We start from the raw sequence: 57,671 nt of genomic DNA on the forward strand, positions 1-57,671 counted from the left end.
GCTCTTGTCCACCACTGGCTTCAGCACGAGCGCTTCACGCGCTGCGGTCAGCTCCGCCAGTGCCGTGTCCACTTCGGCCTGCGTGGCCGTCGCACTCACAAGCACCGCTTGCGCGGTGGTCAGCTTGGACTCATAACTCGTCCAGCTTCCAGGTGTGTAGTCTTCCTCATCCAATGTGGAAGACAAATCCACTTCCGCTTGAAGCTTGCTCTTGTCCACCACTGGCTTCAGCACCAGTGCTTCACGCGCTGCGGTCAGCTCCGCCAGTGCCGTGTCCACCTCGGCCTGCGTGGCCGTGGCGTTACCCAGTACCGCTTGCGCGGTGGTCAGCTTGGACTCGTAACTCGTCCAGCTTCCAGGTGTGTAGTCTTCCTCATCCAATGTGGAAGACAAATCCACTTCCGCTTGCAGCTTGCTCTTGTCCACCACTGGCTTCAGCACCAGCGCTTCACGCGCTGCGGTCAGCTCCGCCAGTGCCGTGTCCACCTCGGCCTGCGTGGCCGTGGCGTTACCCAGTACCGCTTGCGCGGTGGTCAGCTTGGACTCGTAATTCGTCCAGCTTCCAGGTGTGTAGTCTTCCTCATCCAATGTGGAAGACAAATCCACTTCCGCTTGAAGCTTGCTCTTATCCACCACTGGTTTCAGCACCAGCGCTTCGCGCGCTGCAGTCAGCTCCGCCAGTGCGGTGTCCACCTCGGCCTGCGTAGCCGTGGCGCTCGCCAGCACTGCCTGCGCGGTGGTCAGCTTGGACGCGTAGTCCGTCCAGCTTCCAGGTGTGTAGTCTTCCTCATCCAGCGTGGAAGACAGATCCACTTCCGCTTGAAGCTTGCTCTTATCCACCACTGGCTTCAGCACGAGCGCTTCACGCGCTGCGCTTAGCTCTGCCAGAGCCGCGTCCACTTCGGCTTGCGTGGCCGTGGCGTTACCCAGCACCGCTTGCGCGGTAGTCAGCTTGGACTCGTAACTCGTCCAGCTTCCAGGTGTGTAGTCTTCCTCATCCAGTGTGGAAGACAAATCCACTTCCGCTTGAAGCTTGCTCTTGTCTGGTTTCAGCACCAGCGCTTCACGCGCTGCGCTTAGCTCTGCCAGAGCCGCGTCCACTTCGGCTTGCGTGGCCGTCGCGTTACCGAGCACCGCTTGCGCGGTGGTCAGCTTGGACTCGTAACTCGTCCAGCTTCCAGAGGTGTAGTCTTCCTCGGCCAGCGTGGAAGACAAGTCCACTTCCGCTTGCAGCTTGCTCTTGTCCACTACAGTAATTGTTTTGGAGGCCATGTTGGTTTTTCCGTTTTTGGCCGAAGTCACTTCTACCGTGTATTTGCCATACGGCAGTGCAGCTTCCGGCTTAAAGCTCCATGTGCCATCCGCATTCACAGTAACTGCGGGAGTCCCGATGGTTTGACCGTCCTCATCTTTGATGACTGCCGTTACTGTAGCTCCAGGATCTGTCGTTCCCTGGAACTCCGGCTTGGGATCGGTTACCGTCTCCCCGCCCGGAGCTGTGATCTCAATTGCGGGCACGGGAAGATTAACCGTAATCCCCTTGGTGGCAACTGCAGATTTCACACCTTTGATTGCTGTCGCCTCAACGGTGTACTCCCCATCGTGTAAGTCGCTGCCTGGGGTGAACGACCATGTCCCGTCCGCTTCAACGACAGCATTTCCGCCTACGCCAGTTACGATCTGTCCATCTTTATCCCTGATTACAATTGCTACCGCAGAACCCTCTTCAGCCTCTCCTGTAATCTCAGGTTTAGGTACATTGACCGGACTTCCCGCAGGCTGGGTGATCTTAAGTGAATCAATGAATTGATCCCTTGGACTCACCGTAAACGGCTTAGCAGGAGCTCCGTAAGTGCTCTTGAGCGAACCCGTGCCATCATAGGCTACGTTAACCGTTTTCCCTTTAACATCCGTTCCCTCAGGCAGTGTCAAAATCAGCTTCTTGGAATCGGCAGAGTCCACTCTGTAGGTGAGGCTGCCTATAGGCACGGCTGTGCCTCCAATCTGAACACTGAAGCCTGCCAAATTGCCCGTGGTCATCTCCTGGTCGAAGGCCAGCACGATCTCATGCCCATCCTCCGCAATTTGTTCCAGCAGTGCATACTGAAGCTCAGGAGCCTCTGCTGCAAAAGTGAAGTATTGTCCATCCTTCAACGTCAATTTGACAGCATAATGAGCTGCATTGCCAAGCTGGATCGGATTTAGAGCATACTCAGTAGCTTGTGAGAAATCGGTGTCGCTGTCACTCACCAACAGCTTTACCTTTTCCGGTGCAGCCGCAGCAGGGATAGCGATCTCCACCTCTCCCACATCTCCATTATTCTGAACCTTCCAGATCCGCTGGGCCAGATACCAATCCGTCGAGCCACGCTGCTCAGTGAACTTAAGCAGCTTGCCGTTATCGCCCCAGATGAGGTATTGCCTGTTCGCAAGCGCAGCCGTATTTCCGCTGTTTGCTTCAGCAAGTCCGCCCAGACCGATTGCGACTTGTGTGTCTTTATTAATGCTCCGGCTCTGTTTCTGGTTCAATTCCTCCAGATTATCTTTGCCGAGGCCCGCCACGTTGTGATGATAAGCCGCGTTGGCTGTTTTGTTCCACAAGAGAGCACCATCTGTACCGATATAATCATGGTTTAAGGTGATGCCATATTTTACAGCCAGATATGTCTCAATCTTCGCTGCATCAGCACTTGTAATCGTGTCATATAGAATAATTTCCGCCACTTCCGCATTCAGACCTGACCAGTTATACTGGGCAGGCGCATTAGTCGCTCCAATGGAAGGAGTGAATGAGAATGGGGTGAACGACCCTCCTGAAACACCTGTACTTTTCCCATCAATGCCAGCGGTATGACCCGGTTCTCCTATTTGATAATTCACAAGCTGATGCCTGTCCCTAACCGTGGAAGGAACATAACTATATACATTTGCCAGACCCGGACCGGTACTGACATTATTACCGTAGCCGCCCATAACGATTACACCGTTGGAACTCTTTTGATCCGAACTGCCAACGAGAGCCCCTGCACTTCCATCCTCCGGCCATTTATACACCGTATACCCTGAGCGGAATGTAATCGCTTTATCACCCAGCAGCTTCGCCGACGAATTATAATGATATGCGCCTAAAGGATTCGCAAACTTCACACTCGGATATTCACTCCGCTTTCATTGTACTGCGGTACTTTTGCCCCATTAGGAAGGTCGAGCGTGAACGCCACAGGGTTAGGAGAACGATCCTGCCAGCCTGTCAATCCTCCATTTGCAGCCGACGCCCCATCATCAGCCTTCAGCCATAATACCGGCTCCTGAACACTACCGCCCGGAGTACCGCTGGCCGCTTCTGCCTTCGACGCTGCACCTGCCGCCGAGAAACCGCTGGCCACCAGTGTCAGCGACAGCAAGGCTTTTGCCGGCCTGCTCCACCAGCCTTTTCGTTTTGCATGAGATTCCATTGTTAACTTTCCGCCCCTTCTATAGTCCTTGTCTACAACTCGAGGAGCTAAAAGGCAGACGGTTCCTTTTGGTAAATCACCATCTCGAGTTCCAAACAGAACTCTTTGTAATAGAAATACAAGTCTGGCCATTCGAAATCTGCAAATTTCTGAATCCATATGCAAGCTATGCTATCTTCCGTCAACAACAGTGCTGTCCTCTTCACTACCAGCACTCCAAGATCGCTCTCTGAATCCCTCCTTTGGCTTGCCATGTAAGAACTGCTGACAGTCTGTCAGACTGCTCAAGGGGAGAAAACTGACGTTCAATCCCTACATTCAACGGGCGCCAGTTCCCGGACCTAAGCTATCCTGGCACACAGAGTTGTGCCTCCAATCATGTTAATAAGGGCATGTGAACAAAATCTGAACATTTTCGACAAAATGGTGGTTTTTTATACCAAAATCTCATATCTCCCGATGAAATATGCGCTAAAACACTAGAAAATGATTCGAATTATATTTTTGTCATTTATTTTTGTCACATCTGCCGATAAAGATTTTTACAGACAAAAACTCCGGCAGTCCGCATAAATGCAGATCCGGAGTCTTCGTCATTCTTCCCTATCATAAATACCAGAACTAATCGCTCTACGCCAATCCTATACATGAATGATTCACTTGCTTGAATCTATTGTCCCACTGCCCCGGACATCTGTAATTACCTTGGTAACAATAATCTTCCCGGCCTGATCCAGTCCTTCGATTTCGAACGGAACGCCCGCCGTCGCCGCTTGAAAAGCAAACCAAATCGTCCGGCCCTGCGACGTCTGAATCAGCTTTGCCTCGGACTTATCGGTCCCGGTCTGCTTTTGCTGAACGATGATCTGCTGAATGGACGGGTCTAGTACCTCACCGAACACCATAGGAAACGGAGTGGAGATTTGCTCCAGCTCTGGCAGCCTCATATAATTCATTGCCGACACGGAAGGGTCTCCGTCCATCCCGTAGCCCGCCCCCCAGACCCACTTCCAGCCGATCCAGGTTTTGCGGACATATTCGACTTGAAGATTGCTGCGGTCCTGATCACCCGAACGGGTCAGAAAAACAAGCTTCCCCCTGCCAACAGTCTCCTCATGTACCACCGTCATGGAATCAGACTCACGGAATAACCGTACGGCCTCCTCCGGACTTGAGCCCAGAGGAATCTGGAGCGACTGATTCATTCCCAATGAGCTGGACATCCGCTGGTCCGACCACCCGCCGGGTCTTTCATACATATATAACAATAAATAGAGTACCGCTACAGAAGCCAGAATCACTCCCGCAGCCATCCCCCATCTCCGTGTAGTTTTCATGAGAGCATCTCCCGTCCCGATTGTTTGCGCTTACAACAGCTTCCATTTAACTATAGATGATTTCGGTCCAGATTACAAAATCCCCCCATAACATATAAAAAGCCTGTAGCGCAAGCCCCTACGGGATCCTGTCTACAGGCTGTATTTCATTATAGTATTGAATGGATTCCAATATACTTATTTTATTTTACTTCAGTAGCTCCGGTAACTTTACCTTCAAGCACAGCCGTTGCCTTCACATCTTCGCTGGAGAAGTACAGGTTGCCGTCGATTGTAGCATCCTTATACAGGTTGAAGCCGTTAGCTTCTACATATACATCACCTTTGATCGTACCGCCTTGAACGCGGAAGTTCTCGCTCTGTACAGTTACTTTTGGTGCTGTAAGGGTGTAAGTAGCTGTAACTTTGTGGTCTGCATCCTGTGCGTACAGGGCCAGCTTGCGGTAAATCTCCTTGCTGGCATCGTTCTTGTCATGGAACTGGCCTGCTACCACTACATCCTTATCCACTGTCAGGTCGTTCAGAATAGCAACGATCCAGGTTCCTTTGTCGCTCACTGCACTAATGAAAGCATCTGCCTGGTTCACGATTGAAGCCGAGGTAACTGCATCTGTCTGTTCTGTTGCTGGTGCAGTTGTAGCTGCTGCCCCTTTGTCTGCATTGTTTTTATCCGATCCACAACCCGACAACAAAGCTACCGATACCCCTGCTACTACTAATACTTTAAATAATTTCATTTTAATTCCCCCTGTTTCTTTAAGTTAACTTTATTATATATTAAAATTTTATGAATACAACGTGATAATTTTCACGAATTTGTGTCTTTTTTCACAAACATTCATATTTACTCTCTCAACGTATCCGCCCTCTACTTCTATTACCCAATTGTTCCCACAGCCTGGGCAGATCGCCTTCAGCTATTGGAAATTAAGGAATACAGAATGTACAGGTTACTGTAAACTTTTCAAGGAGCTTGGCGTTGTATAGGGGAAGGGGGCAAGACATGGCCAAAGAAACCATTCATCACTTTCTGCAGCAAGCGGGAACTTTGCTATACCGGTACTTGAGGAAGCGCGGACTTGCCCGCGAGGACGCTGAAGATATCGTTCAGGACACCTGTTATAAATATCTGGTCTATCAGGACGGAATTGGCTCCAAGCAGGTTATGGGCTGGATGTTCCGTGTCGCGACGAATCAGTTCTATGACCTTAAACGAAAAGACAAACGCCATCCTACGGTTGATGTTGACGATATTCAGCTTTTTTCCTTGACCCATCTGCCGGAAATCCAGCTGCTGAGGCGGGAAACCGCACAGAATATCCGCGACACCCTTGCTTTACTCTCTGAGCAACATCAGGAGCTGCTGATTCTCAAATATGAGCTGAACCTTACTTACAAGGATCTCTCGTCCTTGTACGGTATGAATGAGAACACGCTCAAGACTCATGTCACACGCGCCAAAAACCAATTCATCAAACATTATAAGGAGGGTATTTAAATGGAACAGAATCAGGAGCAGGACCAGTTTATACTCGGAGGGAAAAAGGCTCAGCAGCTCATCAGAAAAGCCAGACTCCGCTCCACCCTGAAAACCATTGGAATCATTATGGTTGTGACCCCGGTTATACTTGCCGTTATTTGGTATGGCCTCTACCACTTAAGACTGAGCCAGGGAGACAAGGTACAATCTGAAATTCTCTGGAAAAACGAGATCAGTGCCCCAAATGTGCACATCAGCAACCAGTCATTGAAATTGGATAGCTTTGGAGGTGAAACATACAATCAGACTTACAAATGGCTGGGAAACCAACCTTATATTTGGGAGACCGTCGAGGAATCCTATAATTTATGGGGCCGATCCACCGGAAGATACGGCGCATCTGGAGCGATTTCGCCGCCGGAAAAGCTGCGTTCTTCCTCCTCATACCACCGTTACAACTCTGCTACCGGTGACCGGCAAATGGTCTTTTATCATCCTGAGATCCAGTATGATTCGTATGAGGACAGCATCAGTCTGCTGAAGCAGCTCGGAGATAATACATTGGTGGAGCTGGCCTTGTCTTTTGACCATGCCTACACGCTGGAGGAGACGCAGAAGCTTCTACCTGCCGGGCTGCAGCCTGTCTGGTTCTGGGCGGATGCCTATACTCCCTCTTATAAAAAATACCTGAAAGAAACGCACCAGACCATCGCAGCCGATTCGATGATCATCTACGGATTTCACGGAGAGCAGTTTGCCCCCTATGGCGGTGTGAACTCCTTCATTAACAGTGTCGAACAGCTGCGGAAGCAGGGCAAAAACTTCACATGGGAAGCAGATCAGGTTCATGAGAGCCTTGCCGGGGATAATGATATTCTGGAACCGGATGATATTACGATTATTGGTGTAGTCGTAACCGGTACTGCTAAACAGCTGGAAGCTCTGCAGAATCAGGCTTATATTAAAGGTTCTACCTTCGGTGTGGTCTTTAATGCAATAGCGCTTCCTAACTAAGCTGCGGCTAATAGAGATCTCCAGTCAAGGCGAAGCATGAATTGGACATCCATTCGTTAGACTGAGATAATACAGGGAAATCCATCAAAGGTGGTGTATGCAGATGCCGGCAACCTGGACATGTCATGCAAACAGAATCAGAGTATCCCCTACTGTTAACTAATCATTTACAGGGGGAATGAACAGTGAGAATTTCTGATCGGTTATTGAAGCAATATCTGAAGCATGTGTACTGGATCTGTGGAGGACCCTGCGGGGGTAAAAGCACTATGGCAGAGCTGATATCAACCAGGCGGGGAATGATTTTCTATTCTTCCGATGAGCATGCATTTGAATATAAGCAGCTGGCTAATCCGCAGGACCATCCGGCTATTCTAAGGTATTTCGTAGACTGGGAATGGTATTTCCTCGGTCAAGGCAACGACAGGAATCAGTGGCTGGTGTCTGCGGCGGAGGAAAGCATCGAATTCATCCTGCTGGAGCTGCTGCAGATGGGTAACAGCAAGCCGATAATAGTGGATACGGATATAGCCCCGGAGTTCCTGAAGAGTATAGCCGATAATAGGCAGATCGTGTACTTATATGCGGAGGATGAATTGATTCGCCGGGATTACTTCAACCGGGATCATGTGCGGGGAATGCTGGATCTTTTCCCTACCCTGTCAGACCCGGAACGCGCCAAGCGCGAGACACTGGACGGAATCATTGCGAATACCCGCAAATCTTTACAGCAAGCAAGACAGCAGCATGTCCCGTATTATATAAGAAATGCCCGGACCACCAAAGAAGAGATGCTCACCAAGATTGAGGCGCATTTCGGATTAGCATAATTGCTGGCTTGTCCCCCCTTCAAGTGCCATTCCCAGATGAAGCTGGAGTTGTTCATTCGGGCGTTTGGCAAGGCGTAACGGACTGAGGCGCACGTATTCCGGATGAAAGTCACCGCTTGGGCAAAGGAACGGACCCCATGGAGCTTATTCTTGGAATTTCTACTCTTAAACCTCTCGTAGAGAGACGATAAGGTCCACTCGGTCCGTTACACCGCAAAACGTGGTGTTTTCCGGGGAATAGGGTCTCTCAGGTCCGTTAAGAGCAAACTCGGCCGGGCGCCGTAGTTCCGTGGTTTGGAGTCTCCGGGATTCAACCCTATTCACAGAATTAAATCTGATATCTATTAGAACCGCACGGCCACCGTTCACGCGGTGGCTGTGTATATTACCGAAAGGAAAATTCCTCTATGAACTTGTCCACCCTATCAGCCGCGCTTGCGCCGCTGAATCTGCGGAGCTGTCTGATTCAGCAGCAAGGCAGGCTGATCTTCGAGCATTATAGAGATCAGCGCACGGCCTCCGAGCTGGCGAAGATCAACTCCTGCACCAAGAGCATCCTCTCTGCGCTGATCTGCATCGCCATGGACCAGGGGCTGCTGCCCGGCCCTTCGGCTCCGCTCAGCAGCTTCTTCCCGCAAGTCCTGCGCGATAAGGACGCACGAAAGCCGAACATTACGCTCGAACAGCTGCTGACTATGTCCGCAGGCTTCCGCTGGACGGAATTCGGCGGGGCCAATTCCTTCCCGAAGATGACCCGTTCCCCCCATTGGGTGAATTATGTGCTGGAGCAGCCGCTCGCAGATGAGCCGGGCACCCGGATGGAATACAATTCTGGAATCTCGCAGTTACTGTCTTCGATTCTGGTACAAGCCACAGGACAGAGCACAGCCAGCTATGCCGAACAGGTTCTCTTCGGACCGCTCGGCATCCGGGACTATGACTGGGAATCGGACCCCCAGGGCATCCATACCGGCGGCTTCGGTCTGAAGCTGCAGCCTGTAGACCTGCTGAACTTCGGACAGCTCTATTTGCAGCAGGGGATATGGAAGGATTCGCAGATTATCTCCGGCAGTTGGGCTGTACATTCGGTACAACCAGTCATGCACACGGAGCCTCCCCGCCACGGCGGATACGGCTGGCATTGGTGGACAGATGCCCTGTCCTGCAGCTCAGCAACCGGAGAATCCAGTCTGGTGGATTACTATTACGCCCGCGGGTATGCCGGACAATTCATATATGTAGTGCCGGAGCTTCAGCTTGTCACTGTGCTGACCCAGGATAACAAGCGCGGGAAGAATAATCCGCCGCCGGATGTGTTCCGTGACTATATCGTGCCTTTACTGGGATCTATTTAAGCTGGCTCCTTAGCTTACCGGCAGCATACCATAGCAGCGGACACAACAGATTGAAAAAGAGTGGAAACGGCTTTGCTTTGCCGTTCATTATGTACAGACGCACAAATCCCCGCTGCCTGATTGCTTAAGGCCCGGGGATTCATGTGTTGATTACGCTATTCAATTCAATCATTTCCTCCAAGTAACAAAAGCCATATCCCTGACATGGTGATTGTTCTCAATTTCATGTTCACTTCATGCTTCCGTGTTGCCCGTTCGCTCCTGTCCGGAGTGTTGCTCCATGTCCTGCATATGGGGTGGATTCCCGCGTACACGATTTCACGAAAAACGTTTTCACGGACGTTTTCCCTACTGTGAGGAATCGCAGTTGTACGCTTCGCTAACCTTTTTCATTGGAATCACGCTCTTTCTTCCGCAAGAGACTTCTCCTGCTTGAATGATAAGCTTCGTTCTTCTTCCAATTAAAGATTTGCTTCTTGGGTTCCCGCATACCCACGATCTGCCAGAAGGTGTTATCATCCACCTTCTTCATCAGCAGCCGATTCCGGCATGCTTCGCTAACGCTAGTACATCGGGGCTCTCTCCTTTCCTTCATTCATTGCTAAATTTAGGAATGAGACCATCACCTGCGGTACCACCTGTAATGCTTGGTGCTCTTGATGCTGTGGTTCCTGTGGTGATGTCTACATTATACCTGAGAAACGCTTAAATTTAAACTTTCAAAAACCTGCATATCCCCGCAGAATCTGCGATATTCCAGTAGGATTGCAAATAAAATGCCCATCTCTAAACATTGCTCCGTTTACGGATTATTTGCTCCCGTTAGCTGATCATTTTCATGTATGCGCTATCATTTCACATGAAAATGAATGGCCAGCCTGAGGAATTCCTTCCCCGGACTGGCCGGTGTGTCTACAGGGTGAAACTATGATTTCTGTGCTTGCGGCTGAATACCACGAGCAGATAAATTCCATAGAGCAGATACAGAATATTAAGAATGGAGACGATGAGTACCTCATGCTCCAGATTCTCATTGCTGACCATGGCCAGTGCATCGTAGATAAAATGGAACGCGATCAGCGGAACAATATTCCGGCCTGTCTCCATCAGCAAGGCGAGCACACAGCCCAGCAGCAGCGCATTGATAACCTGGAGAATCGTATGTATGATATCATTTCCGCCAAAGGCGTTGGCCATATGCAGAACCCCGAAGAAGATGGAGGAGAACACAATATAAAAGACCGGACCTTTGGATTTCAGAAGATTCCAGATCACCCCTCTAAAAATGGCTTCCTCAGTATAGCCCACCAGCAGGGTCATAATGACGATGCTGATTATTTCAGGCGCTCCCAGTTCAACGTTGATTCCATTCATCAGCGGCTGGGCCACCGCAATAATGAGCAGCGGGATGTAGAACAGCACCGCCCGGGACGGACCAGCCTCCAGCTTGCGGAAGCCGAAGCTGACGAGCGAAGAATCCTTTCTTTTCATATAAATGGTTACAATAATGCCCATAACCAGGAAGGCGCAGGCCTGGGCATTGCGTATCCCCATATCGCCGAACTCCTGAATGGTAGCGACAGCAGCGGCTATGGATACCATTAGAGTCAGGACTACTCCCCATACCAGCGAGTAAACGAGCGGATGTCTTTGTACAGCAGTGTTTTTCATTTCAGATCTCCTTTATAGTAGGCTAACGTATTGCCGCTTCAGGACAATAATGGTTTAATTTTATGCTATGATGCCAAATTATACGATATCTATATAATCTTCCAGTGGGCATTGCGGTCTGTACATGCTATAATCTCTGAATCCTACAATGAGAATGGAACAACAACATGAACAGTCCTATCAAGATCTTCAAAGTGACCGTGCAGCTGGAAAAGGATGAATATGGTCTTGAGGTTAGCCATTGGCGTCTGCTGGTGGAAACGAACCGCTATTATGAGATCAAGCCGGAGAGCGGACCGGTTAAACGGATCTACAAAGAAAAATTAAATACGGTAGTGGATGACACCAAATCCTATACAGATGGCTATCTGGCCTGTTCAGCGTTCTGTAACGAGGACCGTATAGATGATATGCATACTGAAATGCTGCATGCGCTCCAGCTTAAGATCAAGGCCTATATGGACGAGCTGCATCTGAACCAGCAGGCTCTTGAGCTGCAGTTCAACCGCCCGAAGCCTCTGAGAACCGAAGAACAGACCTCCTGACCGTGGCACTACAATAACAAATAACCGGAAGAGTCGCAGGCTTCTGCGGCTTTTCCGGTTATTAGGCGTTGCTATTCCTTAGAGCAGTTCCGCATTCTTCACGGCGTGTTCCCAGCTTGGAAAATAATACAGCGCACTTCTCATCAGCTCGGGCTCCTGCTGCTTGATCTGCTTCTTGTTCATCTTGCCCCCACCAGACTGAAGCTGCTTGATCCTACTGATAACTTCATCTGAAGCCATTGTAATATCCAACTCTTCACCCCTTTCCGGTGTTTCTTTCCATATTTTTCACCATTGCTGCCGGTTCTATACCAGACTGTGATAATGGAAAGTAATCAGTGGCTAACGAGATAAGAGGCATCCAGAATCAGAGCGACCCGGCCGTTACCCAGGATCGTTGCCCCGGACAGATGATTCATCGTCCCTAGATACGCGCCCAGGGACTTGATGACCACCTCCTGGTTGCCGATGATCTCATCGACTGCGAACGCAGCGATCCGGTCAACAGATCTTACAATCACGAGCGGAATCGTCTTGGAACGGCGCTCTGTGCGCGGATAATGCAGCTTGTCTCTGAGCCAGGAGAGCGGAACAATCCGCCCGTGGTTGATAATCGCCTGCTCCCCTTGAACGACCTGTATCTCTTCGGGGGAGATCCGCACAATCTCAGCCACATTATACATCGGTAGAATCAGAACACGCCCGGACACCTTGACCAGCAGCCCCTTGATAATAGCCAGCGTAAGCGGCAGACGGATTGTAAACAGAGTCCCTGCCCCCGGCTCGGTCTGAATATCTATGATTCCGTTGAGACGTCCAATCTGACTGCGGACAATATCCATCCCCACGCCCCGTCCAGACACTTCACTGACCTCAGAAGCTGTGGAGAAGCCTGGCTCGAAGATGAGACTAACGGCTTCCTGTGCAGTTAAATACCCTGCCTGTTCTTCTGTTATGATCCCTTTGCTGAGCGCAGAGGCTGTAATCCGGGCGGCATCGATGCCCTGTCCGTCATCCTCCAGACGAATCACGACCTGATTCTCCTCATGAAAAGAAGTAAGCGTAATTCTGCCCTTCGGAGCCTTGCCCTGCTGCACGCGCACCTCTGGACTCTCGATTCCGTGATCGGCGCTGTTACGGATCAAGTGGATTAGCGGATCACTCAGCTCTTCAATGATCATCCGGTCCAGCTCGGTCTCGCCTCCCTGAATCTGCAGCTCAATATCCTTACCCAGCTTCTGGGCCAAATCCCTGACCAGCCGCGGGAAACGGTTAAACAGCTGATCCATCGGCAGCATCCGGGTCTTCATGACTCCTTCCTGAAGCTCTTTGATAATTCCGCCCATATGATCCGATATCGAGCCGATATCAGGCAGAACCTTGGCGGGATCCGTACGTTGTCCATTAGCGCTCAGATCGGCCAGAGAGGTCTGCTCAATCAGCAGCTCCCCCACCAGATTCATCAGATGGTCCAGCCGCTCCACACTTACCCGGACGGTTGACTGTACCTCATGGGATTTCCCCTTGCCAGGAGTAGAGGACGAAGGTTCTGCAGGCACCGGTCCGGCCGTGGTCTGGACGTCAGTCCCGGCTGCAGGTGCGGGCACGAATGGTGTAATGACAATGCTCTCGACATCGGTCTCCCCTGCCAGCTGCTCGGACACCTGCCGGAGCTCGCGCGGGGAAGCAGCAATTACAGCAAATTGGCTGTAGCGGGCGTCTTCATCGGCTCCCGGCGCCGCCGGGGGCGCCAGGGCAGCAGCAATCACCGGCCCGCAGACCTCTTCGATACGCTGCAAGAGGATATAATGCCGGGCCGCCTTCATCTGGCAGTCCTCTCTCAAGGTGACTACCAGAGCCAGCAGCGAGTAGCCCGCTGCCACGGCCTCTTCCGCCTGAAGCAGCTCCGCTGCATTTAAGACCGGAAGCAGTACCGGCTGAAGTTCAGCCGGCTTATTAATCAGCGCCTTGATCTCCGCAACCACAGCTGAGCAGTCTGTAAATCCCTCCCCGCTGACATACTGAGTGCGCAGCAGCTTCATCGCATCCAGCGCCCGGAAGAGCGTATCAATCAGATTACCGGTAATCTCCGGCTTCTTCTCCCGCACCCACTCCAGCGCATACTCCACCTCATGCGTGAGATCGCTCATCTCGCGGAAGCCCATCGTGGAGGCAGAGCCCTTGATCGTATGGGCTGCGCGGAAGATCGTCTGAATCAGCTCAGCGGTTGGAGCATGCTCCAGCGCAAGCAGGGACTGGTCGATCCGCTCTAATTGCTCGTTCAGCTCTTCTATGAATATATCGCGGTAAGCCGACAGTTCCATCATCATTGCTTGTTCCCCTTTTTACCCGCCCAATATTTCTTCGAGCTTCAGAATACCGATCAGCTGGTCATCCCGCTGCCCCACTCCGTGGAACACCGCATCGCGGCTGCGGTTATGTCCGCCTGCCGGCGGATGAATCTCGGCGTACGTAGTCACCTTGTTCACCTTATCTACAATCAGTCCGACGAATTCCTCGCGGTAGTTAACCACAATAATTCTTGTGCTCCGGGTATAAGGCTCATCCGCCATTCCCAGCAGATTGCGCAGGCTCATGACACAGACCACCTTGCCGCGCAGATTGACTACACCTTTGACTTCATTCCGGCTGAAGGGGATATCTGTAATGCTGAGCATTTTGATAATCTCATGAATCTCTTCAATCCGGATGGCACAGGTCTCGGCTCCTACCGCAAGCTCGATATATTGTTCCTTCTGTAAGGACGACATGGCTTCACCTTCCGTCTGTTGAATTAATGGGTCTTGAATGCGGCTGCCGATTGGGCCAGCTCTTCAGACAGCAGGGCCAAAGCCTGGCAGGTTGTCGCTGTCTCTTCAGAAGCCGCTGCCGATTCCTCGCTGGAGGCCGCAATGGACTGAACCGAGTCCATCACTTCAGCAGCCTGGGCGGACTCCTCTTCGCAGGCGGCAGCAATCTCGTTGACCTTGAGTGAAGAGGTGTTGACCATCTTAATGATTTGCTCGAAGGCCTGGCTGGTCATCGAAGACTGCTCTACACTCTCAGCTACTGCCCTCACGCTCTGCTTCGTATTCTCCTGCATGACCTTGATAATCTTCGTAATCTCCTTCGTAGCATCGCTGCTGCGTTCAGCCAGCTTGCGGACCTCGTCCGCCACTACGGCGAAGCCGCGCCCCTGTTCTCCGGCACGCGCCGCTTCAATCGCTGCGTTCAGGGCCAGGAGATTGGTCTGCTCGGCAATATCGTCGATCACTTCGATGATATCCCCGATTTTGCTGGAGTCGTCTTCAAGCTGCTTCATCTGGTGGTTCACCGTCTGCATTCCTTGCAGGGAAGTCTCCACCACATATCCGCCTTCCCGGGCGGTCCGTACGGTATCATTGGAGAGCTCTGCCGCTTCCTCGGCACTGGAGGCCACAGAATCAATCGCCAGCGACAGCTCCTTGAACAGCTCGGTGATATTGGTCGCTGCCGCCGACTGGTTCGTGCTGGTGCTGGCAATCTCCTGGGTGCTCGCTGAGATCTGTTCGGAAGAGGCGGCAACGCTCTGAGAGTTCATCACAATCCCGTTGATTAATTCCTTCAGGTTATGAACCATCCGGTTCAGGGCTGTGGCAAGCTGTCCGACTTCATCCTTAGTAGATATATCCGCTTGCTGCGTCAGATTTCCATTAGCCACTTCTGTAGCTACATGCAGCATCTGCATCAGGGGTCTGGAGATCGATCTTGCGATCAGGTAGCCGATCATAATACTGAGGATGACCGCCGCAATGACTACCGAGATTGTAAGGATGAACGCCGAGGAATAAGCGGATTGTGAATGGTTGTTCGCCTCATCTGCCAGCTCAACATTCACTTTGATCAGACCATCCAGATTGTTCAGCACATTCTGCCCCTGGACGGTCAACTGTGTAGTCAGAAATGTATTAAAAGCAGCCGCATCATCTTGCTCCGCCAGAACCAGCGCCTGATCGAACAACTTCTCATAGCTTGCATACTCCTGGTCAAACGAGGCCAGCAGTTCCTTTTCACGGGCAGTGGTCGCCAGCGGACGGTAGTTATCCACCTTTTGGACAATTTCCTGACGGCCTGAGGCAATCTTTTGCTTATAATCGGTAATTTTATCTGTATCTGTTGTATTGCTCATATCCCGTGTATAGACCCGGTTAAGCTGATAGCTGATCTCGGCGGCAGACAAATCTCTGACCGAGATCAGGTTATTGCTGTACATTTCCTTCATATTCTGATTGCTGGTGCGCAGGGATAAGACCGAATAGACTCCAAGTCCTGCCAGGATTAAAGAGACGATCAAAAAAGCGGAGACGATCTTTGTAGCTGTTTTCAAATTCCCGAACCATTTCATGTGGCTTCCCCCTGTGGTTAACATCTTAGCGTCCTTCTTGTCGGCGTTAATCTTACACTCCCCTATCAGCCGGCGGGACATCATTAGCTATATTTCGACATTTTATATCAAAAAAATTATATTCTAATTTGTGTTTTTCATATTTTTTTCGTTTATCTCAGTGTAAATTTCCCCTTTACAAATCGAAATGTTTACTATTCCGTAGTTTGATGCAGAATCCGCTTGACAGAACATAGAAATAAGTTATAAATAGACATAATTAGTAAACGATTCAATCCCATTTTATCCCCCGCGAAAAGAGGCTTGTCATGTCAGCAAAAGTACCTGTGGCCGAAAAACTGGTGTTCTCAGGCGGTCTGCTGGGCCAGAATATGCTCTACAGCTTCATGTCGATGTACATCCTGTTCTTCTATACGGATCTGCTGGGAATTCCGGCAACCACCGCCAGCGTCATTCTGGTCGCAGCAAGTATTATCGATGCTTGTCTTGATCCGCTGATGGGCATGATTACCGACAAAACACGCTCCAGATGGGGGAAATTCAGGCCTTACCTGCTGTTCGCCCCTTGTCTGATCGCGCTGGCGACCGTCCTCTGCTTCTGGGACTTCGGCGGTTCCCGGACTGTGACTCTTGTAATCGCTACTGTCTCTTACCTGCTATGGGGAATGCTGTACACGGTCTGTGACACGCCGCTCTGGGCCTTGTCGTCCGTAGTCTCCACTGATCCGGGGGAACGCACCTTATTCGTCACACTGGGCAAAATCGGCGGAACGCTCGGCGCAGTCGTTATCACCATCGGCGGTATCCAGCTTCTGCTCGCCTTCGGCGGAGAACGGAATACGCAGGCTTATCTGTACTCGGCAATCATTATCGGGGTCATTGCGGCGTTATCGATCTTCCTGACCGGGATGCTCACCAAGGAACGGGTCGTCCCTTCCGCTGAGAAGATATCCTTCCGCCAGAACCTGCAAACGGTGTACAAAAACAAGCCGCTGCTCACCCTGCTCGCCTCTCTCTTGATTATCAACCTGGTCAACGGTATCCGGCAGAGCATTCAGCTCTATTATGTGGTCTATGTCTGGGGGGACGCGGGGTATGCCACGCAGGTCGGGATCAGTCTGGTGGCCGGTATGCTGCTGGGGATGATCGCTACGCCGCCGCTGCTGCGCCTCTTCGCCAAGAAGAAAATATTCATTGTCTCCTGCATTCTGGGGAGCGTAGCCTGCATCCTGCCTTATCTGCTGGGTGACCATAATGTATTGAACACCCTGGTGTTCTTTGGGGTCAGCTTCTTTTTCTCGGGCATGACGACGATTGTCAGTACCTCGATGCTGCTCGATACGATCGATTATTCGGAATGGAAGCTGGGCTTCCGGGGCGAGGGCATTGTGTTCTCAACGAACACTTTCATTACCAAGTTCAGCGGAGCGGTATCGCGGATGATTATCGGAGCCAGTCTCGGCCTGCTAAGCTATGTGGAGAATCAGCCGGCGACTCCGCAGCTCCAGCACGGCCTTAGCTTCGTGATGTTCCTGCTGCCTGCACTCTGCTTCCTGGCCGCTATTCTGCCGATTCTCTTCTATAATATAACGGAGAAGCAGCGGGTGCAGATCCTGAGCGATCTGAATCACAGCCGGTCCCTGTAGTGGGGTCCCATGCTCATGTTCTCTAACTTGCCCTTCCGGCTCCCGCTTCCTTTTGTTTTTCCCTGATTGAATCGTTCATGGTCAGGGGGGCGGCAGGCGTAACGGACTCAGTTGCACTTACTTCTGGCAAAAGCCACGATTGGAGCAAGTTACGGACCCTACGGCCTTTATTGCCGGATTTTCTGCGCCGTAACATTGATTATGGAGCGAATAAGACCGCCTCAGTCCGCAAGGCAACCCAATAGGCTATTTTCTTGTAAATAACGGCTCTCCGGTCCGTAAGGAGCAGGCCCGGTTGAGTGATTTCTCTTCACCCAACCTACAGAGGGGCTAACTGTACCCTCATCACAGATTAATAGGGAGGTATTTGGATTATGGATATATCCACACTAGCAGCGCTGATGTCCCCTCCGGATCTTAGCGGATGCCGGACGGCATTATGTATACAGCCGCACCCGGACGATAATGAGGTGGGCATGGGCGGCACGATCGCCGCATTCGCCGAGAGGGGTTGCGAGATTCACTATCTGACGATCACGAACGGGGATTTGGGCGCGGTGGACGAGCAGGTCTCTTCCGCCGAGATCGCTGCCATCCGCGCAAGCGAACTCGAAGCGGCCGGAAGATCGCTGGGGGCCACCGTGTTCCACCAACTGGACCATGGCGACGGTACACTGGAGCATATCCCAGCCCTCGCGGGGGAGATCGCCGAGATCATCCGGACGGTTCAGCCGGACTTGATACTGTGTCCTGATCCTTGGCTGAGCTATGAGGCGCATTATGACCATATCGTTACCGGCAGGGCCGCAGCCCAGGCTGTGCTGTCCTCCGGGCTGCCCCTGTATCCGAGAGGCACCCTTACCCGGCCATGGCAGCCGAAGGCCATCGGCTTCTACTTCACCGCTGAGCCTAATACGGTCATCGACATCACGGATCACTTCGAGCGCAAGTTCGCGGCCATGGCTCTGCACCGCAGCCAGTTCAATGAAGAGCAGCTGGCCATGTACCGGTTCTATTTCGGCGAGCAAGGCCGCCAGCTGGCCGAAGGCAGGGGCTTCGAGCTGGGGGAAGGGCTGAAGGTGTTGTCACCGCTGCACCTGCACTGCTTTGTGGATGCCCGCCGGATATGACGGCTGAGTGCTGGGGCATGTGCTGGCGGGGGCGCTAGGTTGCAGGGGTTTGAGTTGGCGGGGCATGAAGTGCTGGGGCGTTGAGTGGCTGAGAAGCTAGGCTAACGGAAGTTGAGCCGATATTGCGCACGCCACACAATTCGCAGGTGCCCCCACCTTCCCTTCAACAAACTAGTGGAAAAACGTATCTTAATTCAGCAATTCCCGGCATTTGCAGGTACACAAGTGGAAAAACAGCATCTAATTTTGTCTATTTCCCCATCTAAGCGGAAGTGCGATTTATTAAGTGCCGTTTTTCCAACTATGGTCCTAGCAGTCGCCAATCATTCATCAGCAAGTGTAGAAAATCCACCTATTGTACCGCCCATGTAACGCAAATGAGCAGCAATCCCCCATCTATGCGGAGATTTGCTGCTCTTTGTTAAGCGGGAAGCTCGGACAAACGGTAGTAGGGGATGTTCAATGCAGGCTTGAAGCCCAGCTTCTGCGCCAGTCTGTACGAGCCCACATTCTCTTGGCGGCAGCCCCAGACAGGCTCCAAACCCTGCTCCAGACAGTAATCGATTAGCTTGCAGCACACTGAGAAGGCGAAATACTTTCCCCGGTGACCCGGTGCCGATTCGATTCCAATCTCCAGTTGATCCGTTGTCCGGTAAGCCGAGAAGGCGCTGGAGGCCTGCTTGCCCTCCCACAATAAAGTGTATCCTCGGCCTGAGGTCAGGAAGTGCTCCGCGTCACGCCAGAAATACCGGGGAATCACCGCACCCGTCTGCTCGCCGAATCCTTCGCCGTCCATCTGGACAATCTCAGCATCCTGCCGGTACCATTGCGCCTTCGCGCGGTAATAGACCTCCGGATCGAACATAAAATTCACCCGGGTCTGTATGTACATTCTGCGTGTATCGTCCGCGTCAAGCCGTGCATTATGCTCAGGAAGCATAGCTTCAATCAGCCGGTCCCAGTCCCCTGCCGGATCAGCCTGCAGCCATTCCGCTGAATGCCGGTGCCCCGCCTTGTTCGTAATATAGTCCGATAAGCTCCGGTTAAACTCCTCATTGCCCGAATCCCCATAGACCAGCGACATCCCGTATTCATGAGCCACGTAGAAGGTACGCGGGTTATGTACAGAGTCCACATACACACTGCCTGTCGTCTGCCCGCTCAGAACTCCTTCAGCGAACAGCGTGTTGATCTTGACTTCCTTTAACAGCGGCCAGGCAAGGGCGTAATCCCGGCTATCTAGCTTCAGCATGCTTATCTCCCTCTTTTCTTAGGATCAGTATAGGTATTGAACAACCAGCGGAAATTCCACTCGAAGATATGAGACCCCTCCCATGTATCAAAAGGCTCAGGGATTCCCTTGGCTATCCAGTGCTCTGCACTTTCTCTGCTTCGGGCTGCCGTTGCAGCGTACTCCTGAATCTCTTTGAGGTAGCGCAGCATGTCAGGGATACTCTCCCGTCCGGCAACATCTCCATGTCCTGGAATCAGCCGTGTGAAATCAATTTCCCCGCCAATCTGCTCTATAATAGTTGTCCATGCTTCTGGGAACCCATGGAGCATCGCCGGGTGGAACCTGTTCAGGACCAGATCCCCTGCGATCAGCACCTGAACATCTGCAACGTACACCATAGCATCGCTGAGGGTATGACCGCCGCCATACGTGAACAGATGCAGTGAACGAGCTGATCCGTGAATATCCACACTATCCTTGAAGGTCACCGCTGCTGTCACTCTCCGGATTGTTGGCGTAGCCTCCAGCAACGCCTGTTTGTCCGATATTTCATTAATGAGCGCCTGCCGTAGACGGGAATCCGTAGCAGTATTTCTTTTCTCCTGTAATCCTGTGATCTGCTTCCGCAGACCATCCTGCCATTCCTCCAAAGCGGGTGGCGCATGCGTTCTCAGCACCTCACGGGTAAGCTCTGTCGATAGAATGATACTGTCCGAAAACTCCTGATTGCCGTAATGGTGATCCCCGTGATAGTGAGTATTAATTATGTATTTGACCGGCTTCCCTGTCAGCTTCTCTGCCTTTTCCCGCAGCAGTCTGGCTGCTGCCGGCAGGTTGAAGGTATCCACTACGACTGTAGAATCCCCAAGATCGATGATTGACGCATTGCCTACCGCGCCCAGGCCCGGAATAACAATCGCGGCCCACACTCCCTGCGCTACTTCCTCTACCCTGAACATACAGATCCTCCCATTTATATTTTCACACTTATTATACCTTAGTATGTCACCCATAGAGGAATGAATGTTATAATACTCTCAATGTCATGCGAATGACTGAATTCTGGCTCAACCTGAAAGGAAACAACCTATGATGAATACTATTCCCGAAGTGAATTTCACCGCTTCCCCTTACTATAATCCCGGCCTCAAAAATGTAGTCATCCTCGCCACCGGCGGTACCATTGCCGGCAGCGGCGAAGCTCATAAAACCTTGAATTATGAGCCCGGCGCCCTGCCCGTGCAGGATCTGCTGGATAGTGTACCACACCTGGAACGGCTGGCGAATTGCGCCGGGGTACAGGTCAGTAATCTGTGCAGCGCCGATATTACCAGCGAACACTGGCTTACCCTGGCAACGTACATTAACACGCTTGCCCTACGGGAGGATGTGCACGGATTCGTCATCACCCACGGCACCGACACCCTCGATGAGACGTCTTACTTCCTGAACCTGGTGATTAAGACCGACAAGCCGGTAATCATTACCGGATCTATGCGCCCGGCTACCGCAATCAGTGCCGATGGACCCCTGAATCTGTATCAGTCCGTAGCACTGGCGGCGAATCCCGAGGCTTCCGGCCAAGGCGTGATGGTTGTGTTTGCTGAGGGCATCTATAGCGGGCGGGATGTACAAAAGGTGAACACCTTCAAGGCCAACGCCTTCGATGAGCGCGATTTCGGCTGCCTGGGATATATGCGTGACAGCCATGCCTTCTTCTATACGCGCACCTTGAAGCGGCATACCACCGCAACCCAGTTCGATGTATCTGTTATGCAGGAGCTGCCGGAAGTATCCGTAGCTTATTTCCATGTGGATGCCAATCCCGGGATTCTGGATTATCTGGCCACGATCTCCAAGGGGATTGTGATTGCCGGTGCAGGCGGAGGCATCTACAGCAAACCGTGGATTGATAAAGTCGGCGAGCTGAAGAATAATAATATCCCTGTTGTCCGCTGCTCGCGGATTTCCAGCGGAATTACACTCAAGGATTCCTACATTGATTTGTCCGCCAATTCCATTCCGTGCAACAGCCTGGTCCCGCAAAAAGCCAGAATCCTGCTCTCCCTAGCTCTGACGCAAACCACCGGCTACGATGAAATAGCCGCAATGTTCAACGAGTATTAAACGCTGCACGCAGATGGCGTGAACTCAAAGGTGAAGACTGCGCCGCCCTCCGGACGGTTCCGGGCACTAAGCTCTCCGCCGCAGCGTTCCACAATAGCACGTGCGATGGCGAGTCCCAGCCCGGATTCGCCATTTTTCCCTTTGACGAACCTGTGAAACAGACTGGACAGCAGCTCCTGCGCAATACCCGGACCATCGTCAGCAACCGTTAATGTAATCCTTCCCCTGCTTGTATGCACCTCTACATCAATACGCTTCTCGGCATAACGGGCCGCATTGGATAATACGTTCAGCAGAGCTTGCAGCAGCTTATCCCGGTCCGCTCTTACCATCCCCCCATGGTCCCCGGAGACTATCGGATGTAGCGACAGCTTCCTTGCCGCCAGTAGCGGATTGACCCGCTCCACCGCCTCGCTCAGCAGCTCCTCCAGATCCGTATCCTCAGCCTGGTAAATATCCTCTTCACTGTCCAGCTTCGCCAGAAGGGTCATTTCGCTGACCAGATCACGTAAACGCCCGCTTTCACTCAGAATAATATCCAGTCCTTTACGGACGCCCTCTCCTTCAAATATCCCGTCCCTAATGCCCTCCGCATAACCGGCTATCGACATCAGCGGAGACTTCAGCTCATGCGAGGCATTCTGGAAAAACTGCTTCTGCACCCGGTTGAACCGGTGCAGCTCACCGGCCATCTCGTATACTGCCCTGGCGACAGAACCGATTTCACCTCCCGCCCGGATCAGATTCACCTCGGCAAACCGGCGGCTTTTCACTTTGTGGAGCTCCTGACGCAGGCTGATCAGCGGATCAATCAGCTTCCGCGTAATGAACAGGCTGAACAGGAGCATCGCTGCCGCTCCCGCAGCAAAGACAAGGATCAGCCGCTTCAGCAGCGACTGCTCGATGACCTTGATTCTGCTGACAGGCGTTAGCAAGGTGAGTTTGCCTTGGGGGAGCGTGTTGACTTGCACCAGATAACGCGGATCATTGCCGTCCCATAAGCTCTGCAGGCTCCCCTGCTCTATAGCTGTGATATCCACTGTTACTCCGGACTGCACGGGCAGGGCCGGGATACTTCCCGAGACCACATTCCCCTGCTGGTCGCTCACGATGGCCTGTACTCCGCTGTAGAGCGTAGGATATGGAGCCGTAAGCGGCTCGCTTTTTCCCACTGTGAATGCCCCTCCTTCCGTGAATGGAGCCCGCTGCAGACTCGCTGTAAGGGAAGCGCCAAGCGTCCTTAATCCCTCTTGCTCCTTGCCAATGAAATGGTCCATCAGCACATAATGGATCATCACTCCCGTGATAGACAGGACCAGCAGCAGAGACAGCCCAAAAGCAAAGTTGATCTGATGCACCAGCTTCAGCTTTTTCATCCGCTGGTTTAGCCTTTCCGCCATACTCTTCATTTCTGCACCTCTCTCATACGGTAGCCGTGACCCCAGACCGATTCCAGCGGCAGGCCGTCCATTTTTTTGCGGATGCGCTTGATCAGATGGTCGACAGCGCGGTCGCTGCCGAAATAATCCTCTCCCCAGACATGGCCCAGCAGCTCTTCGCGCGTAAAGGCCCGGTTCGGACTTCCCGCAAAGACCATCAGCATCAGGAACTCCTTGCTGGTCAGCTCCACTTCAGCTCCCCGCCAGAAGGATCTTCTCTCCTCAGGATGCAGCAGCAGACTGCCCAGCTCTAGCCCTGTATGCACAGCAGGCAGAACAGCAGCAGACCAGGAGGGGTGAAGACGCTCCCACCTTTTCAACTGGCGGTTGATCCGGGCTACCAGCTCACGGGGACTGAAGGGCTTGACCAGATAATCGTCGCTCCCAAGCTCAAGACCCAGGATTTTATCCACTTCACTATCTTTAGCAGAGATCATAATGATCGGCACCTCCGCTTCATCACGGATACGCCTGCACAGCTCATAGCCGTCCATTCCCGGAAGCATAATATCGAGCACCCACATGCCGGGAGGATCATTCTTCCATAAATCCCACGCCTCTTCGGCACTTCCAAGACCAATCGTCCGGTAATTCTCCCTATGTAAATAAGCTTCCACCAGATTGCGTATATTCTCGTCATCGTCCACAACGGCAATGACCGTTTGATTGTTCATCCAGGTACCCTCCATGATTTTCTCTTCTCCATTATAGCAAGCGGCTGAGCGGGATAGGGCACTGCCATTGTTTTTCCACATTGCTGACCCTCTCCTGCCACAGAAGCCCGCTATAGTGAGAGCTGTAAGACAAACCACCTGAAGGAGTGTTCGTATATGAATCGTCTAATCGTGAAAAGAATGGCTCTATCCACCCTGCTGCTGTCCAGTATCGCCACCCCGGTCTTCGCGGATACGGAAATCGCACCGCACCCGGTACAGGGACCCACTGCCATTATAAGCACGGCCGCTGCAGCCACACCAGACAGTAAACTGCTCCCCATGCTTGAACCACAGGTTCTGAGCCTGGTGAACAGCTATGCACCGGAAACATCCCAGGACTGGCGGGATACGCTCAGCCGATTCCATGATTTTACAAGCACGAAGGCGCTTAACGTGGTTCTCACCACGCCAATGTCTGCCGCTCCATGGACAGAAAAAACCGGCATTCTGGATGTGCAATTAGCCATGCCTGGAACATTGACGGACGCAGAAACGGTTCCGCTTGCCACTGTGCCGGAATACGGGACAACTGGGGGCAGTGTTAAGGCAGTTCCGTCCGCCTCAGCAGCTGCAAACCTCACACTAACGGTACCTGACTCTCTGGAATCCGGCAAGCTTGCCAATGTGGTAACCTTACATGCGGCGTATATCGACGGCCTTTTCAAAGCACAGGTTGCACTGGCAGAGGCTGCACAAGCCACAGATGCAACAGCAATTAAGCAGGCACTGTCCGAACTGCTGAGTCAATATAAGGACCTTAACCACAAGCTGGAAGAAGCGAAATAAACCACGCACACCCTGTATTCCATAAAAAAGCAGACCAAGGAATTTCTCCCTGGCCTGCTTTTTCTTTTCAGATCATTAATACAGCGTAGCCACCGCCTAGCGGCGCGGATACATCGGATAAGGATAGAATGCCGCCGCAGGCTGCTGGGCTGCGTAGGCGGGCATGCTTTTGGCGGGCGGGCCTATGTTCATTCCCCCGGCAGACCCTGCCACGGCGCAGCCCGGAGGCGGTCCAAGAATAATCGATTCCTTCAGCGGGGCCACGGCCTTGGCGTACTCTTCTTCATTGATACAATAGGCGCGCTGGATTACCTCTGCGGGAACAGCCCGCAGGAAGTCTGAACCAAACACAATATCCGGTGTCGGCGCATCGAAGATCGTCAGGAAATGGGCTTGTTCGCTCTCAGCCAGAATCCAGTGGAACCAGCCCTTCGGGAAGACAGCGATTTGTCCGGCCTGCAGATGATAGGTCATCAGCTTCTGGGTGAACGGATCGAACACGGAGGTAATCAGCTCACCGCTAATCACGAAGACCATCTCTGTCACATTCGTGTGCCAGTGCGGCTGGACGATGAAGCCTTTGCTCATATGGGCATTGAAGAACCCGTTACGTATCGCCGGAAGCTGCTCTCCAAAAAGCTGCGTAATATAATTGTTCGCATCCCGCTTATAATTAAGCACCTGGTTAGAATCGGCGGCAAGCTTCAGGTCCGGTGCCTGCAATACTGGATCAAGCATGATTTGTTCCTCCTCAGACTGGATTATAGCCTTAAGTAACACTGGGCATTCGTCCAGATACTGTATGCAGGGGAGGAACTCTTTGACACTAGAGACAGGTGCGGATTAGATCAGACGAGCGATACTCTCAATCTCCACGGCGGAGGCTGCAAGCTGCTGCATCGAGGCGGTGATCTCCTCTGTGGCTGCGGCCTGGCGTTCGCTTTGCGCCAGACAATCTGTAAGCACAGCATCCATCTGGTTAATCTTCTGCTTGATCATCTGCAGAATGCCGGCAATATCCTTCGCCGATGAAGCACTGGATACCGACATTTTGCGGATCTCCTGGGCCACGATGCCGAAGCCCCGTCCATGCTCAGCCGCATGGGCCGCTTCAATCGCTGCATTCAGCCCCAGCAGATTGGAGTTGTCTGCCACCTTGCGGATGAAATCCAGAATCTCGTCCGTCTGCTGCAGATCCTCAACCACCTTCTGGCCCAGCTCCTTCAGATCCCCGACGGTATTCGCCAGATCCGAGGCCGTGCCCGCAATCTCTACCGAAGTCGAGCTGATCTCGTCAGAGGTCACCGCCAGCGCATTCGCTGCATCGCTGAGCGTTACCTGATTGCTGAGGCTGATTCCAATCGTAAATACGCCAATTACCGCCCCGTTCCGGTCACGGACCGGCATTGATGAGGACTTGAAGGGTATCCCGTAGACTTCTTTGGGAATAGTGGCGCTGACTTCTTCTCCACTCTCCAGCGCTGCCCGGATTCCCCCACTTGGCGGAATGGGACTCCCATCTCCGACCCGGGCATGGAGCTCTTTGCCCGGCAGATGATAGATGAACTTCTCCACATCGGTTAAGGCAAACATTACATCCAGTGGAAAGAGACGCTGCACCAGCGGCAGAGATATTTTTAGAGCCTCCAGCAACTGGTCCATTTCTGATTCTTTTTCTAATTCGTGATCGGTACTCATTGCTTCAACAGCTCCCTAATCCTATTTATTTATGTACATCTCTTATCGCTTGAATCTTATCGCTCGAACAATGTAACACAGTTGCGGCCTTCCGCCTTGGACTGATACAGCGCATCGTCGCCCAGCTTGTAGATATCCTCCTCGCGCAGCCCGTCCACAAGCACGGCGGCTACGCCGATAGAGACGGTAATTCTGCCGTATTCGGGACTGAGATCATGCTGTATCCCCAGCTCCGCGATGCTTCGTCTGATCAATTCGGCGAACACACGGGACTCTGGAGGGGTCAGTCCGGCGGCCACAATCCCGAATTCCTCCCCGCCCAGCCGGAACGCGGTTCCTTCCGCCTGTTCAGCCAGCTCCTTCAGTACCCCGCCTATTCTGCGCAGTACCGTATCGCCTTCATAATGCCCGTAGGTGTCATTGAATTTTTTGAAATAATCAATATCCAGCATCAGGTAGGTTAAATACCGTTTGCTGGCAGCAGCCTTGTCCACCTCATCCAGGAACAGCTTATTGAAGTATCTGCGGTTGTACAGCCCGGTTAATTCATCGGTGATCGAGATCTTTTCAATCAGCCCGATATATTTGCTCAGCTCCCCGTTGTTGAACTCCAGCTCCTTCGTCCGCTCCGCCACCAGTTCCTCCAGATGCTCCTTGTGGCGCCGCAGCTCCTCCTCCGCCTTCTTGCGCTCAGTTATATCCTTGATCGTTCCCTGAATCGCCGGCTTATTCTGATACATAATTCTGACGACCTTGTGAATGGCGATGACTTCAGGGGACTTATCCTTATGCAAAAGCCTTGTCTCGTACTCTTCCGGTGCCTGCTTGCCCTCGACTCGTCTGGCATAATAATGCATCACCTTCTCCCGCTCCGGGGGGGTAATGAAATTCCCGAAGGGCTGCTCCAGCATCTCGCCCGGCTGATAGCCGAGCATCTGCTCCAGCGCCTCATTAACATAGACACACCGCATATCCTGGACCACGAACACCCCGTCCTGCAGGTTGTTGACCAGTTGGCGGTACTTCTCCTCAGAGCGCTCAAGCTCATTATACAGACTGGCATTCTCAAGCGAGAAGACCATCTCTCTGGACAGCAGATTGATAATCTTCATCCGTTCCTCGGTGAATACGCCGGTCACCAGATTATTCTCCAGATAGATAATGGCAATCGTCTTATTCTGGTTAATCAGCGGCATGCAGACCATCGATTTCGGCTGCTGCCTCACAATATAGGGATCATTCACGAATGAAGTCTCGGAATAGGCATCATTGTAGATCAGGCTCTCCCGGCTCTTCTCCACTTGTCTGATGATGGCGACAGGCAGATTGTCCAGCTGATGCGACTCATGAATCGCCACGGAGATCCGGTCTGTGTCCGCTTTATATTCCCCTTCGACCAGAAGATTGGCCTTGGAGGTCATCAGGATACAGCCCCGCTGCGCCCCGGCATTCATGATTACAATCTCCATCAGCGCTTCCAGCAGGTGGTTCAGCTCAATTTCTTTGGAGATGGCCTGCGAAGCCAGAATGATGGAATTCAGATCAATGCTCTCGGTATAATCGGACACCGTCCTGCCGTGCATGAACTCCTTGGTGCTGATTTTCTGGGCAAGAGCGGGGTATCGCTCCTTGATGAACGCGATCTTCTCCTTGGCCCCCCAGACCGAATAATAGTATTCGGATTGTCTGAGCAAATAGGCGGCGAACTCGTTGAAGCCCTTGTCCATATAGAACCGGGCCGCCAGCTCGTTGCAGAGTGCCTTATAGCGGACGAAGCTGCCCTGCTCGCTGGCCTCGATCGCCAGATCATAATAATAGCCTGCGCGGGTGCTGTTCCCGGAGATCCGGGCCCATTCGGCCCTCATCAGATATTCATGCTGCCGGAAGGTTCCCGGTGCATTGCTGGCCCATTTGCGTACCCGGCCGAGCTCCTTGCGCATTTTGGACCTGGCCTTCCGCTTGCCGTTCACACCCAAATCCTTGTAAGCATAAGCCAGATTTAGGAAGGTATACAGCGCGAACTCCTCCATAAAAGCCGATCCGGCCAGCGTCCCGATAATCGGATACGCCCGCTCGATGTACTCCAGCGCTTCATCATGCTTCTCGTAGAGAAACAGCAGCTTCATTTTGTAAATATAATAGATCGCAATTCCCGAATAATATCTTGCTTCCTGCAATTCGTGCAGATAGACCTCTTCGCTGAAGGCTTCATTGTTGAATGAGGTACGCTCCGGCAGCTCTCCGGCAAGACTGAGATAATACTGGCGGGCCAGCTGCGCTGTGGCAAGCGACTCCTTGTACTTCGTGTTCTCGATCATAGAGATCGTACGGTCACTTTCCTGAAGCAAAGCCGGGATGTCCATCGACGGATTCCAGAGATTCACATAGAAGGCGGAATGGGCCAGGTAGAGCAGATCGCCTGTCCGCAGACTGGCTTCAATGGAGGTGCCGAACCAGTCCTGCAGCGTATCCCAAGGCTCGGTCCAGGCGTGGCTGAACAGCGTATACAGGACATGCGCCGCGCCTTTCCACTGCAGATCATTGAATTTGTCGTTAATTCTGATCCCGAGACGTCCATAAGCGAAGGCACCCCGGGTATCCCCGAAGCCGGACAAGAGCATAGCATAGCCGATAAAAGCAAGCGCCGACTCCGGCGAATTCCCGTATTTCAGCGTCAAGCCCACCTTCTTCAGCACCACCAGACCAAACAGCGAGGTCTCCCCGGAGATAAATGCAGGCGGTATAAAGTTAATCAGCAGCCGCATCACCAGCTTCATCTCCGGGTCCTGCATCTCCGGCAGTGCAAAAATCGTCTCCGGTGTTCTCCCCCGCAGCGCGGCCTTAACGACCAGCAGCTCCTTAAGGACGGCGGGCATTCCAACCTTGGACGGAATCTTAATGCCGAGCGCCTTCAGCCCCCGCCTCCCCGAAGCAATCGATTCGGGCATCATGCCCAGATACATATAGTGATTGGTCTGCATCTCATAGATTTCCGCAATAGCCATCCGCTCCGTAGTTTGCTCCAGCAGCAGACGGCAAGCCTGATCCCCCTGATCGATGTGATGGGTGAGATAGCTGCATTCCGCATACAGCCTGTAGATCTCCGCCGCCTGCCCCGGGTCTGTACTCCAGATCTGCTCCGGGAGCAACTCCATTGCCGCTTCAAGCAGTAGGAAGGCCGAATCATACCCGTATCCTGCTTTGGCCTTGTAGGCTGCCCGCAGATTCAGAGCGACGATCTCACGCGCCTCCGAGCTGTCAGTGATTAATTCCAGCCCTTTATTAATATGGGTTGCAATATCGACCAGCTTGTCCGCGATTTCCTCCTCTCCAAGATTCCGCAGCAACAGCCGGCCGATACTAAGATGAAGCCTCTTCCCCCGTTCAGGATCAAGCAGCTGGTAGAAGGCCTGCTGAATCCGGTCATGGGCAAATTTCAGCCGGATGCCAATCTGCGCAGCCTCGCAGCCAGATTCGGCCAGCGTAGCGGAGAATATGGCGTACTTATGGTCGGCAGGGACAATATACTCTTCCTGAACCGCCCGGGTAATCGCGGCGGCAATCACCTCCGGCGCTTCCTCGCCGATTAGTGTCAGCATCCCGTAGTCGAATACGCTGCCGGCCGCCGAGCTAAGCATCAGGATATGACGGACCTCCCCCGGCAGATGCTGCAGCTGTCCTACCAGGAAATCCACCACACTGTCATGGACCGGCAGTGCCTCCAGCTGCTCCAGGCTCCAGCTCCATTCCCCGTTCTGCTTGTCGAAAAAGATAATCCCGCGCCGGTGAAGATCCTTCAGCATTTCCGTCAGGAAAAAGGAATTCCCCTTCGACCGCTTGTATAAATGTCCGGTTATCCCTTCGACCCGTTCCATGCTGCTGTACAGCGTGTCAGCCACAAGGCTTTGCACATCCGTCTCTTGCAGCGGCTGAAGGTGAATACGTCCAACTTCACGATTTTTGCCGATCTTAACCATCGCGGAGAACAGCGGATGACCTTCGTGGATCTCATTCTGCCGGAAGGAGCAAATCACAAACATCCGCTGCAGATGGTTATCCAGCACCAGCTTCTCCACCAGCTGCAGGCTGGAGTAATCCGCCCACTGGACATCATCCAGGAAGAGGACGAGCGGCCGGTCCGGATGCGTCATGGCCTGCACGAACTTGGCAAAGGTCAGGAAGAACCGGTTCATCTCCTCGGCCGGACTCAGCGGTTCCGGCTCAGGCTGGGTCCCGGTCCAGACAGCAAGCTCAGGGATTAATCCCGTAATCACACCGCCGTTGCCGTCAAGCAGCCGGGTCAGCGAGCGGCTGACCTCACTCTTGTAATCCTCATCCGGACTCTCCAGCAGCTGGCTGACCAGCCTGCGAAAGGCCTGGATGAGCGCACTGTAAGGAATATTCTTATTGTACTGGTCGAACTTCCCTTCCGCGAACAGCCCCTTCTCCCGGCTGATTGTCCGGTGCAGCTCATGAACCAGTGCCGTTTTGCCTGCACCTGCATCACCGGAGACCAGCATGACCTGTGAATTCCCGTTGACACTGCTGCGGAAGGCCGTCTCCAGGGTGGACAGCTCCTGCTGTCTGCCGACTACTTTTTGCGGAATGCGGAAGGTGTTCAGGAGATCCTCCGTTCCAATCACGAAATCCTCCTGCCCGGCCAGGCATTTCTTCAGATCGGCCTTGATGCCGTGCGCGCTGCGGTACCGGTCCTCCGACGACTTCTCCATCAGCTTCATAATGACCGCCGACAAGCCGCTGCTAACCCTGCCTCCGGTTGCATGGTAAGGGGAGACGGCTTCCTTTGCAATAATGGAATAGATCTGCTCCATCATCTCGGACGATGGATACGGCATGATGCCGGTCATCATCTCGTACAGGACCACACCTAGTGAATAGTAGTCACTCCGGTAATCTATATTCCGGTTCATCCGGCCGGTCTGTTCCGGTGAGATGTAAAGCAGACTGCCCTCCAGCACGCCGCTGTTCTGGAAATCACGCCTCTCCTTGGACAGCTTCACTGCAAGATCGAAATCAATCACCTGGACAATTTCCCGCTCCCGGTTCCAGATGATATTCGACGGCTTGATATCCTTATGGATCACGTTCTGCTCATGTATGGAGCCCAGAATATCCACAACCTTGACCGCCAGCTTCAGCAAAGCCTCCTCCCCCGGCTGCTCTTCCGCCAGAATCCGCTTGAGCGAACGTCCGGCGATATCCTCAAGAACCATGACGTACAGACCGTTCTGCTCTTCGAGCCTCAGGGGACGGATAACCCCTTCTGTGCTGGTGCTGAGCTCTGTAAGCAGCTTATATTCCTGTTTGAAGCGCATTACGGCTTCGGTGCCGGCAAACTCCGATTTTAACACCTTGAGAATGACCGTTTCTGCGGAGGAAGCCTCCGTGCACCGGTACACGGCTTTTATAGGATTATCTGAAATGGTCTCCAGGACCTGATAATGGTCATTAGCAATCATTGTACTCCACCTTTAGCCTTGTTCTCCCGTAACTTCAATATCGGCATCGAATTTAAATACATAGGCAGCGATCAGCCAGATAATCCAGCAATTCAGCCCAAAGAACAGATAACCGAAATAGCCCAGAACCGGCATCTCGGAGAAAATATGAAATTTGTCCAGATAAGGCACCGAGTATTTCCAGTAATTCGGATTGGTAGGAACGTCGTCATGGAACCACTCACTGCCAAAGTTCCAGAACTCCCAGAAGAAGCCGTTGAACACCGTAGCCAGCCCCACCAGAATGACCTTGGACCAGTCTCCGTTCTTCACCGGGGTGAAGGGGGTCCAGTAACCGGCAAGCGCCATCGCTGCGGACAGCATCGGAACCAGCGCAACCCACAGCACCCAGAACAGCAGATACGGATAATAGCCCATGCCGAAGGCCAGGATCAGCCCGAGAATATAATAGACGATCAGCCACATGCGTGACACCTTCAGCCTAGGCCCATGGCTATAACGGTTGCGGAACAGACGGAAGGTCTTGAGGAGTAAGTACCATTCGAAGATGGCCGGAAGAACCGTTGTATAGGATAAGGAGAACCAGAACACATTGCCGAAGTTAGAGAACACTTCATTATTGGGGTAATACCAATTCTCCAGGACGAAGAAATTCAGGTATTCAAAAGCAAACCAGCTGAAGCAGGACACCACCGCCAGCAGCTGCATCACATGGGGCTTGCGCGAGATGATCGAAGCTCCGTGATTTCTCCGGTAGACCAAACCGTCCAGGATCAGAATAAAGGACCACCAGAGGGGAACAAACGTGTAATGCTCCAGCGAGACAAACAGCTTCACCCGGGCCCACATCAGGAACCAGCTAAGCGCAAGCACCGGCAGGCTCCACCAGAACCAGATAGGGAAAGGGGTGGCCGCCCCCGATTTCCGGGGTGCCTCCTCCGTCTTCTTGAAGCCGAACCATCCGGGGAATACCAGGACCAGTGTGATGATCAGGGCCACAACGCAGGCGAGCGAGAAATACAGCAGGCTGAACCCGGGGTCAGCTTCGACCTTCTGGGCCGGGAAATCCCCGTAACCCGGGGGCATCCCCTTCCATTTCGCCAGACTTCCTAGTAACGGGAGCAGAAAGATCAGTCCGAAGGTAACGATCAAGAATACTGTCTTTTTCCATGTTTTCATTGCGCAAACCCCCGCGTATGTATGTAGTTGAAAGTCGAATTTTGTTGATAATCGCTAATATTCGATAACACTCCAGTTTATTCCTGCTGACTGCACACAAAAAAATGCCCCACCGTCCATTTCCATGACGTATGGAGCAACTGTGCGAGGCATAATGCAGGTGAAAACGGGCTTCAGGCGAATTCTATTACACCAATTATTAAATCCATAAAGTCTACTTAAATGAATGATATGCCTAACACTGTAACTAATACACCTGAATAGAGTGATGTATCTTATATAAAAGGAGGGGTTATATTGTCACAGCCTAATCTGCCCAATATCACGCCAACGATCACTTTATCTCGAGATGATGTGCTTAACCTATTATTTTCTTCCATCGCAATGGAAGAGTTGGGCTTAGCGCATGTTATAAATGCCCAAGGGGAAAACATCCAATTTGCCTTGGGCACACTTCCGGGGAGCACACCTGCTACGTTGGGTGAGGTTCTTCAGATAAACAGCAGTGCTCAATCGATGCTCGATTCCGTATTCCGCACCGAAATGATGTTGGATTCAAAACTCACCTCCGCTTCCGATATTCCATCATTAGTCGGACCCACAGGAGCCACGGGGGTAACCGGCGCTGCCGGTGCAGTAAACAGCGTCAATGGATTGACGGGCGATGTTGTGTTGAGTACAGAGGCTGGTGTCTTTCCGATCAGTAATGATGAACCACCCACCCGAAATTTGGACATATTAATCAATGCTGGGGTGTATAGCTCGGGAAATCCAAATGGAGGAGACCCGGAAAATGGTCCACTAGGAGTTGACCATCCTCCGTCATGGACGATTTACGTCTCCCAGGTAGGGCCTTATATCCAGCAGTTGTATATTTCCAACCTAGCATTATATTACCGCAGTAGTCCAGACAGTGGCCAGAGCTGGTCAGATTGGCAAGAAATCGGTGCTCGCGGGCCAACCGGAACCACCGGTGAGACTGGGGCCACCGGCGTCACCGGAGCCACCAGTGAGACCGGAGCTACCGGGGGGACGGGGGCTACTGGTGTGACGGGGGCTACTGGCGTCACCGGGGCTACTGGATTGACAGGAGCTACCGGCGTTACCGGGGCTACCGGCGTTACCGGGGCAACCGGCGTTACCGGAGCCACGGGCGTCACCGGCGCTACCGGACTCACTGGAGCGACCGGTGACACCGGGGCTACCGGCGTCACTGGGGCTACCGGCGTCACTGGGGAGAGCGGGGTGACTGGGGCTACCGGACTCACCGGAGCCACTGGACTCACCGGGGCTACTGGCGTCACTGGGGAGACCGGGCTAACTGGCGCTACTGGTTTGACAGGGGCTACCGGACTCACCGGGGAGACCGGGGGGACGGGGGCTACCGGACTCACCGGAGCCACTGGCGTCACCGGGGCTACTGGCATCACTGGGGAGACCGGGCTCACTGGCGCTACTGGTTTGACAGGGGCCACTGGACTCACCGGAGCTACCGGCGTTACGGGAGCTACCGGCGTCACCGGGCCTATTATTGTAACTAACAATGCGATGTTTGAGCCCGCAACGGCTGCAGTCGCTTCGACCTTAACACCTATTGTATTTCAAGAAATTTTTATTAATGGCAGCGGAATTGAACTTGGAACGCCCCCAAGCAATATCACGGTGCTCCCAAACAGCTTATATTATGTTTCGTTTACCATAACTATTGAGCTCTCTGCTGAAACAAACAATGTAACCAGTTCTGAAATTATAGTTAGATTGAACGGTAATGTCCAGCCTATAACGGTTACCGGACAAAAAAATGGCGGGACCGGAGCTACCGTGTATTTCTCTCTAGAAGGAAATGGTTTTCTTCAGACCGGCCCCACTGACAATACCATGACTCTCGATGCTACTTATAACCTAAGCGCCGGTACGGGAACTTATGTTACGGATCGGTCTAACCTGAGTATTATCCGGTTCCGTTAAACGAACAGATTCCGCTTTTTGAGGAGGATTAAGGGATGAGCAAGGGGGCAAGAGCCCCCTGCCCATTTTGTAGATAAGGAGGGAATCACTTGTCAAAACCGAACCTGCCCAATATCACCCCAACGATATCCATATCGCGGGACGATGTAATTAATCTATTATTTTCCTCTATTGCCATGGAGGAATTAGGACTGGCGCATATCCTCAATGCTGAAGGAGAGAAGATTCAGTATGCGGTCGGCACCCTTCCAGGAACCACTCCCGTTACACTTGCCGAATTAGGTCAGGTCAGCAGCAGTACTCAAGCTATGTTGAAAAAAATTATCCGCCATGAAATGATGCTGCAATCCAAACTCCAGACAGCTGCAGATATTCGACCGGTTGTTGGTCCTGCTGGACCTATCGGAGCTCCGGGAGCAGAGGGTGGAGCACTTAGTGTCAATGGGTTAACCGGAGATGTGGCGCTCGGTGTAACAGCCGGTATCTTTCCAATCAGCAATGATGAACCATCGACCAGCGATCTGGATGACATTCACTTTAGAACTGCCGGTGTATACAGCAGCTCGGGAGTACCCGCCGATCCGGCTGGCCCAGTGAATGGTCCTCCGGGAGTCGCACACCCGTCGGTATGGACGATTTATGTATCACGTGTCGGAGATTATGTACAACAGCTATATTTCTCCGATTCGGCTTTATACTATCGCAGCAGTCAGAATGGCGGGGTGACTTATCCCCAAGGGTGGCTCCAGGTTGGAGTGCAAGGTGCAACCGGGGTGACTGGGCCTGGTGTAACCGGAGCAACCGGCGTTACTGGCATGACCGGAGCGACGGGTGCCACGGGCATAACGGGCGCAACCTTGGACACAGGTGCCACGGGGATCACCGGCGCCACAGGCGTGACCGGTGCTACCGGAGTGACGGGTGCCACAGGAATCACTGGCGCTACCGGCGTCACTGGCGCTACCGGCGTAACCGGCGCTACCGGACTTACCGGTGACGTGACTGGCATGACGGGCTTGACGGGCTTGACGGGTGCCACAGGTCTAACGGGTGCTACCGGGGGTACCGGTGAGGTCACGGGCATGACAGGCGCGACCGGGCTTACCGGTGAGGCGACAGGCATGACGGGCTTAACAGGTGTGACGGGTGCCACGGGTGTAACGGGCGCGACCGGGCTTACCGGTGAGGTCACGGGCATGACGGGCTTAACCGGGGTAACTGGTGCGACAGGGGTTACCGGCGCGACAGGTTTAACCGGTGAGGTCACGGGTATGACGGGCTTAACCGGGCTTACCGGCGTGACGGGTGTAACCGGCGAGACAGGCGTAACCGGCGAGACGGGCCCAACCGGGCCAGTGGCCAACAATGCCAGTTTTCACCCTTCGGGTCCAGTAACAGCAACGCCTACGAATATTACATTTGTACAAAATTTTATTTTTGGCTCAGGTATCTCCCTTGTGAACGGCGGTCAAGGTATTCAATTACAACCCAATAGCTTCTACTTCGTTTCTTTTAATTTGAGAATTCGAATAACAAATGGGAGTATCCCCGTCGTTGCTTCGCAAATATTGGTTTTCCTCGACGGCGTTCAACAAAATATAAGCACTGGCACGCAGAGAAATGCAGCTGGTGCTGGTTTAGCCGCCTTCACCCAGGAATCCAGCGGTTTAATCCAGACTGGCGCCGGCCCTAATCCAACGTTAACCTTGACGGCTTCTATCACTCTTGCTTCGGGCACTGCCGAGTTTAATCCCCCTACTTGGTCAAATTTGAGCATTTATCAGGTCCTGTAATTCAAAGGTAATAAGGCAAGAGCTATAAAAGCTGATGTCCTTAGGTAACTCTCCTTTTCAAAAGCGGCTTAGGATATGTCGTTTCTTCCCCTGGAAGGACGGCGTATCCTTTTTTGCATGGCCCGGCCAATCCTGCCAGACTAAGAGATGCCCTGTTTCTCTCACCGGATGATTATGAGCGTTCTGAAGCGTTCCGGCAGATTCAGGAAGAGCTGGATTATATGGTGAAGTTACGCCCGGACTACGTATTATTTCATTATCCCAAGCCGGTTATCCTAGATCCTCAGGTAGACTGGAGCTCCTGGTGATTTGCTGACAGCAAGGAATATGTTTATGAGAATGACCTCTCTCTGAATGAACTGATACAGCACAGTAAAGTTCTCTTCGACTGGCTTAGCCGAAAGGGCCGGGAGTACCAGTTTCAGCCCATTCTGGAGTTCAATGGACTGAACAGTTATGTCTAACCGCTCAGACCTCATCACAGCCTGCCCCGAATATTTGTGAATGCACAGGCACATGCTACAATGGGACCGCCGTCCTTGCCTTAATTTAACACAAGAGGAGTGACAGCTGTGGCAATCAATGTGTACCTGAATTTCAATGGCAATACCCGAAAGGCTGTAGAATATTACGCTGAAGTGTTCGGGACCGAACCTCCGCATATCATGACCTTCGGCGAGGCTCTGCCAGATCCATCCCATCCTGTTCCGGAAGAAGCCAAACACCTCGTCATGCACACCAATCTGATGATTGCCGGCAGCCCGGTCATGTTCTCTGACGTATTCCCCGGCATGCCGTTCACGGAAGGGAATAATATCAGCCTAACGGTGACGGATACCGATGAAGAGAAGATTCGTCTCTGGTTCAATAAACTCAAAGAAGGCGGCACTGTACACATGGAGCTGCAGGAGACCTTCTGGAGCAAGGCCTACGGGAACCTGATGGACAAATTCGGCATCCAATGGCAGCTTAGCCACGACAACGGCCAGAACGGCTAACTCCCTTAGGTAGTTTCCTATTCACAAAAGCGCTTAGGATATGACAGTTCTTCCCCTGGAAGGACGGCATATCCTTTTTTCTGTGGCCTCATATCCGCAGCGTAACCGCAACATCTCAAAGTTGTAACCTGATTTTTAATGCGCTTACATCCTGTTCTATGTTTTAATTGTAATAACCTTATGTATTTCATCCTACTGTAAAGGAGACTAACCTATGGAAATATCCTCATTTTTGCTGCCCAAGGATCAGGTTGCGTACATCACCTCCTCGATCTCCATGCGGGAAGCGCTGGAACAGCTGGAGAATCATTATTATTCGGCCATTCCGATTATTGACGATGCCGGTAAATATGTTGGGACCTTGTCGGAGGGCGATCTGCTATGGAAGCTGAAGAATACCGACGGTCTGAGCTTCGCGAATATGAACGAGGTGACCGTCGGCACCATTCAGCGTCATGTGCATAACGAGAGCGTCGAGATCCACGCGCAGATGGAGGATATGCTGACCCTGGCAGCAGACCAGAACTTCGTTCCGGTAGTGGACGACAGCGGAATCTTCCTCGGCATCATCCGCCGCAAGGATATCATCGAGTATTACACACGCAATATTACCGATTAACTCAGGTGAAGCTGCAGCAAAGGCAGGACTGTCCTCCATGGACGGCCCTGCCTTTGCTGCGTGATGCGGGTCTTTAACCCCTTAATTCTTCTATAGCTCTGTCAGAATAATCGTCCCCTGCGGAGTTACCGCCAGTGTATGCTCATACTGGGCTGACAGGCCTCCGTCAATAGTGCGTGCAGTCCATCCGTCTGCATCCACCTTGGTCCGGTAGCTGCCCGTGTTGAGCATGGGCTCAATGGTGAACACCATGCCTTCCTTAATGCGCGGGCCTTTGCCGGCCGGGCCGTAATGAGGCACTTCAGGCGCTTCGTGCATCTCCGAGCCAATCCCGTGACCGATAAAGTCCCGGACGACGGAATAACCGTTAGATTCGGCATAGACCTGGATAGCATGCGCTACGTCGCCTATGCGGTTGCCGGCTACAGCTTGCTCGATACCTTTGAATAGAGATTCCTTGGTCGTCGCCAGCAGCTTCTCCGCCTGCTCGCTAATTGTACCCACTCCGTAGGACCAAGCCGAATCCGCCAGCCAGCCATTCAGGTTGACTACCATGTCAATCGTTACAATATCTCCATCCTTCAGCTCCTCATGCTTCGGGAAGCCATGACAGATGACATCATTCACAGATGCACAGGTGGCATACGGGTACCCGTGATAGCCTTTTTGCTCCGGGGTTGCTCCTTGGGAGAGGATGAACTTCTCGGCAAACTGGTCGATCTCCCAGGTCGTAATTCCCGGCTTGATCAACCCGGCAATCTGCCGGTGGCATTCCGCCAGGATTTTGCCGGCTGCCCGCATCTTCTCAATCTCTTCCATCGATTTCATAATGATCATTCAATTCGCCTCTTCTGTACAGAATCCATTACTCACTATATATAATGGCTCTTGGTTATAATGGTGTATTGCTACTCTATATTATGAAAGAAAACCGCCGAAAATCCAAATAAACAAACAAAATAAACCTGTCTCCCGCAAAAACACCAGAAAACAGGCTCTTGATTTGCATTCACGTGATGGCTAATCTGTACAAGTTATTGTTAACTACGGCATATGCAGACCGCCAGGCATCAGCCGTTAGTCGTGGAAATTGAGCCCCGAAGTAACGGCCTTGACATATCCGCTGCGGATCACATAATCGCCGAAGTGCTCACCGGCAAGGCGCTCTCTGGCATAACCATGAATAATCGGCCCGAGGGTGTCCAGTATCTCCCGCTCGTCAATGTTCTCCTTGTACAGCTTGTTCAGCCGGTCTCCGGTAAAGCCAGCACCCAGGTACATATTATACCTGCCCGGACCTTTGCCGATAAAAGCAATCTCGCCGAGCGCCGGTCTGGCACAGCCGTTAGGGCAGCCGGTCATACGGATGATAATCTCTTCATTGCGCAGCCCGGCTTCATCTATGATAACCTCCAGCTTATCGAGCAGGTGCGGCAAATAACGCTCCGCCTCCGCCATAGCCAGCCCGCAGGTCGGCAAGGCTACACAGGACAACGCACTTCTGCGCAGTGCAGAATGATGGGCACCGTCCGTCAGACCGTATTGCTTGGCAAGCTCTGTAATCTTGCGCTTCTTCGCCTGGGTCACACCGCCGATAATCAGATTCTGGTTCGGGGTCAGCCGGAAGTCTCCGCTGTGAATCTTGGCGATCTCACGCAGGCCGGTCATCAGCGGGTAGCCCTCCTGATCCTGAATCCGTCCGCTCTGGATATAGAGCGTCAGGTTCCATTTGCCGTCCATCCCCTTTACCCAGCCATACCGGTCGCCATTATGATCGAAATGATAGTCGCGCGCCGGCTCCAGCGTCCAGCCCAGCCGTTCGTGCAGCTCTCCCTTGAACCACTCCAGCCCGTGCCGGTCGATCGTGTACTTGAAGCGGGCGTTCTTGCGAACCGAACGATTGCCGTAATCCCGCTGGATCGTAACCGTTTTCTCCGCCAGATCAATCATCTGCTCCGGACGGCAGAAGCCGATGATCCGGCCCAATTGGGGATACGTATTCATATCGCCGTGCGTCATTCCCATGCCGCCGCCAACCGAGACATTGAAGCCGGCCAGCTTGCCGTCCTCCAGAATGGCGATGAAGCCCAGATCCTGGGAGAATACATCTACATCATTGGATGGAGGCACCGCCAGGCCAATTTTGAATTTGCGGGGCAGGTAGACCGGGCCGTAGATCGGCTCAACCACCTTGCTGTCCACGACTTTTTCCCCGTCCAGCCAGATCTCATGATACGCGCGGGTACGCGGGGCAAGATGATCGCTGATTTTGTTGGCCCACTCTTGAACCTCGGCATGAACCTCCGACTGATACGGGTTCGGACCACTCATCACATTACGATTTACGTCACCGCAGGCCGCAAGTGTGGTCATCAGGGTGTCGTTGATCGTTCGGATCGTCTTCTTGAGATTCCACTTGAGCACCCCATGCATCTGAAAAGCCTGCCGCGTCGTCAGGCGCAGTGTCCCATTGCCGTACTTATGGGCCAGCTCATCCATGACAAGCCACTGTGCCGCAGACGCCACACCGCCGGGCGCTACTATCCGCAGCATGAACTGGAAAGCCGGCTCCAGCTTGGAGCGTTCCCGCTCACTGCGCAGATCGCGGTCATCCTGCATGTAGCTGCCGTGGAATTTCAGCAGCCGGTTGTCATCCTCCGGCAGCCCTCCTGTAATCGGATTGCTGAGGGTCTCGACAAGCGCCCCGCGCAGATAATTGCTCTCCAGCTTGATATGTTCAACATCACTCGGTGGTCCGCCAATCGGCTTCACCGCTGGTTCATTGTTTGCCATTGCTGATTCTCTCCTCTTTCGCTTGAATCCCGCTTAATAGACATCCCGCTGGTAACGCTGCTCCTGCTGAAGGGTCTCCAGATAGGCGGCAGCCGCTTCCGGGCTTAGTCCGCCCTCTTCCTGGATCACTGTAATCAGTGCCGAATGCACATCATGGGCCATATGCTTCTCATCGCCGCACACGTATACATGCGCTCCTTCCTGCAGCCAGCGGTACAGTTCCTTACTCTGCTCCAGAATACGGTGCTGTACGTACACCTTCTCCTCTGTGTCGCGGGAGAAGGCCACATCCAGCCTGCTGAGGACACCGTCCTTCAGCATCCGCTGCCAGTCCGTCTGGTAGAGGAAGTCTGTAACGAAATGACGGTCTCCATAGAACAGCCAGCTTGGACCCTCAGCCCCCTGCTCTTCACGCTCCTCCAGAAAGGAACGGAACGGGGCAACGCCCGTACCCGGACCGATCATAATTACCGGTACACTGGAATCAGCGGGCAGCTTGAAGTTCGGATTGTTCTGGATATATACCGGCAAGGTGGCACCCGGCTGTACACGCTCAGCACAGTGTACCGAACAGACACCGTAACGCTCACGCCCATGTGACTCATAACGCACAGCCCGCACCGTGAAGTGTACTTCATCCGGGTTGGCATTGTAGCTGCTGGCAATGGAATACAAGCGGGCCGGAAGCTTGCGCAGGATGGTCACGAAGATGCTGGCAGGAGCATTCCAGGGTCCATAGTCCTGAATAAGATCCAGCAGATCCCGGCCCTGGATATACTCCTTCAGCTCCTGCTGCCGCCCGGGGGTCAGCAGTTCCTTAAGGGCAGGTGCGGAGGTAAGCCCGGCAGCCTGTTCCAGGAGGGGCTTTGTCAGCACCGTAATTTCGTAATGCCGCAGTAGCGCCTCCTGTAGCGTGCCTTCTTCCCCCTTCTTGTTCAGCGGAACTCGTTCATTCGCATCCCAGCCCATAGCGGCAATGATATCTTCTACCAGCTGCGGATGATTCTCGGGATAGACGCCAAGAGAATCCCCCGGCTCAAAGGTAATATTCGATCCGGCTAGCGACAGCTCCAGATGGCGGGTCTCGCGGTCTGAGCCGCGGCCGTTCAGATTCAGATTCTCCAGTACTTCGGCATGGAAAGGATGATTTCGTGAATAGGCGGATTCCAGCGACTCTGCGCTCTCAGCAGCCTGAACCGCTGCATCCGCAATTCCTGCAGCATTCTGCGCGCCGTTAAGAGCGCTGATGACCTGGCCGAACCACTCGGCCACCGGCTCATCATAATCGAGGTCGCAATCTACACGCGGGCTTAACCGCTGTGCGCCCAGCTCTTCCAGCTTCTGATCGAAGTCTTTGCCTGTCTGGCAGAAGAATTCATAGGAGGTATCGCCCAGCGCGAGTACCGAGAAGCGCAAGCCTGGAAGCTGCGGCGCTCTTTTGCTGTAGAGGAATTCATGGAAGGCACGGGCATTATCCGGCGGTTCCCCTTCGCCATGGGTGCTGACCAGCAGCAGCAGGTTCTCTGTCTTCTTCAGTCCATTCGGCTTGAAGCTGTTCATCGCGGACACCGTGACCTTGAAGCCCTGCTCCTCCAGCTTGCGGGAGAGGCTCACGGCGAGCCGCTGGCAGTTGCCGGTCTGGGAGCCGAACAATACGGTCACTTCACGCGACGCTTGCTGCGAAGCGGCAGTTGCCGGCTCTGCTACTACTGCTGGAGCAGCGGGGGAACCTGCATGGACGCTTGATCCCTGGCTACCCTGCAGCGACAGGGCAGATAAGTACCCGCTTAACCATACCTGCTGTGAAGGTGTCAGCGTGGGCAGAAGCTGATTCAGCAGCTCTGCCTGGTTCTCATTAAAAGGACTGTTTGTAACTTGTAGTTGCAACAATATCGACCTCTCCTTAGCGTGCAATCTTCTTTCCTCTTAATATCATGAACTCAGGCTAACACAATACCGGCAAACGATCAACGAATCATATAACAGGCATCATATTCTTTAAAAGGTAAATACTTGCATAAAATGCACAAAACCCGGCTAAATCATAGTAAAATGCTCTGATTTAGCCGGGTTCATTACTAATTATGATAAGTTGCATTAGATAAAATGATAGACCGGAGATGTCTTTGCCTGCCATTTATAATAGTCTGCGGGTTGCTCTGTGCCGGAAATGGTCCACAAGCAGGTAGAGCAGAATCAGAAGGCCTCCGGCATTGATCGCCAGATCGGCCAGATTCATAATCCCGCCATGATTCCCGAAGACCAGGAAATCTGTAACCTGGTGATAAAGTGCCCGGTCAATGGCATTGCCGACAGCCCCGCCGACCAGGAAGCCGCTGGCTGCTTCGAGCAGAGGGCCGCGGATTTTACCCTGACGCCGGTAATAGAAGATTGCTGCTACAAAAATCACGGCAACAATAGCAAAATACTTCCCGAATCCCTGAAAGGAGCTGAAGGCTGCACCGCTGTTCTCATAGTATACAAACCGCAAATGCGGCGTCCAGGAAGGAAGCATCTCCCCAAGCTCCATATGGGTACGCACTATCCACTTGGTCGCCTGATCTAGCATCAGGACGAAGACAGCTATCAGATAAAAAAGCATCGGCAGTTCCCCTATCTTCTCTAGTTGTTCAACTCATGATCAGGGTCATAGTCATAGTCAAGGCCGTGGTCAAGGTCACTGTTTGTCACAGAATCAGTCTACCATATTCATCTGGATACTTACAAAAATATAGCCGGACTATCCCGTCAGGGACAGTCCGGCTGTTATTCGTTAGATCATTGCGTAGGGTATTCCGCTTCGAGATGTACAAGGTTCAAAGCTCTGTTTACCAGGCGTAGGCTTCCGGTGCTGGTTTGCCCGGTCCCGGGAAGATCTCGTCCAGCTTCTTCAGTGTGGCCTCATCCAGCGTAATCTCGGTCACCCGCAGGGAGTCCTCGAACTGCTGGATCGTACGCGGCCCGATAATCGGTGCGGTCACAGCCGGATTCGCCAGTACCCAGGCCAGAGCGACCTGATCCTCATGCTCGCCCAGCTCCTTGCAGAGCGCGGAGAACTGCTCCAGCTGGCTGCGGTGCTGCTCCAGCTTGGCCGAACGGGCGCTGCGCACCCCGGTCTTCGTGAGCGCATTGCGTCCCAGCAGGCCTCCGGCAAGCGGACTCCACGGAATGACACCCAGGCCCAGCTCCTGTGAGGCAGGCAGCACTTCCAGCTCCGGCGCCCGTTCCAGCAGGTTATAGAGATGCTGCTCGGAGACAAGGCCTAGGAAATGGCGCTCCTTGGCCTTCGCCTGGGCAGCAGCGATATGCCAGCCTGCGAAGTTGCTGGAGCCGATATAATCGGCTTTACCCTGGGACACCAGGATCTCGAATGCGCCCCACAGCTCGTCCCACGATACGTTCCGGTCGATATGATGCATCTGATATAGTTCAATATGATCGGTCTGCAGGCGCCGCAGCGATCCTTCAAAATGCCGTCTAATCTTGTAGGCAGACAAGCCTGAGCCGGAATTGGGACCGTCCTGCTCGTCGAACATGTCATTGTAGACCTTGGTGGCCAGCACTACCTTCTCACGCCGTCCGCCGCCCTGCTGAAACCAGCGGCCGATAATTTCCTCTGTCCAGCCCCGCCGGTCCTGGCCGCCGTACACATTCGCCGTATCGAAGAAATTAATGCCCGCATCGAGGGCCGCATCCATAATCCTGAAGGCTTCCTTCTCCTCCGTCTCCGGTCCGAAATTCATCGTCCCCAGACACAACTGGCTGACCTTTAACCCCGATTTACCCAAATAACTGTACTTCATCGCAATTCCTCCCTTTCACTCCTGCTAGATTGGCTGCTTCATATTCACTATAACCCTTAGAGCCTACTCTAAAGCAAGTATTGCTGGGATACTTAAGACTAGAACTCAAAGCTTGGTCGTCGCTGCGGTGAACATTTGGCCCTCCGGCCGCTGCCCAGTTTGGAGCACAATGTCTGCTGTTTTTCACATACAATGTAGTCGGTTTTTCGATTACATTCGGCCCACACGCTTCCGTCACGCCCAATGTAGTCGGTTTTTCGATTACATTTGCACCGCACGCCTCCGCCAAGCCCAATGTAGTCGGTTTTTCGATTACATTTGCACCGCACGCCTCCGCCAAGCCCAATGTAGTCGGTTTTTCGATTACATTCAGCCCACACGCTTCCGTCACGCCCAATGTAGTCGGTTTTTCGATTACATTCGGCCCGCACGCCTCCGCCAAGCCCAATGTAGTCGGTTTTTAGCATACATTTGGCCCCCTCCATTCATTCGCCCTTTCGCTCCCCATCGTCCCCTTCCCCCACCCGGGAGAATCCCCAAATACACAAAAAAACAAGCCCCAGAAAGAGACTTGTTCCGCTATAATTATAATCGATCATATTATTGCACTACCCATGTACCTACTAAGCAGATACTCAGCACTTACTCGATACTCACTCTAACCCTCACCAAGCGCCGCTCCATGCCCGGCTTCACCGTTATCCGGGAACAGCACCTCGCCTGTCTTCAGTTGAATGTCCACAATCTCCTGCAGCGTACCCGACAGCTCGCCGGGCGGATAGGGCTTGGTCAGATATTTCTGCACATTGTCCATCATGCTCTTATCATCCTTGTCCAGCGCCGAGGAGATGACAATCGGCACCTTCTCGGTCCGGGGATCGTTCTTGAGCATGCGGATCAGATCCCAGCCGTCCAGCTCATCGCCCAGCATCAGATCGACAATGATCGCTACGAAGGGCGTTTTAACAGCCTGGTCAAAAGCTTTTTGCGGATGATAGTGATGGGTGACCCGGAAGCCCTTGCCCTTCAGCTCCTCCGAGAGCAGCAATGACAGGCTGTAATCATCCTCCACAATCATCACATCCGGCTTCTGCTCCTTGCCAGCGCTCCATCTTAACGAATGTTCCTCCTCCGGGTGGCCGGTCTCTGCCTGCATCACCGGAAGACGGAACCATACCGTCGAGCCTTCGCCCTCCACGGATTCAATCCCGATCGTTCCCTTCTGCTTCTCAATAATCTCCTTGCAGATGGCCAGCCCGAGACCTGTACCGCCAATTCGCTTGGAGGCACTGTTGTCCACTCGTCGGAATTTCTGGAACAGCTGCCCGATCTGATTCTTCGGAATCCCGAGTCCGTGGTCCTGAATCCGTACCATAATCGATCCCGGTTCGTTATGAAGCATGACCTTAATTTCACCTGCGCCCGGCGAGAACTTGATCGCATTGCTCAGCAGGTTGGTCAGCACCTGGATAATCTTATCCTTGTCTACCTCAACCTCGGGATTCAGCGCCTCGTCCTCCAGAAGAATGTGGTGGGTACCGCTCAGCTTGTACTGATCGATGACACTCAGGACCGTCTCGCTAAGGTTAACCTTCTCCACATTATACAGCTGTGTGCCGGACTCCATCCGCTGCAGGTCCAGGAAGTCGTTAATCAGCTCCGTCAGACGCTTGGCTTCCTTATGAATCGTCTCCAGATATTTCAGCTGCTTCTCCGGCTTCATGGTTTTGGACAGGAGCAGCTCCGTGAAGCCCAGTACACTCGACAGCGGCGTCCGCAGCTCATGGCTGACGGTGCTGACCAGCTCTGACTTCATCAGATCCAGCTCATACTCGCGGGTAATGTCACGGTGGACGAACAGCGTCCCTACCCGGACCTCCCGGCGGAAGACCGGTATGGCATAGGCATCCACATGCTTCATGTCTTCCTTGCCGATAGAATACTTCATCGCACTGGACTCAGTGGTATGCTCGGACATCGCCTTCTGGTAAAAGCGACCCAGCTCTTCCGATTCATTCACCCGGAGGGTGAAATGCTCCATCCAGCGCTCCTTGGGAATCAGCATGCCTTCCGTCCAGTCCTCATAGCTGAACAATTGGCTCAGTGCCTTGTTGATGTGCTGAATGACGCCGTCCGTGCCAACGAACTGGATGCCCTCATTGACATTGTTCACAATATCCTGATTCAGCTTGCGGCCATTCTCAATCTCCTCGTACATGAACAGGCGTTCAATGGCCAGGGCGACCCGGTTCATCATCCCCTGGATTTCGTCGGTCTCTTCCTCCGTGAACGGGTGCCCGATGCGTGTTCCGCAGAAGACTGCCAGAATCTCATCCTCCGCATTTACCACAGTCGTATAGTAGTCGTAACAATACACCTCATTGGCGGAGATCCCCTGCTCTCTGACCGAGCCCACCCGCTTCACCATATACGACTTTTCCACGCTCAGGCGGTACAGAATCTCTTTGCTGCCCTCACCGATGTACCGCCCCACATTCTCCGGCGGAACCCCTTTGACTACGGCTATCTTATCCTTGACCAGCAGAAAAAGGCTGGAGTCGAACGAGTACAGACGGTTCATGAATTGGTTGAACTTGTCGGCAAATTCCTGCTTGTCCAGCGTATAGGTGATCTCATGATTCAGCTGATTGTTAAGCTCCAGCATCATGGATGTCTGCTCCGTGCTTTTCAGCGTCTCCGCCAGCTCCTGCTGCACATTCTTCATCGAGGTGATGTTATTCGCAATCAGGATATACTGGTAGATCTGGCCTTCATCGTTCAGGTAAGGCATGATTGTCAGCTGCAGCCAGAGCGGCGAGCCTTCCTTGGTCGCCAGCTCCGTCTCTCCGCTCCACACGCCGCCGGTCGATAGCTTGCGGATCATTTGCTCTACCTGCAGTTCTGCAATATTATGCAGCTCAAACAGCCGGTAGGTGTATCCGATAATCTCGGAGCTCTTGTAGCCCGTGTAGACGCTCAGATTATCGTTCACGTAGGTGAACACGCCTTTGTTCGACAGAATGCCGACGGCAGAGGTCTGATTCAGCGCCTTCATCATGCTCTCGATTTCACTGAGCGACCGCTCCAGCCTGAACTGCTGATCCTGAAGCTCGTCCTGCTGGGCATGCAGCTCTTCATTCTGCATCATCAGCTCTTCCTCTTTATCCTGGATGCTGTGGGCCATATTCAGGAAGGCCTCATAGAGCCGTCCGATCTCATCCTGCTTATGCAGCTTGCCGAGCATAACCGCCTCGCCGGCCGCCAGCGAATTCGTCGCTTCCTCCAGCTTCACAATCGGATCGATGATAACTTTGAGCATCCGCCAGATCAACAGCGTGAAGAACAGCAGCAGCAGGGTGCTAAGCAGAAAAGCAACAAAAGTGAACGTATCCGCCTGCCTGATGGAGCGGGAGTTCAGCTCATTCAGCAGCGCATCCGAATTGGCTTTGAATTGCTTCGTGTAGCTCAGGAATTCGTTCACAGCCCGGGTACTGCCGCTTTGGGACAAGTTCCGGATTCCCTCGTAATCATTATTCTTCACTAAGAGCATCACTTCAGGCAGGGTCTGGCTCTTGTACTGTTCATAGAACACCTTGAGGTCATCTCTGTACCGGACTTCTTCAGCCGACAGCTTCAGGGAGGAGTACTGCTCCAGAATGCCGTCAAGCCCCTTAACCGCAGCGTTCAGCAGCGCAAGCTCGTTCTCACTCTGAGTAGCCACATAACCTCTCGCCCGGAAAAAGACCTCGCTTAGCGTCACCGCCAGCTCGTTGATCGTCGCCGTCTTATGTTGCAGCACTTCACGTTTCTGATCCAGCTGTTCCTGCTGGGCATTGATATAGAAGACAAGCCCGATTCCTCCGGCCATAATGGCAACGAACAGCAGCAGAAGAATCCGGTAATATTTCGTTTTGATGCTCCGGTCTTTAAGCTTAAGGTTTCTCACTCAGAATATCCTCCACGAGCTGAAGCAGCTCCATCGGGCTGAACGGCTTGGGCATGAAATAACGGGCTCCCGCCTCCCTGGCCCGGTTACGGTCCATCTCCTGTGCCTTGGCGGTCAGCATCATAATCGGCGTCTGGCTCTTCAGCTCCCCGTCCAGCTCGCACAGCACTTCAATGCCAGTCATGACGGGCATCATGTAATCCAGAATCACCAGGTCGTAAGGTTCTGCCGCCAGCCTGGCGAGCGCCTCGCCCCCATTCTCGGCAGTATGGGTCTCCACATTCTCGAGATCCTCCAGGGTATCCTCAATCAGCATGCGCAGAACCTCTTCATCATCTACAATCAGTACCTTTTGCACCATAGCTCACTCTCACCTTTCAGTCATCCCTGCTTGGGATGCATTGCATTTAGAACAGAAACCGGTGGGCCAGACGCTCAATCCGGGTCAGCAGCTCCGGCAGATGGAACGGCTTAATGACATAATCATCCGCCCCCATCTGCAGCGCATGGACAATGTCCCGCTGGTTATTGCGGCCAGTCAGCATGATCACGAGAATGTTCACCTCAGGATAGCCGCTGCGGATCTTCTCCAGCACCTCAAGCCCGTCAAGCCCCGGCATGACGCCGTCCAGCAGAATCACATACTTCTCTTCAGGAGCATACCAGTCCGATTTCAATAAAAGCGCGCCGTCCGCGTAACTCGTAACCCTCACTCTGGCGTTAGTCCCGGGCTGCCAGGCAGCGAAGTGGGTCGTCACCATTCTGCGGATCAGCGGATCATCATCCACAATAATGACATTCAGCAGCGTCTCGCGCTGGCCCAGCAGCAGATCCTGGCTGTAGAGGGTGCTCTGGTTCCTGCCGTTATGCTTGCTGGCATAGAGCGCCAGATCCGCTTCCTCTACCAATATATCGGCATCCTGTACCTCTCCGTTAACCTCGGTCACTCCGCAGGAGAAGGTAACATGGAAGCTCTCACGTTTGGCCTGGAATTCCCGGGCCGCGAAGACCTCCTGAATCCGCTCCATCACAAGCAGCGCCTGCTCCGCAGGCGTATTCGGCATGAACAGGGCAAATTCCTCGCCGCCATAGCGGCAGAAGGTATCCTCCGTGCGGATGGACTGCTTCACCAGCTCCGAGAAGCTCTGCAGCACCTCGTCCCCCATCAGATGCCCGTAAGTGTCGTTAACCTGCTTGAACAGATCCAGGTCCAGCAGAGCGAGGGAGAAGGTCCGGCCAGTCCGTCTGAAATCGGAGATCAGCTGCTTCATCGTCTGGTTGAAGTACTTGCGGTTGAACGCCCCGGTCAGCTCGTCGACAATGATCGATTCCTGCCACTCCTTTTTCAGCTCAAAGCGGTTCTTGATCAGCACCAGGAATAAATCGATGTCCACCGGCTTCTGTATGTAATCCATAACACCCAGCGAATAGGCATACTTCTGAACCTCTATCGAATGCTCTCCGCTGATCATAATGATCGGAATCCGTTCTTTCTTAGCCTTGCCGATAATCTGCTTCAGTACATCAATCCCGCTGCGGTCCGGCAGCAGAATATCAAGGAGAATCAAATCCGGCTTGTTCTCATAAAAAAGCTTCAGTCCGCGTCCGGCCGACAGCGCAATACTGACATAATAGGACTCCCGCTCCAGCGATTCCCGCAAAAAAGCAACCAGCTCCACATCATCGTCCACGATCAGAATCTCGTACTGCTGATGGACAATGCCGTGGGATAATGCAATCCCGGGAGTCAACGGGGGCACCGCGCCTTTCGATTCCGGTTCGTTAAAGAGCTCCAGCACCGGATAGATATAATCGCCCCATTCTGCTTCCGTCCAGCTTCTATGGTTATCATCCGAGAAATAGAGCAGCGCATTACCCGAGAAAGCCTCTACGGTATCGAGACCCACAGTGCCCGAGGTGCCCTTCAAATTATGCAGGAAACGGTAAATATCCTTCTCCTCGACTGCTGACTGTTCCGACCATTTCTGCAGAGTTTCTCTCGTGCGCTCTTCAACCAGCTCTTTATATTTTCTCGTTGTCATAATAGCTCCTTATATCCGGCTTATCGTTCAAAACTCAAATAAATCATATTTCACATCAAGTGTCAACATTATTATACGCTCAGGAAAATGCAAGCTCAAATCTCTGATCAGCCCGACACAAAAGCTTTGGTTGATAACCTATCCTTGATTTGACATAATAATTAAAATCGTTCATTCCGTTAATGCGGCAATGAGCGAAGATTTCAGACCATGGATAACGGGAGGCTTTTCAATTGAAGGGGATTATTACGGTACTCGGAAAAGACAAGGTAGGCATTATCGCCAAAGTGTGTACATACCTCGCAGAGCACAATCTGAACATTCTGGACATCTCCCAGACGATTGTGCAGGATTATTTCAACATGATGATGATCGTGGACATCTCTGCCCCCAGCAAGTCCTTCGAGGAGATTGTGGAGGAGCTTCAGCAGGTAGGGGAAGACATCGGTGTGGAAATCAAGCTGCAGCATGAGGATATCTTCAATATTATGCACCGGATTTAACCGGCGAGGGAGGAGCAAGGCTAGTGATCTCGATAGTAGAAGTTCAGGAGACGAATAAAATGATCCGGGAAATGAACCTGGATGTCCGCACCATTACGATGGGCATCAGCCTGATGGACTGCGCCCATACCGACATGAAGGTGTTCAACCAGAAGGTATATGACAAAATTACCCGCTCTGCCGAGAAGCTCGTGAAGACCGGCGAGGATCTGGAGCGCCAATTCGGGGTGCCGATTGTCAACAAACGGATCTCCGTAACGCCGATTTCGATTGCTGCGGGAGCTGTACATACCGATACCTACGTGCCTGTCGCCCAGATTCTGGACAAGGCCGCTAAGGAGGTAGGCGTCAACTTCATCGGCGGGTATTCCGCGCTGGTGCAGAAGGGCTGTACGAAGGGCGACCGGATTCTGATTGACAGTATTCCGGAAGCGCTGGCGGTGACCGAGAGAGTCTGCTCCTCCGTCAACGTCGGCTCCTCGCGGAGCGGCATCAACATGGACGCCGTGAAGCTGATGGGCGACATCATTCTCCAGACGGCGGAGCGCACCAAGGACCGCGACTCCATCGGCTGTGCCAAGCTGGTTGTATTCTGCAATGCGGTGGAGGATAACCCGTTCATGGCCGGTGCCTTCCACGGGGTGGGCGAACGGGAGTGTGTGATTAACGTTGGCGTCAGCGGTCCGGGTGTAATCAAGCGGGCGCTGGAAGAGGTGAAGGGTCAGGACTTCGAGACCCTGTGTGAGACGATCAAGCGTACAGCCTTCAAGGTCACCCGTGTCGGCCAGCTGGTCGCCCAGGAAGCCTCCAAGCGCCTGAATGTACCCTTCGGCATCATCGACCTGTCGCTGGCCCCTACGCCCGAGATCGGCGATTCCATCGCAGAGATCTTCCAGGTGATGGGCCTGGAGGAAGCCGGTGCTCCCGGCACCACAGCTGCACTGGCCATCCTTAACGACAATGTCAAAAAAGGCGGAGTCATGGCCTCCTCCTATGTCGGCGGCTTAAGCGGCGCCTTCATCCCGGTCAGTGAAGACCACGGCATGATCCAGGCGGTCCAGCGCGGGGCGCTGACTCTGGAGAAGCTCGAAGCTATGACTTGTGTCTGCTCTGTAGGCCTGGACATGATTGCCATTCCCGGCAGCACCAGCAAAGAGACCCTCGCAGGCATCATTGCCGATGAAGCCGCCATCGGCATGGTCAACAACAAGACCACAGCGGTCCGCGTCATTCCGGTCATCGGCAAGGACGTCGGTGAAATGGTCGAATTCGGCGGCCTGCTCGGATATGCTCCAGTTATGGCTGTCAACCCGTTCAATTGTGCGGGCTTCGTCAACCGCGGCGGACGGATTCCCGCGCCGATTCACAGCTTCAAGAACTAAGTGAGCATGCAGGCTTAATTGCATTCTGTACATCTAAACCTCCTGATTTTCAACCCATTCTGCGTTTAGTTGTATATCGTACATGTATAAGGCCGTTTTTTCTTACTACTCACCCTTTCAGGCAGAGTTAGTTGTACAGACTACACTTAGACGTGGCATGTGTGAATTTTTGCTGTTTTTAAGTGTACGTTCTACAACTATCCCTAAATTTCACTTGGAGCAAAAGACTTCCATCGAGGAAATGGGTGAGTTTTATTATTTTCTTTAACAACCAATAAGACACGCTGCCTTCCCTCTCCGGGGGCAACGTGTCTTATTGGTTGTTGTGCCGGGCATCAAGAAGCGGGCATCAGCGCTGCGGCAGCTCTGGCGGTACGATAATATGGGACAGCTTTGCAGGGTCCATCAGAAGATACAGGCTCTGAATCCGTTCCCCGCTGGAATCCGTACTCAGGCAGAGCACGCACTTCACCACTCCCTGATCGGTGAAAATCAGACCCGGCTCGCCGTTCAGCAGTCCGCAGGAAGGCTTCCACTCCCGCAAATAGTGCATAACCCGCTTCGAGGTCAGCAGTGCAGTAACTCCCCGGCGGCCGGTCATCGGCCGGAGAATCGTATGCACCTCGCGGCCTCCGCCGTCGGCAACCAGTACCGGATGCTCGCCCAGCAGCTCCAGCATGCCGCCAACGTCATAGGAGGTGAACGCGGCAGTGAAGCGCACCAGCAGATTCTCGGTGACTGCTCCATATCTGAGCGAGGGTAACCGGGAAGCCGGCTCTGTCTGCAGGATACGCTTGGCCCGGCTGAAGATCTGCCGGCAGTTGCTGCCCGACTTGCCTACCATTCCGGCAATGGCTTCATAGTCGTATTCGAAGGCCTCCCGCAGTACGAATACCGCACGTTCCGTGGGAGACAGACGTTCCAGCAGCACCAGAAAAGCATACGACAGATTATCCTTGCGTTCTGCCGCCGCTTCCGGGCCGTCATATCCCTCGCTTACCGGCTCAGGCAGCCACTCCCCGATATAAGTCTCTCTGCGGCTGCGTGCCGAGTTCAGCATATTGAGGCAGCGGTTGGTCACGCCTTTGGCCACATAGGCTTTGATATTCTGAATGCCGCTCCGGTCCCGGTGCTGCAGCTCGGCGAACATATCCTGCACCGCATCCTCTGCATCGGCAATCACGCCAAGCATCCGGTAGGCAATGGAGAAGGCATAGCCTTTATAGCTCTGATACAGCTCCTCCATACCGGGATTCTCCGCTGCAGGTGTCTTGGCCTGAGCCGTTATTTTACCCCTGTCCACTTCATGCCTCCCCCCTTCCTTACGATTCCGGCTGCTTCATTAACCAAAGTTAGCCGAAGCAGCCCGGGAACATCCCGGTTGTAATGGCAATCCGGTTCCAGCTGTTGATTGTATTGATCGCCATAATCCAGTCTACCAGTTCCTCTTCGCTAAAGTGCGTAAGCATCTTATGGTACAGCTCCAGCGGAACGCCAGCTTCGCTGATCAGCGTGACCTGCTCGGCGAATTCCAGCAGCACACGTTCCTTCGCACTGAATAACGGCGCTTCGCGCCACACACTCAGCAGCAGAATATGATCAGCATAGTTGCCCAGCTTCATCAGATCCTTGCCGTGCATATCCAGACAGAACGCACAGCCGTTGATCTGGGAGACCCTTATTTTAACCAGCTCATACAACACCTTATCCTTGCTGCGGCTTCCTGCATGCTGCTCCAGCGCCATCATTGCCCGGAATGCCGGGCCGTTAACCTCACGATAATTCATTCTTAGACTCAAATTAGGTCGCCTCCATTATGGTTGTATTGCTCTTCATAACTGTAGACAAGATAGAGCCGGAGATTGTGACACAATAAAAGCAGGACAGCGAAATTCCGCAGCCCTGCCCGTTTATTCATGTTATGCGCTCAGACTCTTGGCCCTGCGCGAGGAGAACAGCCGCCAACCGGTCAGGAGCGCCGATAACAGGCAGATCCCAGACGAAGCCAGGAAGACTGCATGCATCCCCGAGAGGAACAGCTCCGGACGTCCTTCTACCAGCCCGGTTACCCGGTAGCCCGCCTTGCTGCTCATTACATTGAACAGGATCGTGGTCGCTAAGGTAATTCCGACGACCATCCCCACATTACGGACCAGCGAATTCACGCTGCCTGCCGAGCCTAGCTGTGTTCGCGGCACCGTGGACATAATCAGCGAGTTGTTCGGTGAGCCGAACATCCCGCTGCCGATGCCGAGCATGGCGATCCAGACGCCGACCAGAATAACCGGACTGCCTTCATGCAGCCGGGCCAGCCCGAACTGGGCAACCACCATTACGATCAGCCCTGCGAAGGTGAGCAGCTCCGAACCGATTTTGTCCGACAATGCCCCGCTTAACGGAGCGACTATCACCATGCAGATCGGGTAGAGCATCAGCAGGAAGCCTGCATCAAAAGGGGACATGTTCAGCATATTCTGCGCATAAAACGGCGCGATGATATTGAAGCAGAAGTTCGAGACGAACACCAGAAAAGCACAGAATATGCTCAGTGAGAACAAGGGATTCCTAAACAGGGTAAGCTGAAGCAGCGGCTGGGCGCTGCGCTGCTCCACAATCAGGAAGACGATGAAGGTAATCACCGCAGCGGAGAGAGCGGCAATGATCCGGGTATCCCCGTATCCAAGCTGCTGGCCGAGCAGAAGTCCGGCGAACAGAGCGACAATGAAGACAGCAAACAGCAGGCTGCCGGGAGCATCAATCCCTGACTTCACGCGTACCAGATCCTTCGGCAGTACCTTCCAGCCCAGCGCAATCGCCAGAATCCCAATCGGCACATTCACCCAGAAAATGTACTCCCAGCCCATCGACGATACGATAATTCCGCCTAAGCTGGGCCCCGCTATACTGCCGAGGGACACGAAGGTTCCAATCAAACCGAGAGCCTTGCCGCGTTCCGTAGACGGGAAAATATCCGTAACAATGCCCTGGCTGTTCGCCATGGTCATCGAAGCACCGACCGCCTGCACTACACGGGAAGCAATGAGCAGCGGCAGGCTGTGGCTTAATCCGCAGAGCAGAGAGCCGATGGTGAAGACGACCATGCCCAGCTTGAACATCTTGATTTTGCCAACAATGTCACCCAGCTTCCCGAAGAACAGAATCACTGAACAGATCGCCATCAGATATCCGGTAGTCACCCACTCCACCTGGGCTACCGGCAGCCCCAGCTCCTTCACCAGCACCGGCAGCGCAATATTCACAATACTTCCGTCCAGTGTAGACATAAAAGTAAACAAGTTAAGAACGATCAGAATCAGCCAGCGCTTCTTCTGTATCCCGGCATCCTCCTGATAGGTCGCCTCTAAGCTGCTCATCCACTAACACCCTCTTGTATCAAATGTAATCTAGTTGCACACGCAACAAACTAATCCTTCACAGTGTACTGCAAATTAGTTGCGTGCGCAACAAAATTACGGTAAGATCTGAGTCAGGGCGGTATGCCTTAGGCAGGCTGCCGTTATAATCCTCAGCGAGGTGTCCATTGTGACTTTAAATAGAGAACCCATCGGGAAGCTGATCTCCCATCTTCACCGTCAGAACCAAAAAATACTGGCCAAGGAGCTGCTTCCCTACGGCATCGGCAGCGGAGGCCAGCATAGCTTCTTAAAGCTGGTGCTGAGTCATCCGGGGATCACCCAGGATCAGATGACCAGCCGGATTAAATGCGATAAAGCGACAACTACACGCTCCGTCAAGCTTTTGGAGGCCTCGGGATATATTGAGCGCCGGACAGATCCGACCGACCGGCGCTCCTTCCTGTTGTATCCAACTCCCAAGGCGCTCGATTTCGCCCCCGCCTTCCAGGCGCTGCTGGATGACTTCAACCGCGAGCTGTCCATGGACCTCACCGAGAGTGAGCTGGATACGCTGATAGATCTGCTCCATAAGGTCACCCGTAACTCAGACCGGCTGAACGGGCAGGGCTGAGCGTATTCATTAAGTGGAGAAAATCCAGCAGTCACTGCTGTCCCCCGTGTTTAGCCGCGAATAAGGCGCCTTGAAGCTGGCCTTCTGCGCGGAATTCACTCGGCAGCTTGCCGACATGCTCCCGGAACAGCTTGCTGAAATAACGGTCATCCCCGAAGCCGGACCGGCAGGCAATTTCACACACCGGGACAGGGGTCTCCAGCAGCAGTGCTTTCGCCAGCTCCAGGCGCATGCGCCGCAGGCATTCCCCGAAAGTCTCACCGGCAAAGCGGGCGAAGCACCGGCTGAAATAGCCGCGGCTCATATGGATAGCAGCGGCAACATCGCCCTG

45 protein-coding genes (2 of these 45 running past the window's edge) are annotated in these 57,671 nt (G+C 53.1%); 16 read left to right on the forward strand and 29 right to left on the reverse strand.

Annotated features, from left to right (window positions below; genetic code table 11):
• From NST69_RS18620 to NST69_RS18635, 4 genes are all read right to left on the reverse strand, one after another.
• A protein-coding gene (locus NST69_RS18620) for an S-layer homology domain-containing protein (RefSeq protein ID WP_342546828.1) crosses the window boundary here: on the reverse strand, positions 1-3,147 show its 5' portion. 2,700 nt of this gene lie to the left of the window's left edge; the window shows 3,147 of its 5,847 coding nt (coding positions 1-3,147); it begins with the start codon at positions 3,145-3,147; its stop codon lies beyond the left edge, outside the window.
• A complete protein-coding gene (locus tag NST69_RS18625) occupies positions 3,144-3,455 on the reverse strand; it encodes a hypothetical protein (RefSeq protein ID WP_342546830.1) in 312 nt (103 codons plus the stop codon). Before NST69_RS18625 ends, NST69_RS18620 begins: the two co-directional genes overlap by 4 nt.
• A 656-nt stretch (positions 3,456-4,111) precedes the next feature.
• Complete coding sequence (locus NST69_RS18630; protein WP_342546832.1) at positions 4,112-4,792, reverse strand: hypothetical protein; 681 nt, start codon at positions 4,790-4,792, stop codon at positions 4,112-4,114.
• 182 nt (positions 4,793-4,974) lie between these two features.
• On the reverse strand, positions 4,975-5,529 hold the full coding sequence (locus tag NST69_RS18635) for a hypothetical protein (RefSeq protein WP_076084873.1): 555 nt from the start codon (positions 5,527-5,529) through the stop codon (positions 4,975-4,977).
• 266 nt (positions 5,530-5,795) lie between these two features.
• On the opposite strand from NST69_RS18635, the gene NST69_RS18640 reads away from it, so the two are divergent.
• From NST69_RS18640 to NST69_RS18655, 4 genes are all read left to right on the forward strand, one after another.
• A complete protein-coding gene (locus NST69_RS18640) occupies positions 5,796-6,290 on the forward strand; it encodes a sigma-70 family RNA polymerase sigma factor (protein WP_342546835.1) in 495 nt (164 codons plus the stop codon).
• Positions 6,291-7,286, forward strand: a complete 996-nt coding sequence (locus tag NST69_RS18645) for an anti sigma factor C-terminal domain-containing protein (RefSeq protein WP_342546838.1) — start codon at positions 6,291-6,293, stop codon at positions 7,284-7,286.
• Between the two features lie 185 nt (positions 7,287-7,471).
• Positions 7,472-8,116: a hypothetical protein gene (locus NST69_RS18650; protein WP_342546839.1), complete on the forward strand. Its 645-nt coding sequence runs from the start codon at positions 7,472-7,474 to the stop codon at positions 8,114-8,116.
• A 407-nt stretch (positions 8,117-8,523) separates the two neighbouring features.
• Positions 8,524-9,471, forward strand: coding sequence for a serine hydrolase (locus NST69_RS18655; RefSeq protein ID WP_340951808.1), 948 nt, complete (start codon positions 8,524-8,526; stop codon positions 9,469-9,471).
• A 912-nt stretch (positions 9,472-10,383) separates the two neighbouring features.
• Here NST69_RS18655 and NST69_RS18660 read toward each other — a convergent pair.
• A complete protein-coding gene (locus tag NST69_RS18660) occupies positions 10,384-11,142 on the reverse strand; it encodes a CPBP family intramembrane glutamic endopeptidase (protein WP_340951804.1) in 759 nt (252 codons plus the stop codon).
• Between the two features lie 167 nt (positions 11,143-11,309).
• On the opposite strand from NST69_RS18660, the gene NST69_RS18665 reads away from it, so the two are divergent.
• Positions 11,310-11,687 carry a hypothetical protein gene (locus tag NST69_RS18665; protein WP_036733098.1) on the forward strand — a complete coding sequence of 126 codons (378 nt, stop codon included), beginning with the start codon at positions 11,310-11,312 and terminating at the stop codon, positions 11,685-11,687.
• Between the two features lie 78 nt (positions 11,688-11,765).
• On the opposite strand, the gene NST69_RS18670 is transcribed toward NST69_RS18665, so the two are convergent.
• From NST69_RS18670 to NST69_RS18685, 4 genes are all read right to left on the reverse strand, one after another.
• A complete protein-coding gene (locus NST69_RS18670) occupies positions 11,766-11,939 on the reverse strand; it encodes a hypothetical protein (RefSeq protein ID WP_155991697.1) in 174 nt (57 codons plus the stop codon).
• 83 nt (positions 11,940-12,022) lie between these two features.
• Complete coding sequence (locus tag NST69_RS18675; protein ID WP_245367972.1) at positions 12,023-14,017, reverse strand: chemotaxis protein CheA; 1,995 nt, start codon at positions 14,015-14,017, stop codon at positions 12,023-12,025.
• Positions 14,018-14,032: 15 nt separating this feature from the next.
• The gene (locus NST69_RS18680) at positions 14,033-14,458 is read right to left on the reverse strand and encodes a chemotaxis protein CheW (RefSeq protein WP_036700854.1); all 426 of its coding nucleotides are present in this window, start codon (positions 14,456-14,458) and stop codon (positions 14,033-14,035) included.
• Positions 14,459-14,481: 23 nt separating this feature from the next.
• Positions 14,482-16,071 carry a methyl-accepting chemotaxis protein gene (locus tag NST69_RS18685; protein WP_340951798.1) on the reverse strand — a complete coding sequence of 530 codons (1,590 nt, stop codon included), beginning with the start codon at positions 16,069-16,071 and terminating at the stop codon, positions 14,482-14,484.
• Positions 16,072-16,379: 308 nt separating this feature from the next.
• Between NST69_RS18685 and NST69_RS18690 the strand changes: the two genes are divergently transcribed.
• Positions 16,380-17,717, forward strand: coding sequence for a glycoside-pentoside-hexuronide (GPH):cation symporter (locus NST69_RS18690; protein WP_340951794.1), 1,338 nt, complete (start codon positions 16,380-16,382; stop codon positions 17,715-17,717).
• Between the two features lie 374 nt (positions 17,718-18,091).
• Positions 18,092-18,847, forward strand: a complete 756-nt coding sequence (locus tag NST69_RS18695; RefSeq protein WP_340951790.1) for a PIG-L deacetylase family protein — start codon at positions 18,092-18,094, stop codon at positions 18,845-18,847.
• A 421-nt stretch (positions 18,848-19,268) separates the two neighbouring features.
• On the opposite strand, the gene NST69_RS18700 is transcribed toward NST69_RS18695, so the two are convergent.
• Positions 19,269-20,099: a GNAT family N-acetyltransferase gene (locus NST69_RS18700; RefSeq protein ID WP_340951788.1), complete on the reverse strand. Its 831-nt coding sequence runs from the start codon at positions 20,097-20,099 to the stop codon at positions 19,269-19,271.
• A 2-nt stretch (positions 20,100-20,101) separates the two neighbouring features.
• Positions 20,102-21,040: an MBL fold metallo-hydrolase gene (locus NST69_RS18705; RefSeq protein WP_340979678.1), complete on the reverse strand. Its 939-nt coding sequence runs from the start codon at positions 21,038-21,040 to the stop codon at positions 20,102-20,104.
• 130 nt (positions 21,041-21,170) lie between these two features.
• Here NST69_RS18705 and NST69_RS18710 point away from each other — a divergent pair, with 130 nt between their 5' ends.
• Positions 21,171-22,208, forward strand: a complete 1,038-nt coding sequence (locus NST69_RS18710) for an asparaginase (protein ID WP_340951784.1) — start codon at positions 21,171-21,173, stop codon at positions 22,206-22,208.
• Here the strand turns inward: NST69_RS18710 and NST69_RS18715 are convergent.
• Together NST69_RS18715 and NST69_RS18720 are read right to left on the reverse strand one after the other, a co-directional pair.
• Complete coding sequence (locus NST69_RS18715) at positions 22,205-23,617, reverse strand: HAMP domain-containing sensor histidine kinase (protein WP_340951783.1); 1,413 nt, start codon at positions 23,615-23,617, stop codon at positions 22,205-22,207. The two genes, NST69_RS18710 and NST69_RS18715, sit on opposite strands and share 4 nt — an antisense overlap.
• Complete coding sequence (locus NST69_RS18720; protein WP_340958032.1) at positions 23,614-24,321, reverse strand: response regulator transcription factor; 708 nt, start codon at positions 24,319-24,321, stop codon at positions 23,614-23,616. The genes NST69_RS18715 and NST69_RS18720 overlap by 4 nt, the downstream gene beginning before the upstream one ends.
• Positions 24,322-24,477: 156 nt before the next feature.
• Between NST69_RS18720 and NST69_RS18725 the strand changes: the two genes are divergently transcribed.
• Positions 24,478-25,149 (forward strand): hypothetical protein, encoded by a 672-nt coding sequence (locus tag NST69_RS18725; RefSeq protein ID WP_340951780.1) that lies wholly within the window; start codon positions 24,478-24,480, stop codon positions 25,147-25,149.
• A 96-nt stretch (positions 25,150-25,245) separates the two neighbouring features.
• Here NST69_RS18725 and NST69_RS18730 read toward each other — a convergent pair whose 3' ends face one another.
• The 4 genes from NST69_RS18730 to NST69_RS18745 form a co-directional block, all read right to left on the reverse strand.
• Positions 25,246-25,887 (reverse strand): cupin domain-containing protein, encoded by a 642-nt coding sequence (locus tag NST69_RS18730; RefSeq protein WP_340951777.1) that lies wholly within the window; start codon positions 25,885-25,887, stop codon positions 25,246-25,248.
• 105 nt (positions 25,888-25,992) lie between these two features.
• Entirely contained in the window at positions 25,993-26,847 is an 855-nt protein-coding gene (locus tag NST69_RS18735; RefSeq protein WP_339218582.1) for a methyl-accepting chemotaxis protein, read from the reverse strand.
• Positions 26,848-26,903: 56 nt separating this feature from the next.
• A complete protein-coding gene (locus NST69_RS18740; protein WP_340951774.1) occupies positions 26,904-32,327 on the reverse strand; it encodes a diguanylate cyclase in 5,424 nt (1,807 codons plus the stop codon).
• 12 nt (positions 32,328-32,339) lie between these two features.
• On the reverse strand, positions 32,340-33,506 hold the full coding sequence (locus tag NST69_RS18745; RefSeq protein WP_340951772.1) for a small-conductance mechanosensitive channel: 1,167 nt from the start codon (positions 33,504-33,506) through the stop codon (positions 32,340-32,342).
• A gap of 516 nt (positions 33,507-34,022) precedes the next feature.
• Here NST69_RS18745 and NST69_RS18750 point away from each other — a divergent pair.
• The 4 genes from NST69_RS18750 to NST69_RS18765 all read left to right on the forward strand — a co-directional run bounded on the left by NST69_RS18750 (position 34,023) and on the right by NST69_RS18765 (position 38,884).
• A complete protein-coding gene (locus NST69_RS18750; protein WP_342546849.1) occupies positions 34,023-35,474 on the forward strand; it encodes a collagen-like protein in 1,452 nt (483 codons plus the stop codon).
• Positions 35,475-35,563: 89 nt separating this feature from the next.
• Positions 35,564-37,267 carry a collagen-like protein gene (locus NST69_RS18755; protein ID WP_339249222.1) on the forward strand — a complete coding sequence of 568 codons (1,704 nt, stop codon included), beginning with the start codon at positions 35,564-35,566 and terminating at the stop codon, positions 37,265-37,267.
• A gap of 572 nt (positions 37,268-37,839) precedes the next feature.
• Positions 37,840-38,265, forward strand: a complete 426-nt coding sequence (locus NST69_RS18760) for a VOC family protein (RefSeq protein ID WP_339249224.1) — start codon at positions 37,840-37,842, stop codon at positions 38,263-38,265.
• 214 nt (positions 38,266-38,479) lie between these two features.
• The gene (locus tag NST69_RS18765; protein ID WP_036733033.1) at positions 38,480-38,884 is read left to right on the forward strand and encodes a CBS domain-containing protein; all 405 of its coding nucleotides are present in this window, start codon (positions 38,480-38,482) and stop codon (positions 38,882-38,884) included.
• Positions 38,885-38,974: 90 nt separating this feature from the next.
• Here the strand turns inward: NST69_RS18765 and map are convergent, their stop codons facing one another.
• The 8 genes from map to NST69_RS18805 all read right to left on the reverse strand — a co-directional run bounded on the left by map (position 38,975) and on the right by NST69_RS18805 (position 51,468).
• Positions 38,975-39,721, reverse strand: coding sequence for a type I methionyl aminopeptidase (map, locus tag NST69_RS18770; RefSeq protein ID WP_036733023.1), 747 nt, complete (start codon positions 39,719-39,721; stop codon positions 38,975-38,977).
• 240 nt (positions 39,722-39,961) lie between these two features.
• Positions 39,962-41,677 (reverse strand): assimilatory sulfite reductase (NADPH) hemoprotein subunit, encoded by a 1,716-nt coding sequence (gene cysI, locus NST69_RS18775; protein ID WP_339249225.1) that lies wholly within the window; start codon positions 41,675-41,677, stop codon positions 39,962-39,964.
• A 33-nt stretch (positions 41,678-41,710) separates the two neighbouring features.
• Positions 41,711-43,564, reverse strand: a complete 1,854-nt coding sequence (locus tag NST69_RS18780) for an assimilatory sulfite reductase (NADPH) flavoprotein subunit (RefSeq protein ID WP_339257526.1) — start codon at positions 43,562-43,564, stop codon at positions 41,711-41,713.
• A 250-nt stretch (positions 43,565-43,814) separates the two neighbouring features.
• A complete protein-coding gene (gene lspA / locus NST69_RS18785) occupies positions 43,815-44,279 on the reverse strand; it encodes a signal peptidase II (RefSeq protein ID WP_339249226.1) in 465 nt (154 codons plus the stop codon).
• A gap of 226 nt (positions 44,280-44,505) precedes the next feature.
• Entirely contained in the window at positions 44,506-45,480 is a 975-nt protein-coding gene (locus tag NST69_RS18790; protein WP_339310295.1) for an aldo/keto reductase, read from the reverse strand.
• Positions 45,481-46,138: 658 nt separating this feature from the next.
• A complete protein-coding gene (locus tag NST69_RS18795; RefSeq protein ID WP_342546854.1) occupies positions 46,139-49,426 on the reverse strand; it encodes an ATP-binding protein in 3,288 nt (1,095 codons plus the stop codon).
• A complete protein-coding gene (locus NST69_RS18800) occupies positions 49,413-49,784 on the reverse strand; it encodes a response regulator (RefSeq protein ID WP_339257528.1) in 372 nt (123 codons plus the stop codon). The genes NST69_RS18795 and NST69_RS18800 overlap by 14 nt, the downstream gene beginning before the upstream one ends.
• Before the next feature lie 49 nt (positions 49,785-49,833).
• Positions 49,834-51,468 (reverse strand): diguanylate cyclase, encoded by a 1,635-nt coding sequence (locus NST69_RS18805; RefSeq protein WP_339249229.1) that lies wholly within the window; start codon positions 51,466-51,468, stop codon positions 49,834-49,836.
• A 233-nt stretch (positions 51,469-51,701) separates the two neighbouring features.
• On the opposite strand from NST69_RS18805, the gene NST69_RS18810 reads away from it, so the two are divergent.
• Positions 51,702-51,971, forward strand: coding sequence for an ACT domain-containing protein (locus tag NST69_RS18810; protein WP_036700808.1), 270 nt, complete (start codon positions 51,702-51,704; stop codon positions 51,969-51,971).
• A 26-nt stretch (positions 51,972-51,997) separates the two neighbouring features.
• Entirely contained in the window at positions 51,998-53,353 is a 1,356-nt protein-coding gene (locus tag NST69_RS18815) for a PFL family protein (protein WP_235192092.1), read from the forward strand.
• Between the two features lie 349 nt (positions 53,354-53,702).
• Here the strand turns inward: NST69_RS18815 and NST69_RS18820 are convergent, their stop codons facing one another.
• From NST69_RS18820 to NST69_RS18830, 3 genes are all read right to left on the reverse strand, one after another.
• Positions 53,703-54,599, reverse strand: a complete 897-nt coding sequence (locus NST69_RS18820; RefSeq protein WP_340958029.1) for a sigma-70 family RNA polymerase sigma factor — start codon at positions 54,597-54,599, stop codon at positions 53,703-53,705.
• A 106-nt stretch (positions 54,600-54,705) separates the two neighbouring features.
• Positions 54,706-55,152, reverse strand: coding sequence for a carboxymuconolactone decarboxylase family protein (locus tag NST69_RS18825; protein ID WP_036733003.1), 447 nt, complete (start codon positions 55,150-55,152; stop codon positions 54,706-54,708).
• 120 nt (positions 55,153-55,272) lie between these two features.
• Entirely contained in the window at positions 55,273-56,727 is a 1,455-nt protein-coding gene (locus NST69_RS18830; protein ID WP_342546857.1) for a DHA2 family efflux MFS transporter permease subunit, read from the reverse strand.
• 169 nt (positions 56,728-56,896) lie between these two features.
• Between NST69_RS18830 and NST69_RS18835 the strand changes: the two genes are divergently transcribed.
• Positions 56,897-57,340 carry a MarR family transcriptional regulator gene (locus NST69_RS18835; RefSeq protein WP_036732999.1) on the forward strand — a complete coding sequence of 148 codons (444 nt, stop codon included), beginning with the start codon at positions 56,897-56,899 and terminating at the stop codon, positions 57,338-57,340.
• 31 nt (positions 57,341-57,371) lie between these two features.
• Here NST69_RS18835 and NST69_RS18840 read toward each other — a convergent pair whose 3' ends face one another.
• Positions 57,372-57,671, reverse strand: the 3' portion of a protein-coding gene (locus NST69_RS18840; protein WP_342546859.1) for a response regulator. 1,140 nt of this gene lie beyond the right edge of the window; only the last 300 of its 1,440 coding nucleotides appear in the window; its start codon lies beyond the right edge, outside the window — the gene reads right to left on this strand; it ends in the stop codon at positions 57,372-57,374.

This window comes from Paenibacillus sp. FSL P2-0089 (assembly GCF_038595095.1).
Classification (GTDB): Bacteria; Bacillota; Bacilli; order Paenibacillales; family Paenibacillaceae; genus Paenibacillus_AQ; species Paenibacillus_AQ silagei.

Bases quoted from the DNA above. Each gene is read 5' to 3' on its own strand.
- NST69_RS18715 (WP_340951783.1), bottom strand. From the start codon at position 23,617: ATGAAGAGTATGGCGGAAAGGCTAAACCAGCGGATGAAAAAGCTGAAG.
- NST69_RS18655 (WP_340951808.1), top strand. From the start codon at position 8,524: ATGAACTTGTCCACCCTATCAGCCGCGCTTGCGCCGCTGAATCTGCGG.
- NST69_RS18695 (WP_340951790.1), top strand. From the start codon at position 18,092: ATGGATATATCCACACTAGCAGCGCTGATGTCCCCTCCGGATCTTAGC.
- lspA (WP_339249226.1), bottom strand. From the start codon at position 44,279: ATGCTTTTTTATCTGATAGCTGTCTTCGTCCTGATGCTAGATCAGGCG.
- NST69_RS18725 (WP_340951780.1), top strand. From the start codon at position 24,478: ATGAATCGTCTAATCGTGAAAAGAATGGCTCTATCCACCCTGCTGCTG.
- NST69_RS18830 (WP_342546857.1), bottom strand. From the start codon at position 56,727: ATGAGCAGCTTAGAGGCGACCTATCAGGAGGATGCCGGGATACAGAAG.
- NST69_RS18665 (WP_036733098.1), top strand. From the start codon at position 11,310: ATGAACAGTCCTATCAAGATCTTCAAAGTGACCGTGCAGCTGGAAAAG.
- NST69_RS18735 (WP_339218582.1), bottom strand. From the start codon at position 26,847: ATGAGTACCGATCACGAATTAGAAAAAGAATCAGAAATGGACCAGTTG.
- cysI (WP_339249225.1), bottom strand. From the start codon at position 41,677: ATGGCAAACAATGAACCAGCGGTGAAGCCGATTGGCGGACCACCGAGT.
- NST69_RS18625 (WP_342546830.1), bottom strand. From the start codon at position 3,455: ATGGAATCTCATGCAAAACGAAAAGGCTGGTGGAGCAGGCCGGCAAAA.
- NST69_RS18730 (WP_340951777.1), bottom strand. From the start codon at position 25,887: ATGCTTGATCCAGTATTGCAGGCACCGGACCTGAAGCTTGCCGCCGAT.
- NST69_RS18645 (WP_342546838.1), top strand. From the start codon at position 6,291: ATGGAACAGAATCAGGAGCAGGACCAGTTTATACTCGGAGGGAAAAAG.
- NST69_RS18630 (WP_342546832.1), bottom strand. From the start codon at position 4,792: ATGAAAACTACACGGAGATGGGGGATGGCTGCGGGAGTGATTCTGGCT.
- NST69_RS18635 (WP_076084873.1), bottom strand. From the start codon at position 5,529: ATGAAATTATTTAAAGTATTAGTAGTAGCAGGGGTATCGGTAGCTTTG.
- NST69_RS18640 (WP_342546835.1), top strand. From the start codon at position 5,796: ATGGCCAAAGAAACCATTCATCACTTTCTGCAGCAAGCGGGAACTTTG.
- NST69_RS18740 (WP_340951774.1), bottom strand. From the start codon at position 32,327: ATGATTGCTAATGACCATTATCAGGTCCTGGAGACCATTTCAGATAAT.
- NST69_RS18690 (WP_340951794.1), top strand. From the start codon at position 16,380: ATGTCAGCAAAAGTACCTGTGGCCGAAAAACTGGTGTTCTCAGGCGGT.
- NST69_RS18660 (WP_340951804.1), bottom strand. From the start codon at position 11,142: ATGAAAAACACTGCTGTACAAAGACATCCGCTCGTTTACTCGCTGGTA.
- NST69_RS18720 (WP_340958032.1), bottom strand. From the start codon at position 24,321: ATGAACAATCAAACGGTCATTGCCGTTGTGGACGATGACGAGAATATA.
- NST69_RS18700 (WP_340951788.1), bottom strand. From the start codon at position 20,099: ATGCTGAAGCTAGATAGCCGGGATTACGCCCTTGCCTGGCCGCTGTTA.
- NST69_RS18745 (WP_340951772.1), bottom strand. From the start codon at position 33,506: ATGAAAACATGGAAAAAGACAGTATTCTTGATCGTTACCTTCGGACTG.
- NST69_RS18820 (WP_340958029.1), bottom strand. From the start codon at position 54,599: ATGGAGGAGCTGTATCAGAGCTATAAAGGCTATGCCTTCTCCATTGCC.
- NST69_RS18685 (WP_340951798.1), bottom strand. From the start codon at position 16,071: ATGAAATGGTTCGGGAATTTGAAAACAGCTACAAAGATCGTCTCCGCT.
- NST69_RS18675 (WP_245367972.1), bottom strand. From the start codon at position 14,017: ATGATGATGGAACTGTCGGCTTACCGCGATATATTCATAGAAGAGCTG.
- NST69_RS18680 (WP_036700854.1), bottom strand. From the start codon at position 14,458: ATGTCGTCCTTACAGAAGGAACAATATATCGAGCTTGCGGTAGGAGCC.
- NST69_RS18805 (WP_339249229.1), bottom strand. From the start codon at position 51,468: ATGACAACGAGAAAATATAAAGAGCTGGTTGAAGAGCGCACGAGAGAA.
- NST69_RS18710 (WP_340951784.1), top strand. From the start codon at position 21,171: ATGATGAATACTATTCCCGAAGTGAATTTCACCGCTTCCCCTTACTAT.
- NST69_RS18750 (WP_342546849.1), top strand. From the start codon at position 34,023: ATGCTCGATTCCGTATTCCGCACCGAAATGATGTTGGATTCAAAACTC.
- NST69_RS18765 (WP_036733033.1), top strand. From the start codon at position 38,480: ATGGAAATATCCTCATTTTTGCTGCCCAAGGATCAGGTTGCGTACATC.
- NST69_RS18705 (WP_340979678.1), bottom strand. From the start codon at position 21,040: ATGTTCAGGGTAGAGGAAGTAGCGCAGGGAGTGTGGGCCGCGATTGTT.
- map (WP_036733023.1), bottom strand. From the start codon at position 39,721: ATGATCATTATGAAATCGATGGAAGAGATTGAGAAGATGCGGGCAGCC.
- NST69_RS18790 (WP_339310295.1), bottom strand. From the start codon at position 45,480: ATGAAGTACAGTTATTTGGGTAAATCGGGGTTAAAGGTCAGCCAGTTG.